The sequence below is a fragment of the Eggerthella sp. 1_3_56FAA genome (assembly GCF_000185625.1).
Taxonomy (GTDB): domain Bacteria; phylum Actinomycetota; class Coriobacteriia; order Coriobacteriales; family Eggerthellaceae; genus Eggerthella; species Eggerthella lenta.
In genome coordinates, this window is the sequence record NZ_GL622580.1 from 115,344 (window position 1) to 162,897 (window position 47,554).

The window sequence follows — 47,554 nt, forward strand, 5'->3', positions numbered from 1 at the left end:
TCGCGCACGCACTCCACAAACGTGAGCACGCGATCGTCCTCGCTGGCGAGGAACGACCACCGCGCGTACGCATCGGTCATGCGCTCGGTGGAGTACAGATAGTAGCTGTGCTTGCCGACGAGCGCAACGATATCGTCGCAGGGAACGCACGGGGGATCGGCCAGGGTTTCGGCATCCTGTGCGCTATCGCGCCGCTCGGGATCCTTCGACTCCGCGCCTTCGGCGCTGCGCTCAGGATGACGGAGCTCCTCTGAGGCTTCGGAGCTGCGCTCGGGCTGGCGTGGCTCTTCTGCGCCCTTCGCCGTCGCAGCGCCTTCCGACTCGGGCTCCTCCTCCGTGCGCAGAATGCGGGGAACGCCCACCGCACGGGTCGCCGTGCGAACGGGGGTCGCGGAAGCCGCAACGACGCGCGCGTCGCGCTCAGCCCTGCGATCCTCAAGGTACTCGTACACGAACATCTCCCAGTCTTCGGCCGAGAAATGCGCCGGCACGAGGCCCGCCTTCAACCACTGCGCCGGCTGAACAAGCTTGGCATCCGCAGACTGCGCGCGCACGTCATCGAATACCGCCGTCAGAAACAGACGCTCGACCTCTTCGTCGCTCAATTGCGCCTCGGCAACTTCCCCCTCGCGACTATCGGCAGCCGTTTCGGCAACACGCTCCCATGCGGGCATCGCTATTGGCGCGCTGACGCTTTCCGCTTCGTCGGGAACCTTCAAACCGAGCGATTCGATATCTTCTCCTTGTTCAGCCATTGCCCGGATCACTTCGTCTCGAATTCGCTGAGCTTCTAAGTCAACCACCGCATCGCTCCTTTCCCCTGCGTTGTTTTTCGTATGGTATGATGACCCACGGCGCGCATCCGCCATCCCCTCTTTGAGGATAAATCGAGGTGAATGGAGGACGCGTCCGCGTCGACTACGTACCAAGCACGGGGAGGGAGTGTACGGTTGGGCGCACGCACGACAACAGCACCGACTCCAACAGGCGCCGAGCAAAACCAGGCCCGCAACGGACTCGAGGGAGCGGCACATCGCTTCGCGCCGCTCTGGCCGCTTATCCTTGGTCTGGCTTTCGGGCGGGCCGGACTGATCGTCGCCAGCTATGGAAGCTACACCAGCACCGACGAAGGTATTTTCACCGACGGCGCCATGCTGGTGGCATTAGTCGTCTTGGCTTTGTTCCTGGTCTTCATCGTCCTCAGCAAACGAACGATCAGCAAGCACGTCACCAACGTGATCATGCGCACATGCGTCGCACTGGAAGCGTTTGTGCTGATGGCTCTCGCCGTATTCGACCTTTTCGGCATCGGCGACGAAATCGAGCGCTTCGCGCTGAGCTCGCTGTGCACCCTCGTGTCGTCAGGCGCCATCTATTATTGGCTGCGCCGCGCCCGCGGAACGAGCACGACCACGGCTGCCGTCTTCGTGTTCGCCGCGCTCATCATCAGCGAAGTGGAGATTTATCTGTGCACGCTGCTGCCCGTATTCGCGGGAAACTTCGTTGCCGCCGCGCTCGTGCTGCTGCAATACCCCTGCATAATATGGGCGCGCAGGCAACGCCAACCGCATGACATCGTCTCGCCAACGCAGGCCAACGATTACTTCGGATTCTCAAAAACCATGTTGCAAAGCAAGCAGTTCCTCACTGCCACTGCACTGGGCATCGGATGCCTGTCTATCGTAATCGGCTTGCTGCGCGGCTACCCCGACGGCACCTCCATCGCGTTCACGCCCGCTACGCGCATCGCGTACGCTGCGCTGACCATCGGCGTGAGCGTCGCGTTGATCGTATTGGTGCTGAAGTGGCGAGAACGCGTCATGACCGTAGGGATTTTCGTGATCATGGAACTGCTGGCCTGCTTCGCGCTGATCGCCTATGCCGGATTTCCCGACATGCTGGACATCGGAGCGGTATTCACCACCACGCTCAACGCGCTCATGGTGGGATTCACCTGGTACGTCATCATCGCGTTCATGAGCTACGGATGGCGCGACCCGTACTATTACGCCATCGCAGGATGGCTGGTGTGGCTAGGCTGCCGCGCCGTAGCGCGTATCGCGTTGCTGGCGGCTCACGAGCTGTTCTCCAACGACATGCTCATGAGCGCCGCGATGGGCACCATGGTGGTCCTCTCCACGCAATTGGTGTTCGTGCAATTCCTCAATATCACGCGTCGCAACGCCGAGGAACAAGAGGAGCAGAGCGCACGACGACAGAGCATGCTCAAGATCATGGGACTCGACGAACACGAAAGCCTTGCGGACATGCGACAGGCCTCCATGAAGCACAACGCCGAAGAGATGGGCAAGCAGTTCCTGTTGTCCGATCGGGAGATCGAGGTGATGGCGCTGTATGCGCTCGGCTACACGCAGAAGCGCGTGGCCGAAGAGCTGTTCATCACGCAGGGCACGGCGCATGCCCACATCAAGCGAATCTACGCTAAAACCGGCTTGCACTCCCGTCAGGAGATCCTCGACTATCTTGAACAGTACGCGTCGTAGAATAGGATGCCGGCGCTCGCCGCGCATACGGCATGCGTCGGCAGACGAAGAGACGAAAGAAGACCCTGGGGGAACGGGATGCCGAATCTCATCGACATAGCGCAACGCCTGGCCGAGCGACCGATGGTGGCGCTGCTGCACGAAGAGCGCTGCTTGCCGGAGCGCGATCTGGGCTCCACCTGCACGCGCTGCGCCGAAGCGTGCCCGGTCGACGCGATCGCCGTCGGGTTGGAGCGCGATGCGGAAGCGTCGCCCGCCGCCGCGTACGGCTCCGTGACGAAGGACGGTCCGGCCGGACCGCGTATCGACGACGATGCCTGCGTGCGCTGCGGCCGATGCGTCACGGCGTGCCCCACCGCCGCGCTTTTGGCGATAGCACCGCTCGACGACGACGCGCTGTTGGAAGCGAGCGTGCGGGCGGGAGCCGCGGCGGCGAAGCGGGCGGCGGGTTTTGCAGCGGAAGAGGCCGAGGGTCAGGGAGATTCGATCGGGACGCGCGATGCGGAAGCCCAGGTCGAGGCTCCGCAAGCCGCAGTCGCTCCCGCTTGCGCTGGATTCGCGTGCGAGCGCGCCCTGCGCGCGGGTCGCATCGATGCCGAGCGTACGGTCGCCCTTCCCTGTATGGCGTGGGTGGACGAAGCGCTCATCGTGCACATGGCGTGCTCGGGCGCGCAGCGCATCGCGTTGCTGACGGCTCCGTGCGCCTCGTGCGAGTACGCTGAAGCCGTCGTGGACCTTCCGAAAACGGTGCGTTCCGCCCAACGCATCCTCGACACGTGGCAGTTCGACGCCGCCGCGAGCATCGTCGAAACCGTCGACGATATAGCCGCGACAGAGGACGAGGACGCCGCAGGCGAAGTGTCGCGGCGCGGCCTGTTCTCGCAAGCGCGCTCGGCGCTGGTGGAGGCGGCCGCCGATGCAGCGTCGGCGCAGATGGACGCGCTGACCGGCCGAAACACCGCCGACGCTCCCGAGCCCGAGCCCGACCGCCGCCGCTGGCAGCTGCTGGACGACCTGCACGCTGCGGGCCTCCCGGCTGGCGATGCCGTCGTGCCGCGCGCGCTTGCACCGCGCGTGGACATCGATCCCGAGCGCTGCTCGGGCTGCGCGCTATGCGCGGGCTTCTGCCCCACGCAGGCGCTGCGCAAAGCCGGCAAAGCGCCAGGTGGGCGCACCCTGCTGGAATTCGATGCCGCGCTCTGCCGCGATTGCGGCACCTGTACCGAAACCTGTCGCTACGGCGCCATCTCCTGCGAGGAGACGCTCACCGTCTCCGAGCTGTTCGCGCTCGAGCCGCGCGCCATCGTCATACCCAAGCGCCGCGTGCTTCCCAGCCGCCGCTGACCGCGGACGATTCGCAACACCGCCCGCCTGCTACCATACCCCCTCATCAGAAAGGAACCGACGCCACGATGCTCCACTTCGACAGCGACTATATGGAGGGTGCCCATCCCGCTATCCTCGAACGCCTGGCCGCCACCAACTTCGACCAGACCTCCGGCTACGGCACCGACGAGGTGTGCGCCGCCGCCCGCGAGCGCATCCGCGAAGCGTGCGCGTGCCCGCACGCGAACGTGTACTTTCTGGTGGGAGGCACGCAGGCCAACGCCGCCGTGGCCGACCAGATCCTGCGGCCCTGGGAGGGCATCGTGTCGGCGACCACCGGCCACATCACCGCGCACGAAGCCGGCGCCGTGGAGGCGTGCGGGCGCAAGACGCTGCCGCTGCCGCACGTCGACGGCAAGCTGGTGGCCGCCGACGTGCGCGCGCTGTGCGAGGCGTACTGGGGCGACGAGAACCGCGAGCACATCGTGGCACCGGGCGCCGTGTACATCTCGCACCCCACCGAGTACGGCACCGTGTACTCGCTGGCCGAGCTGGAGGCGTTGGCGCAGGTGTGCCGCGACTTCGACATGAGGCTGTTCATGGACGGGGCGCGTCTGGGCTACGGCCTGGCCGCCGTGGGCGCCGACGTCACGCTGGCCGACATCGCACGCTTGTGCGACGCGTTCTACATCGGCGGCACAAAGGTGGGCGCGTTCTGCGGCGAGGCCGTGGTGTTCACGAAGCCGGGGCTGGACGACCACTTCTTCACGCTCATGAAGAAGCGCGGGGCGCTGCTGGCGAAGGGCCGCTTTCTGGGTTTGCAGTTCGACGTGCTGTTCGGCCAGGAGGACGGCGAGCTGCGCTACCAGCACATCGGGCGCCACGCCGTCGAGCTGGCGCAGCGCATCGCCGAGGGCTTCCGCGCGAAGGACTACGAGCTGGCCATCGACTCGCCGACGAACCAGCAGTTCGTCATCCTGGACGACGAGACGAAGGAGCGCCTGGCCGAACATGCGTCGTTCGGCTTCTGGGAGCGCACGCCCGACGGCCGCACCGTCGTCCGCTTCGCCACCAGCTGGGCCACCCGTCCCGAAAGCGTGAACGAGCTTCTGGCGCTGCTGTAACACGATAAAAGCCCCGGCTCGCTTTACGGCGAGCCGGGGCTTCGTTGCGTTCTTGGCGCGAGCGCTCGTGCTACGGCTGCGGCACGAGCGGCGGGAACTGGGGCAGCTTCGGGGTTCCCATGCGCAGGCTCAGCTGCACCTCGCAGGGCTTGCAGGCCTGGCTCAACTCCACGTCGCTTTGCACCGACATGTACATATACGTATCGACGGCATCCCAACCCGTGATGCGCATGAGCAGGCGCTGCATCTCCTTCGAGACGTTCATCAGAGCCTCGTCGAACTCCTGCGCGCTGGCGTTCACGTACCACTTGCCGTGCGGGCCGAACGTCTCCAGCACGGGCCAGTTCAGCTCGAAGTCCTTCACCAGCGACACCTTCACCGTGATCTCGGCCGCGATCTCGATGCCCGTGCCGCACAGCTCGGCATCGCCCATGGTGGCGTGCACGTCGCCCATTTGCAGCAGCGCGCCCGGCACGCGCACGGGGAAGTACATACGCGTGCCCTTCGTGATCAGCTTGTTGTCCAGGTTGCCGCCGTGCGCGCCCACGAAGCCGTCGATGACGTCCTCGCCGTCGGGCGCGGTGCCGATGACGCCGATCATCGGGTCGATGGGGAACTTCACGCCGTTGAAGTCGGCCATGCCGTCCTCGATGGGGATGATCTTGCTGCGGTAATCCGTCGTTTGGTACAGCGGTCCGCAGTGGTCGTCGGTGGCGATTACGCCATGATCGGCCACTTGCACGTCGTAGATATCCACCACCAGCACGTCGCCCGGCTCGGCGCCCTCGATGTACACGGGGCCGGCCGCCGGGTTCGTGAACCCGTACGAGAAGTTGAGATCCTTCATGGTGACATCCTCGTTGGGGATGCGCCCGGCGAAGCAATCCTGCGTCTTGAACAGCAGCACCTCGCCCGGTTGCGCGGTCGCGCACGGCGCGTTGTCCTTGGAAAACGCCAGAACCTGATCGGTGATAACCTGCATGAAGTCCTCCTTCTACGACAGCCCCAGCCACGTGGCGAACTTCGGCACGTAGCCCATGACGAATATGATGATGATAAGCGCCGGAATGCCGAACTTCAGCCACAATTTCGACCAAGCCGGGAATTTCACGCCCTTGCCCGTGTCGGCCTCAGCCAGGAAGTTGTCCCAGCCCCAACCGCCCTTCGTCACACAGAACAGCACGTAGAACAAGCTGCCCAGCGGCAGCAGGTTGTTCGACACGATGAAGTCCTCGATGGACTGGATGTCGCCGATGGCCGGAACCTGCACGCCCGCCAGCACGTTGAACCCAAGGGCGCACGGCAGGCTGAGCACCGTCACGATGATGGCCGTGCGGGCGACCGCCGTCTTGCGCGTCCAATTCCATTTGTCCATCGACCAGCTGATGAGGTTCTCGAACACCGCGATGATGGTGGACAGCGCGGCGAAGCTCATGAACACGAAGAACAGCGCGCCCCACAGCTGCCCCAGCGGCATCTGGTTGAACACGCTGGGCAGCGTGACGAACACGAGCCCCGGCCCGCTGCCCGGCTCCACCGCGAACGCGAAGCACGCCGGGAAGATGATGAGGCCCGCCACGAGCGCCACCGCGGTGTCCAAGCCGCAGATGCGCAGCGCCTCGCCGGTGAGCGATCGCTCCTTGCCGATGTAGCTGCCGAAGATTTCCATGGCCGAGATGCCCAGCGACAGGGTGAAGAACGCCTGGCCCATGGCCGCGTATACCGCGTCGCCGAACGTGGCCCATTGCTCGGCCGTCGTCGCGCCCGCGAACAGCTTGCCGAAGTCGGGGATGAGGTAGAACTTGAGACCCTCCAAGCCGCCCGGCAGCGTGACCGCGCGCACCACGAGCACGGCCATGATGCCCAACAGGCAGATCATCATCACCTTCGTGATGCGCTCGACGCCCTTCTGCAACCCCAGGCTGCACACGAGGAAGCCCAGCACGATGACCACGAGCATCCAGCCCACCAACTCGGTGGGGTTCGCCAGCATGTCGTTGAACACGGCGCCGACGCCCGCGCTGTCCAGGCCGTTGAACGCGCCCGTGCCCATCTTCACCACGAACGACAGCATCCAGCCGCCCACCGTGGTGTAGAACATCATGAGCACCATGCAGCCGATGTAGCCCCACCACGAGAACCAATGCCACTTTCGCGACGGCTGCAGCGTGTCGAACGCCGCCGCCGAGCTCTTCTGGCTGGCACGGCCCACGGCGAACTCCATCACCATGACGGGCAGGCCCAGGATGACGAGGAACACGAGGTACATCAGCACGAACGCCGCGCCGCCGTACTCGCCCGTGATGTACGGGAAGCGCCACACGTTGCCCAAACCGATGGCGCACCCCGCGGAAATCAAGATGAAGCCCAAACGCGAGCCGAACCGCTCGCGCTTGGCGACGCCCGCTCCGGCCACGTTCGCCGCGCCGGCCCCCTTGCCGTTGCTCATACCATACCTCTCCCGATGATTCTTGTACGAAATTGCCCGTAAGAAAAGCGTTACGATTGTAGCGTAAGAATCGTAGGGATGAGGCTTTGACCGCTATTTCGCAGCGTTTCGAACGACGTTGCTGCCCCGATACGCTCCGCACGCGCTTACGACGATGCCGCGCGAAACCCGTCGCGGGCGCATTATAATGATGCGACGCAGCCTCGGAGGTCACGACGGAGGGGATATGGGGAACACCGACAAGCAGCATGGCGCAGGGCAGCTCGGTTCCGACCGACGCTACCTTGTCGCCGTCATAGGCTTCACGTGCCTGTACGCCGTGTGCGTGTCGTTCTTCTATTCCAGCTGGCTGGTCGGACGGCCGGGCTTTGCTCCCTCGGCGTTCGACAACGTGCTGAACCCCTCCATCCTCGCCGCTTCGCTGCTGTTCTCGCTGCTCGTGCGTTCGAAACTGCCCCTCGGCCGCACGGCATACCTTGCGACGGGCTACGCCGGGTTCGCACTGGCGTTGGGCGGCACGTTCTTCGCCGCAACGAAGTCGCTCGACCCTGCCGTCGTCACCGCTTCGGCGACAGCGGCCGGCATCGGCATGGGACTGGTCATGCCCTTCTATTTCGAGGCGTTCGCACGCTACTCGTCGCGCCGCATCGCCATCGCGTTCGGCATCATGTCGTTGGGCGGCATGGCGGCGAACATGCTGCTGGGGTTCGCGCCCGACGCCGTTTCGCTGGCAGCGTACGCGGTGCTGCTCGGCGCGTCGGCGCTGTGCCTGGGCTTCGCGTACCGTGCGGAAGCCGATGGAAGCGAACGCCGCGATCCCCCGTCGCATGCCCGCGGCGCGCTCTCGAAGCACGATTTCCTCAACGTGTTCCTCGTATCGGGCGTGTGCACGTTCGCGCTGTCCATCGTGTACGGCATCCTCGACACCGCGGCGACGGGCACCAGCGCCTCGCCCGCCGCGTCGATCCTCATCTCGCAGTTCGGAGGCATCGCGGCGGCCGCCGTGTTCCTCGCGTACTTCGGAACCCGCTCGAAGCCGAACCCGTCCATGCTGTTCAACGTGGTGTTCGGCATCCTAGCCACCGGCATCCTGTTCCTGCCGTTTTTGTCGAACGACTACGCCGTGTCGCTGAACATCCTGGCAGCCGCCGGATGGAAGCTCGTCATGCTGGCGCTGTTCTACCTCGTGGTCACCACCTACGCGCACAGCCGCACGAAGTTGCTCGTGGGCATCTCGCTGGCGTACGCGCTGCCGCGCTTCGGCCTGTTCGTGGGGCAGAACGTGGCGCAGCTGCTGGGCGTGGGCAGCACGGCCGACTTCGTGCGCACCACGGCGGTGGCGTTCTTCCTGCTGTACCTCATCCTCATGGTCATCTGGATGGTGAACTCGCACGAGCGCAAGCGCGCCGAATCGCAGGCGCGCGCGGCGGACGAGCTGCTCGGGCGTTTCGCGCAGGAGCAGGAGAGCGTGCGCAAGCTGCGCTGCGACGCGCTGGCCGACGACCACGGGCTGACGAACCGCGAGAAGGACATCCTGTACCTGCTTGCCCAAGGGCGCGACCTCGCGTTCATCTGCGAGACGCTGTTCCTGTCCAAGAACACGGTGAAGAGCTACCAGAAGACCATCTATGCGAAGCTCGACGTGCACAGCAAGCAGGAGATCATCGACCTCGTGCATGGGGAGCCCGACGGACCTCGCCGTTAAAGCAAGCTCATCCTGAAGTTCGCTTTAACGATTCCTCTCCCATAACCCCAGGTCGAGCACCCCACCTCAAGGGGGGTTTCGCAGTTTCCCGCTTCGGGTGGGGTGCGCGCGCCCGTTTGCGTCCGTAAGGTGGTTTCACGAGATGCGCCCCGATGGCGCATCGAGCACGTGAAACCATCATTGGAGGAGGCAGTAATGGGGATCAACGAAACAGGAGTATCGCGTCGCTCGTTCATCACGGGAGCGGCGGCGGCCGGCGTGCTGGCAACGTTAGGCTTGGCGGGATGCGCGCCGCAGGATAAGCAGACCGCATCGGCGGCCACAAGCGGCGCCGACACGAAATGGGACGAGGAGTGCGACGTCCTGGTCGTGGGCAGCGGGTACACGGGTCTGGCCGCGGCGCTTGAGGCGAAGAACGCCGGCGCGGACGTCAAGGTCATCGAGAAGACGGCGCGCGTCGGCGGCAACTCGGCGCTTGCAGCCGGCGACTTCGCCGTGTGCAACTCCAGCGTGCAGAAGCGCGAGGGCGTGCAGGATTCCGTCGAGCAGTACGTGGACGACATGATGGTGGCAGGCCTGTACCTCAACGACAAGGAAAAGTGCCGCGTGATCGCAGAGAAGTCCAACGAGACGTGGGAGTGGACCATCGAGATGGGCGCCACCTGGGCGAAAAACGACAACGACGAGTACTTCCTCTACCCGTACGGAGGCCACACCGTCATGCGCTCCATCGCGCAGGGCGACGGCGGCGGCGCGAACGTGACGGGCCCCTTCGCCGAGAAGCTGAAGGGACTGGGCGTCGAAGTCGAGACGAAGCGCATGCTCACCGAGCTGGTGAAGGACGCGAACGGCCGCGTGATCGGCGCCATCGTGCACGACAAGCCCAGCGGCAACGACGTGGAAAGCGGCACGCCCGTCGCCATCAAGGCGAACAAGGCCGTGGTGCTGACCACCGGCGGATTCGGCCGCGACCTGGCGTTCCGCCAGGCACAGGATCCGCGCCTCGACGACTCCGTGGATTGCACGAACCAGGAAGGCGCCACCGCCGAAAGCCTGCGCGCTTCGGTGGCCGCCGGCGCTATGGCGGTGCACACCGACTGGATCCAGCTGCTGCCTTTCATGAGCCCGGACGAGCAGGGCTACGGCGTCGCCGCCTTCTACACCGACGGCCAGGCCAGCTATGCCCCTACGCTGGACGTGGCCACCGGCAAGCGCATCGTCAACGAGCTGACCGACCGCAAGCGCTACGCCGATGCCATCCTGGAAACCGGCCAGCCGTGCGTGCAGATCACGTGCAAGAAGGCCCTGTACGATGGCGGCAGCGGCCTAGAGGGCGCGCTGAAGGCCGGCATCACCACCGAGTTCTCGTCCATCGAAGAAGCGGCCGAGCACTACGGCATGCCGGTTGACGCCGTGAAGGAGGAGATCGCCCGCTACAACACGTTCGTGGAGAACAAGCTGGACGAGGACTTCAAGAAGCCCATCCCCGACGACGCCCAAACCATCGACGAGCCGCCGTTCTACGGCGTACGCCTGTGGCCGAAGGTGCACCACTGCATGGGAGGAGTGAAAACCGACCTCGAGTGCCGCGTCGTCGACATGGACCTGCAGGTCATCCCCGGCCTGTATGCAGCGGGCGAAGCAGTGGGCGGCATCCACGGCGCGTGCCGTCTGGGCTCCTGCGCCACGGCCGACTGCCTGGTGAACGGCCGCATCGCCGGCCAAAACGCCGCCAAGGAGCAGAGCGCCTAGCATCTGCGCGATGCGGCGTGCCGGCCCCCGCTCGCACGCCGCATCGTTTGTCGCCCGAAAGTCGCGGTTTTGCCGCCAAGAGCGAGGCTTTCGGGCGACAACGCGCCCCCTACCAACCAACTCGCGCCGCCCCGCCTCCCGGAAGGGCGACAAGCGAACCCCCGACCAAGCAGCGGCTCGAATAGAAGAACGAAAACAAGCGGAACCGCCGCGACCCTTGCTACTCCTCGTCGTCCACCTTCGTCTCGAACGTGAAGCGTGCAGCCTGCATCTCTTTGAGGTACGCCGAGCATATCCTCAGTTCGCGGCCGTCTTCGAGCGTGATGGCGAGCGAGCCCATCTTTCCATCCGTATCGAGTCGGATAAGCTTCATTGACGAGACCGACAGCGTCTTGATGGTCTGCCCGTCTTCCCCGCGCTCCTTGAATACGATCGGCTTCGTCTTCGTGAACCCGAATGCGTCGCGAATCTCCATCTCGCTCATGTCGGCCGTCTCAAACATCGTCATCACCGTTCCTTACCTCCGAGTATAGGGCGCCGCGCGTCATCCTCTCGATGCCCTGGAACGAAGGGTCGCCCACGCAACCCTCCGCAGCAAAAAAAACAACGATCCCTACCGTAGTATATAATCTTTTTAATCATTGATGACGAAGAGCTGTTCTAAAGAGCGCGCCCGCAATCGCCCAGATGCGAGCAAGGCCGAAGACGGGGCGAACGAGCTTCCCGCGAAACGCAGCAAACACCGCCGCACCCAGCGGCGGTTCCCCATCGTTCGCCTCGCGCCAACGATCATGCGCTGTCGAATGCTATTGTTCGAGAAAAATCGACACCACGCACTGACAGAAAAGACCCCCCGGGGTCTTTTACCAAGCGAACGCCGGCGTTTGCGAGAGCCTCGCAGCTGCAAACACCGGCAGCACAAGGCAGCGCTACTTGTACGTGATCAGCACCAGACAGCACAGCAGGCTGTCTCCCATGCCGCTGGGCGACAACTGCACGTCCAGGATCTCGTAGCCCTGCTTCTGCATGAACTCCAGCACGCCGTTCAAGATGCGCGACGTGTTCTTGCGGCTGTAGCCGCCCGCCATTTCAAACGCGCCCGCGTGGACCATCCCGTCTTTCGGGCGCAGATCCATGTTCTCCAGATACGTTGCCAGCTTCTCCAGCGCTTTATCCTCGGCGCTCTTACCCGTACCCATGAATCCCATGCTTCAGACCCCTTCCCTTCTGCGACGCGCCCTACCAGCGCTTCGCGATCGTCACTTCGTTGCACCCGTCGACGTAGCGGTACGAATGCGCGTCCATCAGACGCTTGACCATCATGATGCCCAAACCCCCGATGGGAGTCTCCTCCACCGAGCGGGGAGCCTCGGGGTCGGCGTGCCCGAACGGGTCGAACGGCACGCCGCCGTCGCGCAGCACCACCCTCGCCCCGCACCCGTCGGACGCGAGAGACACCGACACCTCCACATCGCCCGACCCGGGGTCGTACGCATAGCGAGCCACGTTCACGAACAGCTCCTCCACCGCCAAGCGCAGCTCCTTGCGCGCCTTGGGCGGGCACTCCGTCGTTTCCAAAGCCTCCGTCAGGAACCGCTGCACGGCAGGCTCGTTGCCCAACGCCGCCTCGATGCGCATGGTGCACGTCTCCGCCGCCTCCACCTTCCTACTCCACATCGAAGACGTCGATAAGACCCGTGATGTCGAACACCTCGCGAATGTCGTCGCTGGCGTTCACGATACGCAGAGCTCCTTCCGCGGCTGTGACCCGCTTTTGCGTGGCCACCAACACGCGAAGACCCGCCGACGACAGGTACTCCAGGTCGGCGAAGTCGAGCACCACCTTGCTCGTGCGCTCGAACACCGGCTCAAGAGCCTCCTCCAAATCGGCAGCCGTATTGGTGTTCAGATGCCCTCCCAACTTGAGAACCGCCTCGTCTCCGAAATAGTCTACTGCGATGTTCACATCCATGGTTACCCTCGATTCCCGGCCGCCGACGCCGCGGGGCCGTTTTCCTGTCCATCGTAGCGCAGCACCAGCAGCGTGATGTCGTCGGCCTGATCGGCCCCTTCCGCAAAGGCGCGCACGTCCTCCTCGATAACGCCCGACACGGATGCCGGGTATCCGTCGCACTCCCGCTCCACCAGCTGGAACAAGCGTTCGTCGCCGTAACAATGATCCGACGCATCCATGGCCTCGGTCACTCCGTCGGTGTACAGGATCAGGGAGTCGCCCCGGATCATGGTGCGCTCGAACACGCGATAGGGCACACCCTCGAAGCTGCCCAACAGCAGACCCGACCGGTCGCGCATCCACTCGACCGAACCGTCAGCGTGTCGGTACAGCGGCGGGTTGTGCCCGCCGTTGGCGTAAACCAATTTGCCGGATCTCAAATCCAACACCCCAAGCCACACCGTAACGAACATGCCGGCTTCGTTGTCCTCGCACAGGCCGTCGTTCGCTCGAGCAAGCACCTGGTCGGGCGAGAGGTCCTCGCGCAGCAGCTGGTTCAGCAGGGCCTTGACGCGCATCATGAACAGCGCCGCCGGTACGCCCTTGCCGGATACGTCGGCTATTACCACGCCGCAGTGATCCTGATCTATCAGGAAGAAGTCGTAGAAGTCGCCGCCCACTTCCTTTGCCGGGTGCATGGATGCCGATAGCCCGAAGTCATCGCATCCTGAGAACGGCGGGCGCACGGTGGGCAGAGCCGAAAGCTGAATGCGGCTGGCCACAGCGAGCTCGGATCGCGCCCGCTCGCGCTCGGCGCCCATGCGCGCGATGTCGTCCATGTGAGCCTGCAGCTCGTCGATCATGTCGGCCGTGTTGGCAGCCAGATCGCCCACTTCGTCTTTCGGGTAGCACTGCGAGCGGATGACGTCGGCCACGGCCGCGGACTTGCTGGCAGCGTAGTCCCGTACCTGGGAGCTGAGCGCTACGAGAGGTTTCACCAAGGTGCGGCGGAGCAGCAGAAGCATAGCCGTCAGGCAAACCGCGAACACGGCGAACGACACCACCACCGTGCTGGCAACCTGCGATCGCACTGCAGCTTCCAGCTCGTCGGTGCCCATCGACACCTCGTAAACCCATGTCTGGCCGTCCACGGCAAAAGGCACGTACATAGCGTACGTTTCGCCGTCCGGCGCAAGGGCGGGATCCGTGCTGGGCTCGCCGGTTTCGACCGCTTCCCACAAGGCGGGGTAGTCAGCTTTGAGGCGCTGCTCCTCGTCGCCGAAGAAGTGAGCATCCACCCCGCGCTTCTGATCGCCGGAAATCCCCTCCGCAACGTAGAGGACGGTCTCGTTCTGCTCGTCCGGAACAACTACCGCAAGCCTCGACACGCTGAACGAAGCGCGCAGCCGGTCGAGCATCGCGTCCAGGGAATAGAGCGAGAGGGGTATGCTTTTTCGCTCGTACTCCGCCAGCATGCCGTCGAGACGATCCTGATCCTCCTCGGTCGCCTCCTCCTCCGACCCCTTGAGCCTGTCGACTTCGGCATTGTAAGCGCTTATCAGCCCCTGCGTTTCCGCGAGGCTCTGATCGTACGTCGTCGCGGGGTCCAACTCGTCAGCGTTGTCTTTCCACGCTTGCAATGCATCCGAAGGAAGCGCCTGCGGAGTGGCGTTCGCGGCGTAACCGCCCACCTGCCCCAAGCGGTAGGCTTCGGACTGTAGGAAGGTATCGCGCGTGCTGACGTACGCGAGTGCGCAGTTGAGCACCACGGCCACTACGGCGAACGCCAGGAACACGAGCGCCAGCTTGCGAATGAGCCTTCCCGCATGCCCATCGTTTCGGCCGGACGACCGCTCCACCCGCCTTTCGTCGTTTTTCACGCAGCACCCCCGCATCGCGTCTTCATCGCATATTCGTTCGATCATAGGCCGGTCAGGCGATCGCTGGCAAGGCGCGCCGAACGAACGACCATTTCCAGCGAACGAAGGACGAGTTAAGCGAGAGAAGGCAAACAGAGCGAGCGGCTGACCTTGGCATCGTGCATGATCGTTCGTTCGCCGGGATCGGTCTTTCGTTCCGCGCTGCTTGCCTTCGCGAAGGCCGTTTCTATACTGAAGGAATTCGAAACGTCCGGCACGAAGCCGAGCGCCCCCTGGACACGAGAAAGGCGGATAGGCTATGGATGACTCCAACGAAGACGATCACGCGAAGACCCTTCCAAAGGAGCACGACCGCGACGCGGCAATCGACGACGCGCGGAAGGCCCCGGAAGAGCTTGAAGATGAAGGCTTAGATGCCGTATCGGCCGGGTCGGGCGAATGGTCTCGTTTTGGGCCAGGCATCCCCCCGAAACCCGTACCCCTTCAGTAACAACTGCCCTTTGCAACCTGGCACCGCTCGTCATCAGGCACTTTCAGACGTCTGGTAGAAGCCGCACCCATACTTCGCCTCATCAATCCTCTACGATAAAGGACACGCTATGAGCAATCCAGCGCGTACCGGAACCCAAAAAGCCCTGCACGTCGTGTCCATCATCATGATCGTGCTCGGCGTGCTGGTAATCCTATCGGGCGCCTCCCTCATCGCGCTCGGAGTGTCGGCCGCCACGATGGGAATGGACCAGCCGATGACTTTGGGCGATACCGAGACCACGGCAGACACCACCTCCGTCGCTCTGGGAATCATCGTCCTCGCCATGGGCTTGGTTCAGCTCGTCGTCGCCGCATTCGGCCTGCGCGGCTCCAAGGACGCAAGCAAGATCGGGCCGTTTAGAATCCTCATCTGGGGCATCTCCCTGGTCATCCTGGCGACCATCCTGTACGGATGGTTTTTCAACGGCAACTGGCACATCCAGAACAGCCCTCTTCTGCTCATCGGCAACGTGATCTACCTGCTGGTGTGCTCCACCCTCGCCGACGCGGTGAAGAGGGAGCACGACCTGGGCATCGTGGGCGAGGCCAAGGCCAAAGTCGAGCGCTCGGGCAGCCAGAAGGCGCTGCTGGTCATCGGCGCCTGCACGTGGCTGGCCTACGACATCATGCGCCAGAGCCGCGGCATCGAGGCGTAAGCGCGAGCGGCCCAGGTGCCCCTGCACAGGTTTCCGAGCATGTTGCCGTAGTTGCCAAAAGAGCAATTGCAACAAGAAGTATATGCGGTCACGAGAGAAGGGACGCGGCGATGGACGAAACGATAAAGCAGGGGAAGGGCGCGCTTCGCTTGCTGCTGGCGACTATGTTGGCGGCAATGCTGATCCCCTGGGCTCCCCGAGCGGCTTGGGCCGATGAAAACGAAGCAGCTGCCCAGACGCAGACGAGCGAGATCGCCGATCTGCTGGCCGCCGGAGACTACGTCGAGGGCGAGGCTCTCGTCGTCGTTGACAACGCGGTATCTCGAAACAGCCTCCGTTCGCGCAGCGTCGACCCGCTCTCCTCGGCCGAACCGCTCATGGACGCGTCGGCCGAAACGTACGCCACCGCTACGGGCGTCGACGTGCCGTTGGAACAATCTGTTTCCAACGGCCCGGTTCTCCTGCGCAGCGCAAGATCCCTGCCTGAAGACGACGCGGTGAGCATGGTGCTGGTGCGGCAGGAGGGTACCTCAACCGAGGATCTCCTGCGCCAGCTGCAGGACGACCCGCGCATCCTGTCCGCCGAGCCGAACTACGTGCAGCGGCTGGACGACCCCGATCAGACGGCGCTCGATGAGAGCACGCCGCAAGTCGCTGCGGCATTGGGGCTGGATTCGTCGGACGCGGCGCCGTCGGCTCCGGCGAGCGCGGATGCAAGCGGCACGGCCGCTGCCGACCTGTCCGGCTACCAGTGGGGCTGCCGCAACACCGGAGAAGTCATGGTGCAAGAAGAGGCGCCGCCCCTTGCCGGTTTCGACATCGCGCCGCCGAATTGGAACCAGGTCGGCACAACGAACGCCGCCGACGTCGTTGCCGTGGTTGACACTGGCGTGGACTACAACCATCCCGACCTCAACGGCATCATGTACGACATGACGCAGTACACGGACAGGGGCGGACGCTACGGGATCAACGTCGTGCCCGGCATGGATCCCACCGATCCGATGGACGATCATTACCACGGAACGCACTGCGCGGGCATCATCGCGTCGCAATGGGATGGCGTGGGGACGAGCGGCGTCGCGTCCGGCGTGCAGCTGGTGGCCGTTAGGGTCGCAGGTAGGCAGAACACGATCGAGAGTGCGGATACCATCAGGGCATACGAGTATCTTGCCGAAGCCGTTGATGCCGGCTTGCCACTGCGCGCCATCAACAACTCGTGGGCCGGAAGGACGATGAGCAAAGCATTCAGCTTGGCGGCGACGAAGCTGGGCGAGAAAGGCGCCGTGACCGTCATCGGGTCGGGCAACGATGCCGCCGACGTTGACAAGATACCGATGACCGCATCCGTGCTCACGCATAACCCGTATGCGGTCGCTGTCGATGCGTCGGATTCTTCAGGGCAGCTCGCCTCGTTCAGCAACTACGGCGTGGAAACGACCGACGTGGTGGCTCCGGGCATGAACATCATGTCCACCGTGCCCCTCGGCAGGGCGGCCTACGCTCCCGAAGCCGACGGCTCCCCTTTGAGCTACGAGACGTTCGAAAGCGACGCCCCGTCGGTTACGGCGCGCGCGACGCCGACGTCGTCCGAGGATATAGATGCCGTCGTGCAGGGGGCGACCCATTTCGATGCGAGGGGCGGAGCTCTGAAGATCCCCTTTTCCGAAATGCTCACGGAAGAGACGGCGCTGGGCATCAGTTTTCGAAGCGTCGTGGTGTCGATGGAAGTCGATCCGTCGAACCAAGAGGGCGTCCGGTACGTAGGAATGAACGCGACGGCCACGAACCAGAACAACGACAACCTGCTTTACCAGGTTGCGATAATGAAAGACGGCGCGCTTGATTGGACGCCGATGGGACAGACGGCTGTCGCGGCCCTTGGGAAGGACCGAGGTTGGACGACCATCGCCTTCGACGCCCAGGCGCTTGCCCAGAATGCCGGCGGCACCTTGGCGTTCGAAGGCGGCAAGCTGCAGGTGCGGCTGACGTTCGCACGCGCCGGCACGCCGATCGCCCCGACCGATGCCCTGTACCTCGACACGGTTGGAACGGGCAGGGCCGGCTCCGCGATTCCCTATCAATCTTTGAGCGGGACGTCCATGGCAACTCCCATGGTCACCGGCGCGGCCATGGTGCTCGCGCAGGATGTCGACGGCTCCACCCCGGCCGAGCGCGCTGCGAAGCTGGCGGCGCTCGTGAAGGCCTCCGTGCGTCCGGTGGACGCGTTCTCCGGCAAGTGCTCGTCGGGCGGACACCTTGATTTGAGGGTTGCGTCGGGCAACTTCGTCCCGGTGGTGTCGGGCGCTCGGATGGAATCCGACGGCGACGCCGCACTCGTCATGGTGGAGGGTAGCTACTTCGGCGCAGCTCAGGGTGCGGGAAGCGTGCACATCGGCGGCAAGGAGGCTGCGGTGCGCTCCTGGTCGGACGGCTCCATCGTAGCGGAGTGCCCACAGGGTCTCAAAAGCGGCGTGCTGGTGGTAGAGGTAACGGCCGGCAACGGCAAGAGCGGATCGAAGGGCTTCCTGCTGCAGGTTCCCGAGCGACCGGACGACCAATCCACGCCCCTGTTCGAGAAGACCATAGCGCTTCCCACGTCGGATGAGGGCCTGCCGGTTGGCGTGTCGTACGGTCTTCTGACCGGGCTGGGCGGTTCGCTATACCTGCTGCCAAACGACTTCAGCATATCGCATGCGGGTACTTATGCGCTATGGCGCTACGACCCCGATCAGGACAGCTGGACGCAGTGCGCCGACCTACCCGAGGCTCTCAGCAGCGCATCGATGACCGTGTTCGACGGCAAGCTATACGTATACGGCGAAGCGGGCGAGACGGATGGGGCGTTGGCTCCTCGTCTTGTCAGCTACGATCCGCCGACGAACGCCTGGACTTCCCATGACGCTTCCCGCCTGCCGTTTCATGCGACGATAGTGAACTGCGATGGAGCGATGCTGCTGGTGGGCGGCGCCGCGTACGACGGTGCCAAATGGGTCGAGCTGACCGAAGGCAACATCGCCGTGTACGATACGCAGACGGGGGCGGTAACGGCTGCGGGATCCCTCGCGACAGGCCGCTCGACTCCCTTTGTCGTAGCGCGAGGGGCCGAGCTGTTCGTCGCCTTGGGCGATGTGCACGACGTGACGGGCTCTTCGACGACGAGCCCCGTATTCGAGCGCATCGTGAGATCCGGCGACTCGTACGTTGGCAACGACCTGTCCGCCGCCCTGCCTGCGCTTGCGCCCGGCTACGACGATTCGTTCGGCTTGGCAGCGGTCAAAGCCGGAGTGGTGCTGTCGGGCCGTATCAGCGTCGAAGAAGCCGACGGCGGACGCGAGCTCGATCAGGACACCTATCTGTTGGACTTGGCGAACGGAGACAAAAGTTTCCAAGGCATCGACAAGCGCGCCTCCCGGGTGCCGCTGTACTTCCCGAGCTCGACAGCGTACGACGGATGGCTGTACACCATGGGCTTCTCGGTCTACGAGAACGGTGGCCGGGTGATACGGGCCACACCGATGGAGACGCTGCCCCAACCCGGCGACCTACCTGAACCTGGACCCGGCCCTACGCCCGGACCTGGCCCTGCAGCTGCGCCGGAACCGGTTGTCGGCAAGGGGGATGCAACGTCTCTGGCGAGAACCGGCGACCCATTAGGCGCTTTCGTGCCGGCTATCACGCTGGCCGCCGGTGTCATGCTCGCAAGCATAGGCGTTGCCACGGCTGCACGACGAAAAGCGAAAAAGAACAGGCTATGAAGACGGCAGCGGATGCCACCGGATCTTCTCGATGCGCGCACCAGAGCCTATCGGGGTCAAAGGAAGTAAAAGAAGGATGTCTTTGCAAAAAACGACCGGTTATTCGATCTGAAACAGGAGATAGGTTATGAGCGAATCCAAGAAGCACGACTCTTTGAGCGCCGAAGAGCTGGACGGGGTGGCTGGCGGCGTATTTTTTCAGAGGGATCCCTCCGAATCGTTCTGCCCGTTCTGCAGTATGAGCACGAAGGATCCCAAGTTTAAAGACACTCACCTATATCTTGGCGAAGGAGAGCGTTTCTGCGAGGTGGAATGCAAAACCTATCCTGGCGACGAAATCTGGTGAGATATGGTGAAGGCCGTCGAGGGATCGACGGCCTTCACGGAAGAATGGAAGCTCGCGCTTACGCCTCGATGCCGCGGCTCTGGCGCATGATGTCGTAGGCCAGCCACGTGCAGGCGCCGATGACCAGCAGCTCCACCGCGCCGCTCGCGCCGATGGACGAGAGCATGCCCTGCGCCGCGAGCCAGACGTCGCCGGCGACCTCGATGGCCAGGCCGATGACGCACAGCACGAAGAACGGCTTGACCTTCCGCGGATCGCGAGCGCCGCGCAGGCCCAGGGCGCCCACGACCAGGTCGACGACGCCGCTGCCGACCAGCACGACGCCCAGCACCAGGCCCACGGCGATGCCGGCCACCAGGTCCGGGTCGTTCGGGTCCATCGCGTTCACGGCGTCGGTGCCCAGGCCGGCGGCGATCAGCGCCAGGAACGCGAGGCCCAGCACGATGGAGATGACGGCGAACACCACCAGCACGATGGAGATGACGCGCAGCGCCTTCTGGCTGCCCGAGCGCTCGACTTCGGCCTTGGCCTCACCAACGATGCCTCGGTCATGCTCCTTCTTCACCACGTCGGCGAGGGTGGTGCACACCAGCAGGTAGACGACGTCGCCGATAAGCAGGAAGGGGTCGTCCAGGAATGTGCCGCCCAAGAACCAGTTGTACACGATCATCGCCAGGATGACGATGGAGATGCCCCAGCTGAGCGCGCGATAGGGGCCGACCTTGCTCGCATCGTTGGAAGCGCGCAGGCCAAGGAAGGCAACGATCAGCTGCAGGGCGCCCATGATCAGGACCAAAATGCCCACGGCCATGGTAAGGATGCCCGCCGTCGTCTCGGTGCCCCGGAAGTTCACTGCGTCGTTCAGGCCGAGCGAGTCGGCCGCCGCGCCGGAGGCTATGATGATCGCGCCCGAAAGCGCAACCAAAACTCCGAAGATGATCATGATGATAGAGGTGATGCGCAGAGCTTTCTGCGTACCGGTGCGAGGGGGATGCGCCATAGTACGTCCTTTCTCGAAAACGGATCTTTTAAGTCGAAGTATAGGAGCGCTGCGTCCGATAGGCGCGCGAAAGAGCCCGACAACGGAAAGGACGGCACGAGCGCGGCATATCCCGAAACGAACGCCGACGAGCCCGCGCAGATCCCTAGTCCCCGCCGACGGCGGACAAAGGCATGGCGACCCCGCTCGCAAGCACTGGCGACCCGCCGGGAACCGTCGCAGCAGCAACAGCCCTTTTCGCTGCCGCCGCGCTCGCAACTGCGGCGGCCATCGCGCGACGGACGCGTACGGGACGCGACGATCAGCGTCTGAAGCGAAAGTCCGCTTACTCGCGAAACAGCGTGTAATCCAGATCCGACTTGTTGCACTGCCACACAGTGGCGTTGCTGAAGCCGAAGCGCTCATGGTCGTTCGTAAACGCGGTGCCGTAGAGACTAACGGCAATTTTCATCCCGCAGTAAGGGCAGATGCCGCCGGGCACCGCTTTCGGAAGAGCGGCCACGGCCCTGTCGGACAGAGCCTCGCCGCCGGACACCTCTTCAAGATCGTCCAAGCCAAGCTGCTGGAATTTATCGGAATCGTTCATGTTCGATCCGCCTTTCTGTCAGCCCTTTAAGCGAACAGACCCCCACCCCTACATGGTCTGGCGCTCCACCAGTTCGGCGAATACGCCGCCCAACGCGCACAGCTCCTCGTAGGTGCCGTCCTCCACCACGCGGCCGCCGTCCAGCACGATGATGCGGTCGCATGCGCGAATGGTGGACAGCCGGTGCGCCACGATGATGCGCGTGCACTTCATCCGATCGAGCGCCTCGCTCACCTGTCGTTGCGTCACGTTGTCCAGCGCGCTGGTGGCCTCGTCGAAGAACAGTACCTTGGGTTTGGGGGCAACGGCGCGCGCGATGAGGATGCGCTGGCGCTGGCCGCCCGAGATTCCGCCCGCGCCCTCGGACACCATCGTATTCATGCCCATGGGCATGGCGCGAATGTCGTCGGCGATCCCCGCCAGCTCGGCCGCCTCCCACGCATCCTCCATCGTGAGCCACGGCGCAGCCACCACGATGTTGGAGAAGATGTCGCCGGTGAACAGCTTTCCGTCTTGCAGCACCGTGCCGATGTTGCGGCGCAAACTGGCCACGTCCAGCGTCTCGATGTCGCGCCCGTCGTACAGCACGGCGCCTTTCTGCGGCTTTTCGAATCCCAGCAGAAGCCTCATGAGCGTCGATTTCCCGCAGCCGGTCTTGCCCACCACGCCCACGGACTGGCCGGGGCGGATCTTCAGCGACAGATCATCCAGCACGGCAGGCGCGCCTTCGGCGTAGCGGAAAGTGACGTTGTCCATCTCGATGCGACCGGAACAATGCTCGAGCACCTGCTTGCCCCCGGCGGACTCCGGCACCGATTTCATGATGGGTGCGGCCATATCGAGGTGCGGCTTGATGGACGCGAAGTTGCCGGCGACGCCGGCCAGCGACATGAACGCGCCCGTGGCCATGCCGTACGCCAGATTGAACGCCATGTACTCCGATGTCGACACACCGGTCTGCACGGCGGTGAAGTAGATGACGATGGTGCCCACCACCGAGACCGCCGTCTGCACGACGTTCGAGTAGCGCATGAGGCGCGGGCCGTTGTACGTCAGCTTGACCTCGTCTTTGTACGAATCGACCCAGGTGGCGTACGCGCGACGCTCCGCACCGGCCAGCCTGATCTTCTGGATGCCGGTGAACAAGGCGTATTCCCATCCCTTGCGGCGCGCGGAGTGCTCCAGCTTGCGCTTGGTCACGCTCACCTGCACCAGCACGGACGCCACCGACACTGCCGCGCTGGCCAGGATCACGCCCAGCGCGGGCAAGGCCAAACCGGGTGCGTACGCAGCTATCTGCGCCACGTACGCCAGAGAGAACACCGAGGTCAAACCCGTGGTCAGGACGATGTTCTGCAGCATGCTCGCCAGCGTCTCGATACTCGAGAGGCGTGCGGACAGATCGCCCGATGCGTACGCGCGGTAGAACGGCGCCGGCAGGGAAAGCGTACGCATCATGGCAGCGGCTTGCACCGACAGGCTCAGCTTCGTGCCAACGCGCGACATGACCAGTTCTTTCGCGCCGCCGATGAGCACCCGGGCGCACGTGACCGACGCCAGCAGCACGGCGATGGGCACCACCACGCCCACGTTGCCGCTATCCACCACCGGTCCGAAAATCAGACTGTTCACCGCAGGCAGAAGCATGCCCAACAACGTCACGGCCAACGTCGCCGCCACGATCATCACGTAATCCGAAAGGTCCAGGCTGCGCACCATGTGCAGCAGCACGTCCCTCACGCCCAGCTCTCGCTGCGGCAGGGGCTGGTAGAAGCAGTACGCTTCCTGCGTGAGCCGCGCAGCATTCGCGCGATCGACGCGTACCTTCTCGCCGGTGGCGACGTCGCTGTACGCGAAACCCCCCGCTGGCTGAGGGATCAGCGCTACCGGCGCGCCGTCGACGAACCCCAGCATAGCCCCCGCCGCGTCGCGCTGCCAGCCTTTCGACAACACGACGCGCCGGCACATCACGCCTGTTCCCCGCAGCTGGGCGTCTATGAGGTCGCGCACGCTCTTCGGGTCGCGCGGGGCATCGGCCGGCTTCACGCGGTAGTACGCCAGCACCTCGCCCACGGCATCGGCCGCGGCTTTGCCCGCATCCACTTCCGCGCCGCCCGCCGCCCGCCCGGTGATGGCCACGGAAAGGTCCCAGGCCGCCTGAGAGACCAGGTCCTCGTCATGCTCCAGCCGTTCTTTGATCTGACTGTCGAACCAACCCATGCGCACCTCCTCCTATTCCTGGGTCACCAGCTGCAGGTACATGCCCCCGCGCTCGCACAGCTCTTCGTGAGTGCCGCGCTCCACCACGCGGCCCTTGTCCAATACCACGATCTCGTCGCAGTCTCGCACGGTGGACAGGCGATGCGCCACCACGATGCAGGTGATGCCGCGCTTGCGCACCGCGCTCATGACCTCCTGCTCGGTCTTGGCGTCGAGCGCGCTGGTCGCCTCGTCCATGATGAGCACGGTGGGATCCTGCGCCAGCACGCGAGCGATTTCCAAGCGCTGCCTCTGTCCGCCGGACAGGTCGCGCCCGCCTTCGGACAACACGGCGTTATAGCCGCCGTCGCGCTGCATGATGACCTCGTGGATGCCGGCATCGCGCGCGGCAAGGATCACCTCGTAGTCCTCGATGGAGGTGTCCCACAGGCGGATGTTGTTGGCGATGGCGTCGTTGAACAACACGATGTCCTGGTCGACCACGGCCACCGACCCGGTCAGCACCTCGCGCGGCACCTCGTCCATGGGCGAGCCATCGAAGCTCACCGTACCCGACCAAGGGCGAAACAAGCCGCTGACCAGCTTGGCAAGCGTGGACTTGCCGCACCCCGAAGGGCCTACGAAGGCCACGCTACGTCCGGATTCCACATCAAGGTCGAAATCCTTGATCAGGGGTTCTTCCAACCTCGAGTATCCGAAGGTCACGCCCTCCATATGCACGGCGCCCTTGAGCTTCTCGCACGATGCGGCGCGGTCGAGCGGAGCCTGGGAGAACGCCGGATCATCCGGATAGCGCATGACGTCCTCGATGCGCTCCATGTCGGTGCGCATCTCCTGCAGCGTCTGCATGACGGACGTCAACGTGGAAGCGGGAGCCATGAACTGCGACAGGTAGCCTTGGAACGCCAGGATCATGCCCACGGTGAACTGGCCTTGCAGCACCAAGTACACGCCCGTCATGAGCACGGCGGTGTTGGTCACCTGCATGACCAGCTGGGGCACCAGCCCCAGTCGCTGCCCCAAGCGCGCGAAACGGACCTGTTGCGTGTTGAAACCTGCCTGGAAGCCGGCCCAGCGCTCGAAATAGCCGCCCTCCGCGCCGGCGGCCTTGATGGTCTCCACCATTTCGATGCCGGAAACCGTGGCGGCGGCCAGCTTGCCCGCATCGCGCATCTGCACGCGCGTCACATTCACGCGCTTCGCCGAGATCAAGCGCGCCATGCCCAGGTTTATCACCACCGACGCTATGCCGATGGCGGCCAACAGCGGACTGTAGGCAACCATCACCACGGCGTACAGCACCAGCAGAACGAAGTTCAGCAGCAGCGGCGCCAACTGCTTCACCAGCGATGCGGCGATGGTGGTGTTGGTGGCCGCACGAGCCGATAGGTCGCCGGCCATGCGCTGCGAGAAGAACTCCATGGGCAGGTGCAGAACCTTCCACATGAACGACGAGTTGGACACTACCGCCATCTTGCCCTCGAGACGTAGCAGGTACATGGCGTTCAGCACCTCGACCACGATGCGCACCGCTCCCACGGCTATCAGCAAGGCAATGAAGGGGTACAGCCATTCCGGGTTCTTCCCACCCAGCAGCCGATCCATGAACACTTGGGAGAGCGCCGGATTGATGATGCCGACGACGGCCGTCACCGCCGCCGTGATGGCCACGAACGCGAGCGCGGCGCGCGAACCCTGTAGGCGCGGGCCAACGAACTCCCATACCGACCGGGGCTTGCCGCTGGGCTGGAAGTCGGGACCCGGCACGAAGCGCAGCATGACGCCCGTGAAGGCGGCATCGAACTCCTCCTCCGTCACGGTCACCTCGCCGCGTGCCGGATCGTTCAGATGCACCTTGCCTCCCTTGAAACCGCGGCACACCACGAAGTGGCTGAAGTTCCAGTGGACGATGCAAGGGAACACGCCCTGCGAGCGCAGCGCCTCGGGCTGCATACGGAAACCCGAGGCCTCGAATCCGTAGGCGCGAGCCGCGCGCACCACGTTGGAAGCCTTGGATCCGTCGCGTGATACGCCGCAGTCCGCGCGCACCTGCTCGAGCGGCACCCATTTACCGTAATAAGCCGCTATCATGGCCAGGCAGGCCGCCCCGCATTCGAGCGCTTCCATCTGCATGATAACGGGAACCTTGCCCGCCATCTGACCAGGCTTGCCTGCAGTGCGAGCGCGGCGCGCTCCCTTACCCGGCAGCATCACGATGCGCCCCCCAGAATCAGGCTGATGGGAGCGAACTCGCTTGTGGCCACATGGGCATCGTACACGCCGTCGGGCAGGTCTATGGTCACGTCGACGGGAAACATCCAACTCGTTGCGTTCACCTTGTGCGCTGCGTACTCGTCCAGCTGCGCGGCCAGTGCGTCGGGAGAGAGGGGCGTGGTTCCCACGGACGCTACGGCGCCTTTGGCGCTGTCGGCGCTCACCGTGTCGCCGACGGCCACCTGACCTACCTCGTCCTCGGCGACGTAGCAGGTCGCGTGGCCGCCTTGCACCACCAACGCAGTAGGCATCGTGTCGACCAAGCGCCCGCAGCACGCCCATATGAAGCCGGCCAGCAACAACAGAAGCACGGCGCCCAGCACCATCCACACCCCGAGATTCGACACGCGGATGTAGTCGTCGAGCTGCTCGGGCGACTTTGCCCGATCCAGGCTTTCCTGGCGAAAGGGCGAAGCCGCCTTGTCTTTTCCGTCGCGTGCGCTCATCGTGAACCTCCCGTTTCGGTCAAACCGTCGAAGCCGGGCAGAACGATGGGAAGCTCGACTCCTTCGCAGCCGGCCGCAACTTCATCCAGTTCGTCAAGCGCAAGCTCGCCTTCGCCCAGCGCCCCCCAGGCGCTCTGCGCCGCTGCGTCGTTCACCCACAGGCCTTCCTGCTCTATAAGGCTCTTGAAGTCGTCAAACGACATGCCCCCCGCCGCATGGCGGGCGGCATCCATCGCAGCCTCGTCACGGTCGGAACGAGGGCTCTTCGCATCGGGTTCGACCATCGTCGCTCCTTGCTCGCGCGGTCAAAAGAAACGGTTCCCCTTTTTCGGGCATCGCTGCGCATCGTGAACGGATGAAGCGCGGGCGACGCTCTTTTTCGTCAACCGACAACGATGGGGTACGAACACGCGACTGACAACGCCCCACGAACGAACGACCACTTTCAACGAACGAACGACCAAGGACGGTTGCTCGTTCGAGAGAAGCGCTTAAAACCGCGCATTTTCATCGGATCAATAGCGGCACTCCGCCCGGATGCCGGGGATAACCTGCTTCCAATATTGGCACATCGTGCAATCCCTTGCGAAGTACGGATCGTAGCTTGATAGCTGCTTCCCCGTTTTGGGGCATTGGTAATGGGAGACATAATCGCCGGCCCCGCCGCTGACATCCTGCAAGCCGTCGTCTTCAAGCCTCTCGATCTTCAAGGAATCTTCGTTCTCCATGTGTTCGCTCCTTCGCTTCACGTCGATTGCGGTACCGGCCGTCGCGGCATGGGCATCGCCGACCATCTCCTCAACGCCCAGCTCACGCGCCTGCGCCGCCCGTCGCCGCTTACGGGTTTCGCAAGCGGCAGATGGAAGTGATCTCGCAGATCTCGCCCGTATCCCTCCGAATTCCCGTTCCCGTGGTCGGGCATTCGCACACCGCCCCGCGGTCGTTAACCAAGCCCAAACCGGTGTACTGGCAGCAGCAGGCTTCGCCTCCGGCGACGGCGCCCAGCTCGTCTTCATCGAGTTCCGCCGATGAGGGGGCGAAGTCCTCGGCCGACAAGTCGAAGCCGGCTTTCCGTGCGATTGCAGCCGCCTGTTCTGCATTCTCTTCGGCAGACAGGCCTTCAAGCGCTTTCAGCTCGTCTTTGATCGACTCGTCCTCGCTCGCCTTCTTCAGAAAGTCTTTCAATTGCTCGTTCATGCGCAATCCTCTCCGTTTCTTCGGTTTGCTGGTTTTACAGCGTTACCACGCAATAGTAATTCGGCCAATCGAACTGACCGTACTTGCAGGTGGCGCAACACTTCGTCTCCGATGCCTGGAAGTCGCACACGTCAGACGGGGACACGACATGATAGGCCCCGCCGACGGTCGCATCCAGCTGTTGCTCGGTGAGCTCGCCTTCCGCGGTTCTCACCGCCATGAAAGCTGCCTCTTTTTCGGGACTCAACTCAAGGCCGAGCTCGGCGCTGACCTCGCGAAGCTCCTCAATCGTCTGGATGCGCGCGGCGCGCTCCATCATCTCTTGCTCGGTAGCCGCCATAGCAGCTCCCCCTTCCTGTTCCGTCCGTCCTTCTTGGACGATGCCTGCCGATAAGTGTAGGAATCGCCGGCCTTCGCACGCAAGGCGTCGCGAACGAACGACCTATTCAACCGCACGAAAAGCCTGTTGCGCAGTGCGCAGCGGTAGGCAAAGGGAACGCTCGTTTCGTTTGAAGGGGCGTTCGTTTCGACCTCGTTTGGCATCGACGAGCCGTCTGCGGCTTTCTTCTATACTGCGGGGAAGGCGCTCGTCGCCTTCATCCTTTTCTGCATTTCTGAAAGGTTGCCAGTGAAGAAGGCCGTGTTGCATACTTCGTTCTCGCGCCGTTCGGCGCATGTCTCCAGGAGAACATACCGTGATTAGCGAGAGCAGCAGGCATGTTCGGGGCGAGGCTCCCGTGGACGGTCCTGCTTCTCATCCCCTGATGGACGAGACGATTTCGCTGACGCGCGAGTTCGTCCATCGGTACTGGAACGGCGGGACAAGCTGGTGCGCCGCCCGCCTTTCCGATGATTTCGCATGGATGGGGGCACAGGACGACCAGCCCGACTCATCAAGCGATTCGTTTCGCCGGCAGATGGAGCAGATCGCAATCGAACGACCCCGCGTGGTTCTTATGTGCGAGCAGTACCTGCCCGTTGCCGCCCAGGAGACCCTGTGCATCGTGGCAGGGAGCTACCTGGTTTTCGGCGACCCGGCATCCGGCCGACTTGCCGCACAGGAACAGCGCTTCACGTTCGTGTGGAAGCGCGACGAAAACGACGACTCCCTGAAAATCTGCTATTGCCATGTATCGCATCCGCTGCCTCCTGCACCAGATAGCGAGCCGCTTTCCGTGAGCGTGAGCAAGCAGGCATACCTGTACCTCAAAGCCGTCCTGATGCGCCAACGCCAAGACGAGGCCGTTACCGTGCGCGACGTAGACGGCACTTCATGGCGCATCAAGCCCGATGAGATCGTGTGCGTGGAGGCGCGAAAGCAGCGCACCGTGCTTCATTGCGAGAAGACGGACGTAACGGTGCACGGCTGCATGGGAAACGTGCTGGAGCAACTTGGATTGGACATGATGTACGTGCATCGTAGCTTCGCTATCAGTCCGCGCCATGTCGCGAGCCTGGAGAAACGCGATCTGGTGATGGACAACGGGCTTGTCATCGAGATTCCCACCAAACGCCTATCCCAGGTGAAGAAAGAGCTATTCGGCTAGCAACAAGGGTTTTCGTTGCGCGCGAGCGGTCTTTCGTTCGCAAGGAGTTGCGGACGGACGCCGTCGCTTCGTATGCTAGGCGTCGCAAGCTGCTTTCAAGCAGGCGGTTCAGAAAGAGAAAGAAGGCCCGCCATGGCAACTGGCAAAGAAACCAGCACAACGGCAGAAGAAGCTGCGGAAAAGCTCGCCGATCAGGAATTGGATGCAACCGGAGGAGGGCCAGGGATCCCTCTTGACCGCATAATAAACCCCAATCGCTACCATTTCGGATGCGGATTATGGGTTCCCAACCCCGGACACGAGTATGACGAAAGGCACTATTGCATTCATTGCCGCTTCTTCTTGGACACCGGCCCGCACTCTTTCGATTGCGTAAGAACATCGTCCCCTTGGGATTGGGACGGCTAGGGGAGGGGATCTTCCGTTCGCGGAATTCAGCATCTAAGCTTGGAAAAGACGACTGAAAATCGTTCAGAACCCTCCATCTCCGCCAAGCACTGCGATGTGGCGGCAGGGCTCACATGCAACGCGCTGCTGAATACGGCGGGGAAATGCGAAGGGCTGAGCCGACAGAGAAAACCGCTCGCTTCGACCCTGCCCTTCGCCAAGAACGCTTTCACCTGCTTGTTCGCGCGTCTTCCTTTCGCCATCTTCCAGCAAGACCACACGGGGAAGGCCTAGCCAACGGCGCCCATCGAGTGGCAGACCCTATCGACGTTGACGAACCCGCTTCCGTCGGTCCAGGCTCCTGTCCCCTCTCTTGGGCAATCGCACAGCACAGGGCGATCATCCATCAGGCCCGTACCGGTTTGCCTACAGCAGCAGGCGTAACCTCCTCCTGCCACGACGTTGAGCTCGTCGTCGTCAAGCTCCGCTTCGGCAGGAGCGAAGTCCTCGACCGACACATCGAAACCGGCTTCCCGAGCGATGGCTGCCGCCCGCTCGGCACGTTCCTCTTCGGGCAGGCCGGCGAGGGCGCCGAGTTCCTCTTTGAGCGGCCCGTCCTCGCTCGCCTTCTTCAAAAAGCCTTTCAATTGCTCGTTCATGCGCGCTCCTCTCTATTGAAGGTTTCCGTTGGACTGCAAAGGCATGACTTCGGCAGGCTTCGGCCCGCCTTCGTTTTTATCTAAAAAGCAGTAGAGATTTGGGTACGAAAAACGGCTATACGCGCAGGAGGCGCAGCAAAGCGTGTTATCTTGCTGGTAATTGCACTTGAAGAGTGGGGACACGATTACGGAGCCGCCGGACACGGCAGCAAGCTCGCTCTCGTCGAGCTCCGTTTCGGCGGGGTCGAGATCCTCGACCGCCACCTCGAAACCGGCCTCGCACGCGATGGCGGCCATTCTCGCCGCGACTTCGTCTTCCGGCAGACCAGCGAGGGCCTCCAGCTTGACCCGCAGGCCCTCGTCCTCGCTGACCTTCGCCATGAATTCCTTCATGTCCTGCTTCATTCGTTCTCCTTTCTCTCGGCGATCCTCGCCTGGGCTTTTTCTACCGCCTCGCGGATGCGGGGCGCGTAGCCGCCTTTCAGGATGAGGCACTGGGCGCGATCGGGCGACAGTATGTCGTCAGGGGCGGTGAACAGCGCGCTCGCGCGGCACCCGCCAGCGCATGCGCCGCGGTGCTCGCACTGGGCGCACTCGAGGTTGTGCTCCCACAGCGCGCTCACGCGCGTATCGATGAGCGAGAGGTACTCCGAGTCGGACAGACCCTGCCTCAAGCCGATCTCGGTGGCCAGCGGGTACCTTTCCTGCATCGGCATGGACGACAGCGCCATGCACGGCAGCATCCGCGCCTCCGGGGACAGGTAGAGCGTCTGGCGCGCGTGGCCGCACGTCACCTGCGACGCGCACGCGGCGGGGTCGCGCTCCTCCGGATGCTTCCCTATGTTGGGGATGGTCCAATCCCCGCTGCCCGGACGCCCCATGAAGAAGCCGCCCAGATGCAGGCCCAGAGGCGCGCCGTCCTCGTAGAAGCAGGGGATGTAGTCCAGGTAGACCTCGAAGGTCTCCTCCAAGGTGAGCGACCTGTCCTCGCCCAGGCGCTCCCACGTGTCGGTGTCCGCCACGGGATTGACCTTCAAGCTCTCGCAATGGTGCGCCGCCAGCGTGCTGACGCTCTCCCGCAGCAGGTGCTTGTTGCCCTGGTGCAGGCACATCTCGGCTCCGGTGGGAAAACCCCGCTCGTGGCAGAGGTCGAACGCCGCCAGCACCGCGTCGCCCGCGCCGGGGACGCCGCGCATCCAGTCGTGCCAGCCCTGCGTGCCGTCGTAGCTCATGTTGAACTCGGGACGAATCTCGCGCTCCTCCAGCTGGTCGAGCAGCTTCTCGTCCACCAGCTTGCCGTTCGTGTAGATCTGCGCGATCCGTATGCGGTAGGACAAAAGCGCGTCCACCAGCTCCATGAAATCGCGGCGCACCAGCGGCTCGCCGCCGGTCAGCGACACCTCCAGGATGCCGCAGTCGGCGATCTGCCGCGCCAGGTCCATCATGGTGTCGTGGTCGATCTCGCCCAGCTTCGCGTCGGGCGCGGACATGTAGCAGTGGCGGCACCGGTAGTTGCACTTGCCGGTGATCGACCAGTGCGCGGTTCGGACGAAGCGGTTCTGATAGCGGCGGTACTCCTGGTCGGGCGTGAGGCGCTCGCCCGGTTCACACCGACGCACGGCACCCTGCTCCTCCAGCTTCTCCACGAAGGCGCGCACCTCGTCGCTGATGATGGGCAGCGATAGGTCTATCTGCCCATCGCACAGCGAAAGCGCCTCGAACGTGCGCGCGTCGACGAAGCGCACGCCGTTGTGCGGCCGCTCGACCACGGCATAGGGCAGTTTCTCCCAGCCCCGCAGAACCAGATCTTCTCTCAAAAGTCGCTTCATGTCGCTCTTTTCTTCCTTTACATGCGCACGCCGCCTCGGCAACCCTCTCCCTCCCCGCTTACGATGAGGCGTTTTTCGGCTTGAACTGGCAGGCAAAAAACGGATAGAGCATCTGCTTGTTGTGGCACGTGGCGCATATGCGATTATCGAAATCCCGGCCATCCCATTGGTCGCAGGTGTCGAACAGGTTTATATACGGCGATCCGGGGCCGAAAAAACTCGATCCGCCGACCGAGGCGTCCAGCTCCCCCTCCGACAATTCCCGCAACTCTGCCTTTGCAGCCATGAAAGCTTGCTCGTCTTCGGGAGACATCTCCACGCCGAACTCAGCGCATGCCTCGCGCAACTCCTCAATCGTCTGGATACGCGCGGTGCGCTCCATCATCTCCTGCTCGGTTGCCGCCATGATGATTACCCCTTTCTCGTCCGACCGCGCGTCGCGACCGGTGTCTGCGAATCAGTATGGGAACCGCTTCTGCCGTCCGCAAGCCGCCGCGAACGAACGACCGATTACAGCGAACGAACGCTCGTGCATGGAGCCGAACGAAGCAGGGCAGATGGGCGTGAGGGGGCGTTCATTTCGCTCAAAGAAAAACGTGCCGATGCCTCGAGCGCCAAACGCGCGTATCGCTCAATGCCGCGGCGCGGACGGCGAAATCATCGAAGGATCGCGTGGCGCTGCAATGGTGGCAAGCTTTGCAACTACCGCGACAATGAACACCGATCAAGGCATTTCATCGTTTAGCCCGGATTTTGCCCAGATTTGTGTCGAAAATGGATCCGAACGCAAAAAAGGTCGGAAGCGTTTTCAGCTTCCGACCTGCAAGTTACTGGTCGCGGGGGCAGGATTTGAACCTACGGCCTCCGGGTTATGAGCCCGGCGAGCTACCAGACTGCTCCACCCCGCATCGTTATGTTGCGCCTACCTCTCCTGCCCGAAGTGCCTTCAAACAGGAAAAGCGGCAAGAAAGAATATTACCCGTCTGTCTTAACGAACGCAAATCATTTCTCAGTGATTCACAAGGTCTACACGTTTTTAACTCGATCGAAAGCGAACTCCTAACCCTTGACGGCGCGGCGAGCCTCGCAGCGTACATGAATACAAGCCACGCCCTATCGCACCCCATACTCGGCGTCCTCTTAATCAACGCGAGCCTCGGACTGCTCGACATCCTCCTTGCAATAGCCGCCATAACGCATGTAGTACTTGGCATCTTCGAACGCGAACATGCCCGGCTCCTGCTTGCGAACCCACTTCTTGAGAGGCGTCTCCGTAAGCGGCACGCACACGCAGCACATGACAGCGAACAACACCAGACACCACAGCCAATCGGTTGCCGTGACACCTGCGATATGCGCGATCAGGTACGCTGCGGCCGGCAAGAACATCATGAGCGACGTGGCGAGCCCCGTATGGTAGATGGTCTTCTTGCCCTTGTCACGATACCAGAGGTAGGTGGCGACGCCGCCCGCCGTATGGGCGAACAGCTCCATGACGCACAGCAGGATGACGCACAGCGCAACCGCGTTCGACAGAGGAAGGAAGAAGCAGAGCGCTGCGTAAACGAGCGGGATCCACTGCAGCCCCACGTTGGTGACCATATCCGTGAGCCGGCTCATGGGATAACGCGTCGGATCGTAGAGGCTCTCGTCTTTCGGGCGGAAGACGCTCGTGTTGTAAAACCAATGGAGGCCGCCGGGGAACTTCCACTCCTCGAGCACGTGGAAAGCCATGATGAAAGCTACGAAAACGCCCGCTTTGCTGCCCAGAGGCATGACATCCCAGAAGACGGCGGCAAGCACCGCCACCACCGTCGCCGTGACGCACAGGAAGACGATCCACTGGTTATCGCACCATTTGTCCAGTTTCTTAACGAAATTGCTTGCCATTTGTCTACTCGCTTTCCTACTTCGCTTTCTTCGCTTTGCCGAAGAGACCCTTCGGAACGCTGCCGGGATCTGCCGCTGCGGCAGCCTTGCGCTCTTCCCAAACCTTCGCAACGTACTCGCGCTTGTAACCCCAAAGCTCTCGCTCTTCGAACGGATCCTTAGAATCGCGGTCATGCATGAAGAGGATCGGCAAGCCGAACGAGATGCCCAGCAGCACGAGCGAACCGGGAATGCCCCACCAAAGCTGATTAGCGGCTTCCGGCATGAACGTCAGCACGTACCATATGAACACGATGGCGACGGGCAGCTGCAAGAACACCGCCGCGAATGCTCATGTACGGTAAGGAAGCAAGCAACCGAAAACAAGAGATAGACCGCCAGCACTACACTATTCCGAACCAAAGACCAAAAGATAAGCATTGTGGGAAAATCTAAACTTTTGGATTTTCCTACAATGCCAACTACGGCGGAATCCCTCCCACTCCTTATATCTTTCTGTATACATTGAATTTGTATTTAGTAAAATGCAGACAACACCACGGATCGGCTTTTGGTTGGACAATTCCAACCAAACACCACAGCAGACAGCAGAAAACATTCTGAACGCTAGGAAGCCGGTATGATTGTTACATATAAGGGGAAGAAAAATTTCTTTTAGGTACTTGCTTTCCTAAAACTGATGTGATACAATGATTTAATCCAGAAAAGGAGTAAAAAATATGCGGCAAGGTATTCTTAAATAAAACTATAATCAAATAGTGGGAACAAAGGATTATGATAGCTCCTTTTGTAGGGACTTAGTTTTTTGTACCCAATTTAAGAATACTTTTGCCTTATCAATTTTGACATATCCCCAAAAACAGCAATCACAAACAGGTGTATGCTGTATATGTGTATGTCCGCAACTTATAATCCCCAGTGGTAAAAGTATTTTACTGCTGGGGATTTTTATGCCCTTTGGGGCTGTAAAGGGAGGACAATCACATGAAAATAATCAATATTGGAATTCTTGCCCATGTAGACGCTGGAAAGACGACCTTGACGGAGAGCCTGCTATATGCCAGCGGAGCCATTTCAGAACCGGGGAGCGTCGAAAAAGGGACAACGAGGACGGACACCATGTTTTTGGAGCGGCAGCGTGGGATTACCATTCAAGCGGCAGTCACTTCCTTCCAGTGGCACAGATGTAAAGTTAACATTGTGGATACGCCCGGCCACATGGATTTTTTGGCGGAGGTGTACCGCTCTTTGGCTGTTTTAGATGGGGCCATCTTGGTGATCTCCGCTAAAGATGGCGTGCAGGCCCAGACCCGTATTCTGTTCCATGCCCTGCGGAAAATGAACATTCCCACCGTTATCTTTATCAACAAGATCGACCAGGCTGGCGTTGATTTGCAGAGCGTGGTTCAGTCTGTTCGGGATAAGCTCTCCGCCGATATTATCATCAAGCAGACGGTGTCGCTGTCCCCGGAAATAGTCCTGGAGGAAAATACCGACATAGAAGCATGGGATGCGGTCATCGAAAATAACGATGAATTATTGGAAAAGTATATCGCAGGAGAACCAATCAGCCGGGAAAAACTTGCGCGGGAGGAACAGCAGCGGGTTCAAGACGCCTCCCTGTTCCCAGTCTATCATGGCAGCGCCAAAAATGGCCTTGGCATTCAACCGTTGATGGATGCGGTGACAGGGCTGTTCCAACCGATTGGGGAACAGGGGGGCGCCGCCCTATGCGGCAGCGTTTTCAAGGTTGAGTACACCGATTGCGGCCAGCGGCGTGTCTATCTACGGTTATACAGCGGAACGCTGCGCCTGCGGGATACGGTGGCCCTGGCCGGGAGAGAAAAGCTGAAAATCACAGAGATGCGTATTCCATCCAAAGGGGAAATTGTTCGGACAGACACCGCTTATCAGGGTGAAATTGTTATCCTTCCCAGCGACAGCGTGAGGTTAAACGATGTATTAGGGGACCAAACCCGGCTCCCTCGTAAAAGGTGGCGCGAGGACCCCCTCCCCATGCTGCGGACGGCGATTGCGCCGAAAACGGCAGCGCAAAGAGAACGGCTGCTGGACGCTCTTACGCAACTTGCGGATACTGACCCGCTTTTGCGTTGCGAAGTGGATTCCATCACCCATGAGATCATTCTTTCTTTTTTGGGCCGGGTGCAGTTGGAGGTTGTTTCCGCTTTGCTGTCGGAAAAATACAAGCTTGAAACAGTGGTAAAGGAACCCTCCGTCATTTATATGGAGCGGCCGCTCAAAGCAGCCAGCCACACCATCCATATCGAGGTGCCGCCCAACCCGTTTTGGGCATCCATAGGACTGTCTGTTACACCACTCTCGCTTGGCTCCGGTGTACAATACGAGAGCCGGGTTTCGCTGGGATACTTGAACCAGAGTTTTCAAAACGCTGTCAGGGATGGTATCCGTTACGGGCTGGAGCAGGGCTTGTTCGGCTGGAACGTAACGGACTGTAAGATTTGCTTTGAATACGGGCTTTATTACAGTCCGGTCAGCACGCCGGCGGACTTCCGCTCATTGGCCCCGATTGTATTGGAACAGGCATTGAAGGAATCGGGGACGCAGCTGCTGGAACCTTATCTCTCCTTCATCCTCTATGCGCCCCAGGAATACCTTTCCAGGGCTTATCATGATGCACCGAAATACTGTGCCACCATCGAAACGGCCCAGGTAAAAAAGGATGAAGTTGTCTTTACTGGCGAGATTCCCGCCCGCTGTATACAGGCATACCGTACTGATCTGGCCTTTTACACCAACGGGCGGAGCGTATGCCTTACAGAGCTGAAAGGATATCAGGCCGCTGTCGGTCAGCCGGTCATCCAGCCCCGCCGTCCAAACAGCCGCCTGGACAAGGTGCGCCATATGTTTCAGAAGGTAATGTAAAGATACATAATCGTCAAGACGGCAACAATCAGAAGTTATGGAGGGTAACAATGGAATATAGTAAGGAAGATTTAATGGAAGCAAAAAAGCAAAAGACCGGGGTTGTACTTGGACTTCAAGCGCATGTTGAGCACGATGCCATGCGCCGGAATCTGCCAGAGACCCTGGAATATCTGAGCCGCGGCAAGCCAAATGAGCTGCGGGAAGAAGATCGGAACGATATAGCATAGATAGCACAGGACGACGTTGCTGACGAAGCACTGGCGCTGGTTCAAGATATAGCGATCCGGACGCTCGATCTCGTTGAAGACGATCATGTTCGAGATGAGCGGAAAACCGCCCGGCCAGGCATACTCTTCGAACTGATGCACCAACATGCCCATCCAGCTGAAGATGAGCAAAACCTGCACGTAGTCAAGGGCGGCGCTGCCCCAAAGCCCCATAGCGAACGCGAGGATAACGAAAGCGACCCCTCCGATGTAGTACCAATACCTCTGCCAGAACTTCATGCGAACCGCCTCCTTCAACTGCTGAGAACTGAGTTTTGGCGTATTGACATCTCGCTATGGTTTGTACAATAGTAAACACAACGGTTTGTAGTCAACAGTCTGTTGATAGACAAATGTCGCATGCTCAACGCACTATGCAGTATTTGATTTGAAATGAACATTCGAAGCATTTTTGTCGAGGGAGCGCTTGATGGAGAACTAGAGGATACGCCTGAGCAAGACGCTGTTGAAAAACGCACTCGTGCACCTGCTCCAGAAGAAGCCCTTGAACAAGATTTCAGTACTCGAGATATGCGAGACCGCCCAGATAAACCGCACTACTTTTTACAAGTACTACGGAAGCCAAACCGACCTGCTCAACGAGATCGAGAGCGATTTTCTTGCGCAGCTCGACGAAAGCCTTGCACTCATCCCCGAACAAGAAGGCGCCGTAGCGTCTGTGCTCGCCAACCTCTACGAGCAGCGCACGACCTTCTGCACGCTCGTGCGGGCCATCCCGAGCCACGAATTCGCAACGCACCTCTTCTCCCTGCCGGGCATCAACGGGCTCTTCAAAAACCTCGCCATCGCCAGCAGCTGCACGAAATCGCAGACGCAGTATACGCGCGAGTTCATCTTTCAGGGCACCTTCGCCGTCCTCTGTAGCTGGCTGAGCAGCGAAAACCCCGAACCCGTTTCTGAAATCGCCGAGATGCTGGAGCTTCTCAAGGACAAGCTCTTATAACCGGCGCGGCATACCGGTTAAACGGAAACGAGCGCACTCCATGTCGGACGACAGCGGGCCCGCGCGATTGCGCGGGCCCGCATGGCAGAACCGGGTTTCGACGAGGACGTTAGTCTTCCTCGGGCACCATCTCGCTGACGGAGGCGTTCGTGATCAGAATCAGCGACGCCACAGAAGCGGCGGCCTGAAGCGCCGTGACCGTAACCTTCGCCGGGTCGGCGATGCCACGGCCGATCATGTCGCCGTACTCGCCAGTCATACAATCCAGACCCTGGCCCAGCGGCAGCTCCTTGACCTTCTCAACGGCCACGTCGCCGCGATAGCCCGCATTCTCCGCCAGAGCGCGCAGCGGCACCTCCAGCGCCTTGCGCAGAATGTCGATACCCAGCTGCTCCTCGGCGTTCTCGCATACGAGGCCGTCCAGCGCGGACGCGGCCTGCAGCAGCGCCACGCCGCCACCGGCCACCAGGCCCTGCTCTGCGGCCGAGCGGGTAGCCAGCAAAGCGTCCTGGATACGGCTGCGGATCTCGTTCATCTCGGACTCCGTGGCGGCGCCCACTTCCATGACCGCGATGCCGCTGGACAGCTTGGCCAGACGCTCGCGCAGAACGTCGCGGTCGTAGTCGATCTTCTCCGTTTCGATCTGCGCGCGCAGCTGATCGCAACGCTGCTCGATAGCCTCGGGCTTGCCCTTGCCGCCCAAGATGGTGGTACGGTCCTTGGTGATCTGCACGCTGGCGGCGCGGCCGAGCATGCTCTTGCGCGCATCGGCCAGCGTCAGGCCGCGATCAGGCGTGATAACTTCGCCGCCGGTGAGGATGGCCAGATCCTCGAGCTCAGCCTTGCGTCGATCGCCCAGAGCCGGCGCCTTCACCGCAACGCTGGTCAGCGTGCCGCGACGGCGGTTCATCAGCAACGTGTTCAGCGCCTCGCCACGCACGTCTTCAGCGGCGATCAGCAACGGATGACCGGACTGCATGACCTCTTCCAGCACGGGCACGATGTCTGCGAAGTTGTCGCCCAGACGCTGGTCGGTCAACAGGATGTAGGGCTCGGTGAGCTCGCCTTCCAGGCGCGCCGGGTCGTCGGCCATGTACGGGGAGATGAAGCCGTTATCGAACATCATGCCCTTGAGGATCTTCACCTCGATGCCGAAGTTCTGAGACTTCTCGACCGAGATGACGCCGTCACGGCCGATGGCATCCATAGCCTCCGCGATCTTCTCGCCGATCTGGCGGTCGCCTGCGGAAACCGTCGCGATCTCGGCGATCTGCTCACGCGTGGTAACCTCGACGGCGTTCTTGAGAACCTCGTCGGCCACCACGTCGGCAGCGCGCTGGATGCCGCGGCGCAGCGCCAGCGGATCGGAACCGGAGATGACGCAGCGTACTCCCTCGCTCACGATAGCGTCGGAAAGGATGGTCGCCGTCGTGGTGCCGTCGCCCGCGTCGTTGTTCGCGGCGATGGCGGCCTCGCGCACGATCTTCATGCCCATGTTCTCGATGGGATCTTCAAGATCGACATTGGCGGCCACCGTGGCGCCGTCGTTGGAAACGTTGGGCTTCTCGTGCTCCTTCTGCATGGCGACGTAGCGCCCCTTCGGGCCGATCGTCACCCTCACGGCGTCGGCCAGCTTGTTGACGCCGGCAGCCATCTTCGTACGGGTTTCGTTGTCGAACGCAATGTCTTTGGACATAGTCTGGTTCCCTTCTCATCGGTGTGCGGCGCTTCGCCATCACCGCGCGCACGATAGGCGCCTCTGCCGCTCGGCTGAAAAACCACTGACCCGAGCATGCGGAAGCTCATAAAAATCACTGTCGAAAAAGTTAGCACTCTTTTGCTTCGAGTGCTAGTCATAACAAGCTTTTTCCTCGTGACGAATGGAAAGCAGCGCTGTTTTGAAGGGCTTCGAACCTCTTGCCAATCGGAAGGCTCAGCACCGAAGCCTCGAAAGCGGCACCCAGAAACATGCTTCTGCCTAATGCGCCGCGAACGCCGATGCTCTACAATCAGGAGCTGCGCGATGCTGGCCGAGCGTTCAACTCGAAGCCGTTTCGCACCGCGCCGCCGAAACAGCACGACGCGAAGGAGCGCCTCCATGGCAGTGATCGATGCCCATGCTCACATATATCCCAACAAGATCGCCTCGCGAGCGGTCGACGCCGTGGGCGACTTCTACCTCATCGACATGTTCGGCGAAGGCACGGTGGAGCACCTGCTGTCCGCGCAGCAGCATGCGCCCATCACGCACTTCATCGTGCATTCGGTGGCCACGACGCCGGGCAGCGTGGAGTCCATCAACAACTTCATCGCCGAGCAGTGCCGGCAGCATCCCGAGTTCATCGGGTTCATGGCTATGCACCAGGACTATCCCGAGCCCGAGAAGGAAATCGAACGCGCCATCGGCCTGGGACTCAAGGGCATGAAGCTGCATCCCGACACGCAGCACGTGAACATGGACGACCCGCGACTCATGAACGTGTACGAGATGATAGAGGGGCGCCTGCCCATCGTCATCCACACGGGCGACTACCGTTACGACTACTCGCATCCGCGCCGCCTGATGAACGTGCTGAAAACGTTCCCCGACCTCGTGGTGGACGCGGCGCACTTCGGTTGCTGGTCGCGCTATGAAGTGGGCTACGACATCCTGCATAACGCCGACAACCTGTTCGTGGACGCGTCGAGCTCCCAGTTCTTCCTGGGGCAGCGCCGCACGGTGGAGCTGGCGCGCATGTGGGGCACCGACCGCATCATGTTCGGCTCGGACTACCCCATGTGGAGCCCTGCGGCGGAATACGACCAGTTCGTCACCGCCGGCTTCTCGGAGGACGAGCTGGAGAACATGCTGTGGCACAACGCCGAGCGTTTCGCCGGCGTGAAGGTGGGATAGCGCACGCAACAAGAAGCCCCGCCATTGCTGACGGGGCCTGAAGTCGTTTAGCTTTCGTCGCTTTCCGGAGCGTGCTCGAGCACCACCCGAATCTTGTCGATGCGGTGGCGGTCCATGTCGACTACGGTGAACGTGGCCCTGTCGTCGCCGTCCTCGATGGTCACGGAATCGCCCTCGTCGGGGATACGGTCGAACACGGTGAGCAGCAGGCCGCCCGCCGTCTCGCATTCCTCGGACTCGAGAGGCTCGAAACCGATGAGCTCGCCCACCTCGTCGATGGGAAGCGAGCCGTCGATGAGGTAGCTGCCATCGTCCAACTGCACGATCTCGTCCGAGCCGCCATGCGCGTACTCGTCGTCGATGCGGCCGACGATCTGCTCCATGATGTCGCTCATCGTAACGATGCCGGCCGTGCCGCCATGCTCGTCGATGACCACGGCGATTTTCGTGCGCTTCTCCTGCAGCGTTTGCAGCAACTTCGCGATGGGCACGCCTTCGGGTACGGCCTGGATCATGCGCACGCGCAGGTCGTCGACCGTCGCGTCCTTAGGCATCGTGTAGAGGTCCTTCACGTGCACGAAGCCGACGATGCGGTCCTTGCTGCCGCGGCACACCGGGTAGCGCGTGTACTTGTACTGCAGCACGGTCTGGAGGCTCTCCTCCAGCGGATCGTCGAGGTCGATGCACACCACATCGGTGCGCGGCGTCATGATGGCCTCGGCGTCTTTGTCGCCCAGGTCGAAGATGTTGTCCACGTATTCGTTCTGCTCGGGGTCGATGAGTCCGCTTTCGGTGCTCTCGTCGATGAGCAGCTTGATCTCCTCGTCGGTGTACACCTCGTGTTCGTTGGCCACGTCGTGGCCCAGCATCTTCATGACGCCGTTCGTAATGCTGTTGAACAGCCACATGACGGGGTACGTGATGCGGTAGAACCACACGAGCGGCGTGGCCGTGAACAGGGCGTAGCGCTCGGTGGAGAAGATGGCCAGCGACTTCGGGATGAGCTCGCCCACCACGATGTGCAACGCGGTGATGATGACGAAACCGATGACGATGGAGATGCCGTGCGTGGCCGCCTCGGGCACGTTGAGTGCCTTGAACAGCGGTTCGAACAGGGCTGACACCGCAGGCTCGCCCAACCAGCCGAGGGCGAGCGAGGCAAGGGTGATGCCCAGCTGGCAGGCTGACAGGTAGGCGTTGACGTTGTCGGCGACGAGCTTGGTGTACTTGGCGCCCTTGCGACCCTCGTCCACGAGGATTTCGACTTGCGACTTGCGTACGCGCACGAGCGAGAACTCGGCGGCGACGAAGAACGCATTCATGAGCAGGAAAAACAGAACGAGCAGCAAACTGAGTGCTATGGGCATAATTGCGGATGGTCCTCCTTTATATGACTATTCGCCATGTAATCGTACGGCATCCGTCCATCTGGTCATACACCCGTTACCGGAAACCCGCAGGTTTCCACAAGTGGGGTTGAAGCCATCCGCCTATGGAGGAGCGACCCAGGAATCCAGAAGCCTCGCAAAGACGCATCATCGCCCCAAAAACACGCTCCAGCGACTGAGGCGTGTTTTTGGGGCGATGATGCGACCGGAAACTCAGGAACATCCGCGAGGCGCGTCGCCGCACGCGCCCAGGCAACCGCGGGGCGTCACGCCGTCGCCAGGTCGCCGTCCTCGTCGACGCTCGGCGCCGCCTCGGCGGTCGAACGTTCGGACATCGCCGTCGCGCCCTCGATGCCGGCGTCCTTCGGCAGCACGAGGTTCGCCACCACGGCCACCAGGAACACCACGGCCACGCAGTTCTGCGCGAACACGCTTTGGATCAGCTCGGGGAAGTTCGCGAACAGGGCCGACACCTGCGTGAAGCCTATGCCCACGGCCAGCGACAGCGCCGCGATGAGGATGTTGCGCTGCGAGAAGCCCGCCCGCGCGATCATCTGGAAGCCGCTGACGATGATGTTGCCGAACATCATGATGGTGCAGCCGCCCAGCACCGCCTCAGGCAGCGACGCGAAGATCACGCTGATCACCGGCAGGAACGCCGCCAGGATCATGATGACCGCGCCCGTGGCGATGGCTTTGCGGTTCACCACCTTCGTCATGGCCACGAGGCCCACGTTCTGCGAGAACGACGTGATAGGCAGGCAGCCGAAGCACGCCGACAGCGAGCTGACGAAACCGTCGCAGGCGATGGAGCCCGAAAGCTCCTTCTCCTTCACCTCGCGGTTGAGGCCCACCATGGTCAGCGCGGAGGTGTCGCCGATAGTCTCGGTGGCCGACACGAGGAAGATCAGCGTCACCGACACGATGGCGCCCAGGTTGAACTCGGGCGTGAACGGCATGAGCTGCGGCAGTGCGAACAGCTCCATGCTCTGGAAGCCGCTGAAGTCGACCGCCCCCGCAACCACGGCGCATGCATACCCGATGACCAGGCCGAACAGCACCGAAAGCTGCTTGGTCTTGCCTTTCGCCAGCACCTGGAACACCAGGCACGAAACCAGCGAGATGGTGCCCAGCAGCAGGTTCTGCGGCGATCCGAAGTCGGCAGCGCCGGAGCCGCCGCCGAACGAAGAGGCACCCACGCCCAAAAGCGAGAAGCCGATGGACGTGACCACGACGGCCGCCACGATGGGCGATATGATGCGCCGCCAATACTTCGCGAACAGACCCAGCACGCCTTCGATGATGCCGCCCACGATGATGGCGCCGATGGCGACGTTGTACCCGTACGTGGCCGCGATGCCCACGAGCACGGTGACGAACGTGAAGCTGATGCCCATAACGATGGGCAGGCCCGACCCCACGCGCCACAGCGGGAACAGCTGGATGAGCGTGCCGATGCCCGCGATGAGCATGGCGCTTTGCACCAGCATGCCCAGCTGATCGTCCGCGAGGCCGGCCGCCGCGCCCACGATGAGGATGGGCGCGAGGTTCGCCACGAACATCGCGAGGATGTGCTGGATGCCGTAGGGAATGGCGCGGACGACGGGGATGTCGCCGTCGAGCTTGAACAGGTTCTCGTGTACGAATGCTTTCATCGGAACGCGATCTCCCCCGTCTCGGGGTCCATGCGCTCCACGATGGCGAGCGATTCCAGGCGGTAGCCGCGTTCGCGCAGGTCGTCGCCGCCAGGCTGGAAGCCCTTCTCGATGGCGATGCCGATGCCCTCCACCGTGGCGCCCGCCTCGCCGACGAGCTCGATGAGGCCGTTCAGCGCGCATCCGTTCGCCAGGAAGTCGTCGATGATCAGCACATGGTCGTCGGCGTTCAGGAACTTCTTCGACACGATGACGTCGTACACGCGACCGTGCGTGAACGACTCGATGCGTGTCGTGAACATCTCGCCGTCCAGGTTGATGCTCTGAGCCTTCTTTGCGAACACCACCGGCACGCCGAAATGGCGCGCCACCACGCAGGCGATGCCGATGCCGGACGCCTCGATCGTGAGGATCTTCGTGATGGGAGCGTCGGCGAACAGCCGCTTGAACTCCTCGCCCATCGCGTCGAACAGATCGATGTCCAGCTGGTGGTTGAGGAAGCTGTCCACCTTGAGGACGCCCTCCGACTTCACCACCCCGTCGCGCCTGATGCGTTCCTCCAAAAGCTCCACGTGCCGCCTCCGTCGTCGTTCCGTCTTCATGCGTCGCGTCATCTCGCAGACGCAACGAACCTTTGCAGGACAGTGTAAAGGACGCATGCCGCCAGGGGAACGGGGAATTCGCTAGATCGACGGGTTGCCCGCATGGAAACCACGTGGGAAATGATGACAAGGAATGTGGAATCCGCGTGGGAACGGCGCTGGAAACGCGCAAGATCGAGCAGACTTTCCATGGTGTTGCACGCCATGGAAACGTAGAACGGGCCCGCTATACTTGTAGGTACGGATTCGATCCGGCGGCTTGGTGCCTCTCCCTCTCATTACTCTAGAAGGATGGAGGTGAAGACCATGACCGCTTTGGATTTGCTTGCGTTGGCCGAATTGCTGTTGAAGCTGATGTCTCGTATCATCGAGTTTGCCCTGGTGATAGAAGACGCGCTCCAGTCCCACAAGGGAAAGGAGCGCTCCAAGTAAACCCAAACCGCCGAAGCGATCCGAGAGCCGTGGGGAGCACCAACTCCCTGCGGCTCGCCTCATATTATACGCATCGAACGGCAGCTCGCAAGGGTTTCCAAGCGATGCAGCTCGCGTCCCTACAGCACCACTTGGCCGGTGAACAGCAGCACGAGCGACGTGACGGCGGCGATGAGGATGATGGCCACCACCACCTTGTCCACCGTGCTCTTGAGGTACGGCTCGTTGCGCTCCTTCTTGCCCTTGATGTACATGAGGATGCCCGGCGCGTACAGAAGCGACATGAGGGTGAGCCCCGTCGCGCCCGACGCCCACGCCAGGAAGAAGCTGTACACCACGCCGAACACGCCGAAAATGCGCCACAGCACCAGGCTGCCGCCCACCTTGCCCTTGAACGCGTCGGGCTCGGTGAACGTGAGCTTCGCGAAGTACGCCGCCGACAGCAGGTACGGCAGCAGGATCATGCCGGCCGACAGCGCGTAGAAGAACTGGTACGTGCTGTCCGAGAACAGCATGACCACGAGGAACGCCTCGATGATGACGTTCGTCACCACGAGCGTGACGATGGGGGCGCCCTTCTTGTTCGTCTTGGCGAAGGCCTTGATGAACACGCCCTGCTCAGCCGCCTCGTAAGGCGACTCGCTGGACAGCACGGTGTAGCCCAACATGGCGCCCACCAGCGACAGCACCACGCCGCCGTTGATGAGGATGGCGCCCCACTGCCCCACCGCGTGCTCCATGACGCCCGCAAGCGCCGGGTTCTCCAGCTGGGCCAGCTCGGACAGCGGCATGACGCCCATGCTGAGCACGCTGACCATGAGGTAGATGCTGAGCACGCAGATGAACGCGATGATGGTGGCCTTGCCCACGTCGCGTTCCTTCTTGGCGCGACCGGAGATCGCGACCGCGCCCTCGATGCCCACGAACACCCAGATGGTGATCATCATGGTGTTGCTCACCTGGTCGAAGAACGGCAGGCCCGGATCGGCGCCCTGCGACATGTTCGCCAGAAAGATGCCGAGGTCGAATTTCTGCAGAAAGATGATGGCCGTGATGGCTACGAAGATAGGCACGAACTTCGAGATGGTGATAACGGCGTTCACGCCGGTAGCCTCTTTGATGCCGCGCGATACGAGGAACACGTAGAACCAGATGAGCAGGCTGGCGCCGATGACCGACGGCAGGTTCGTGCCGCCGCCGAAGATGGGGAAGAAGTACGAAAGCGCGCCGAACAGAAGCGCCGAGAAGCTGACCGTGCACAGAAGCGCGCTGATCCAGTAGCCCCAAGCGCTGTTGAAGCCCAAAAAGTCGCCGAACCCCGCATTCGCATAGCTGTAGATGCCGCCCTTCAACTGCGGCTTGATGCGCGAGAGCGCGAAGAACGTCATGACGAGGCACAGCACCCCGATTCCCGAGATGCTCCATGCAGTGAGGATAGCCGCGCCGCTGGCGCCGCCTGCAGCCTGGTCGCCCGCCAACGTGAACACGCCGCCGCCGACGATGAGCGTGATGACCGTGGTGACGAGGCGAAAGATGCCCAGTCCTCCGTGGGGTTGGGGAATGCCCGAAGTGGCGGACGCGTGGTGCGATGCGGATTCGCTCATGTAATCACCGTTTCCTTGATGGACAACTGGTAGCATGATACTCCACAACATTGCATTCCGTCACACCGTTATGCAACATTTTGCATGCAGAGCGGTTGTCGTCCCGAGCGGAGCGCATGGCACGGAGATGGCAAGGGGCGGGACGTCACGCAATGACGAGGCGCTCCACGAGGACGTTTTCCAACGCCGAGCGGTTGAGGTCGCAACCCAGGCCGCTGGCATGGCCTTCGCGGTTGAGCGTCACCATGCCGCGCTCGGCCGTGTAGGGCGGATCGGTGATGTCGCAGGAGAAGTAGCGAGCCGTGGCTCCGATGTCGCCGGGCGCACCCACCGCGCTCAGCGTCTCGAACGCGGCATGCAGGCGCCTGGACACGCCCGTGTCGTACATGCCGCCCATCCACACCTCGATGCCCCGCTTGCGCGCCATTTGCACGAAATCGAGCGCAGGCTGCACGCCGCCGCATTTTCCCAGCTTGAGGGCGTAGCACCGCAGCTCGGGCTGCGCCAACGCACGGGACAGGTCCTCGGGGCGCACGATGGACTCGTCGAGGCAGATGGGGGTGCGCAGCGTGCGCTGCAGACGCGCGAGGCGGCTGAACAGGTCGGTCGGCCCCACGGGGGGCAGGCGCCGCGGATCCAGCGGCTCCTCGATCCAGGCGACGTTCAGGCCGTCCAAGCCGCGCAGCTCCTCGGCTTCACGCTCCGAGAAGCTCTGGTTGGCGTCGAGCGTGATCATCATGTCGGGCAACGCGGCGCGCACGGCCTGCGCGCATGCGAGCGCGGTTCCCGGTTTCACCTTCAGCTTCACGCGCTTGTAGCCTGC

Annotated in this window: 45 protein-coding genes and 1 tRNA gene (1 of these 46 running past the window's edge); 15 read left to right on the forward strand and 31 right to left on the reverse strand. The window is 62.3% G+C overall.

Going from position 1 to position 47,554, the window contains the following annotated elements; genetic code table 11:
- A protein-coding gene (locus HMPREF1023_RS05925) for a hypothetical protein (protein WP_009305285.1) crosses the window boundary here: on the reverse strand, positions 1-755 show its 5' portion. 244 nt of this gene lie to the left of the window's left edge; only the first 755 of its 999 coding nucleotides appear in the window; its start codon is at positions 753-755; the stop codon falls past the left edge of the window.
- A gap of 396 nt (positions 756-1,151) precedes the next feature.
- On the opposite strand from HMPREF1023_RS05925, the gene HMPREF1023_RS05930 reads away from it, so the two are divergent.
- The 3 genes from HMPREF1023_RS05930 to HMPREF1023_RS05940 all read left to right on the forward strand — a co-directional run bounded on the left by HMPREF1023_RS05930 (position 1,152) and on the right by HMPREF1023_RS05940 (position 4,954).
- Entirely contained in the window at positions 1,152-2,504 is a 1,353-nt protein-coding gene (locus tag HMPREF1023_RS05930; RefSeq protein WP_227109954.1) for a helix-turn-helix transcriptional regulator, read from the forward strand.
- A 78-nt stretch (positions 2,505-2,582) separates the two neighbouring features.
- Positions 2,583-3,848 (forward strand): 4Fe-4S binding protein, encoded by a 1,266-nt coding sequence (locus tag HMPREF1023_RS05935; protein ID WP_114557905.1) that lies wholly within the window; start codon positions 2,583-2,585, stop codon positions 3,846-3,848.
- A 68-nt stretch (positions 3,849-3,916) separates the two neighbouring features.
- Complete coding sequence (locus HMPREF1023_RS05940; RefSeq protein ID WP_009305288.1) at positions 3,917-4,954, forward strand: low specificity L-threonine aldolase; 1,038 nt, start codon at positions 3,917-3,919, stop codon at positions 4,952-4,954.
- Positions 4,955-5,024: 70 nt separating this feature from the next.
- Here the strand turns inward: HMPREF1023_RS05940 and HMPREF1023_RS05945 are convergent, their stop codons facing one another.
- Together HMPREF1023_RS05945 and HMPREF1023_RS05950 are read right to left on the reverse strand one after the other, a co-directional pair.
- Positions 5,025-5,936 (reverse strand): acetamidase/formamidase family protein, encoded by a 912-nt coding sequence (locus HMPREF1023_RS05945; protein WP_009305289.1) that lies wholly within the window; start codon positions 5,934-5,936, stop codon positions 5,025-5,027.
- Between the two features lie 12 nt (positions 5,937-5,948).
- On the reverse strand, positions 5,949-7,403 hold the full coding sequence (locus HMPREF1023_RS05950) for a sodium-dependent transporter (RefSeq protein WP_009305290.1): 1,455 nt from the start codon (positions 7,401-7,403) through the stop codon (positions 5,949-5,951).
- 226 nt (positions 7,404-7,629) lie between these two features.
- Between HMPREF1023_RS05950 and HMPREF1023_RS05955 the strand changes: the two genes are divergently transcribed.
- Together HMPREF1023_RS05955 and HMPREF1023_RS05960 are read left to right on the forward strand one after the other, a co-directional pair.
- Positions 7,630-9,108: a LuxR C-terminal-related transcriptional regulator gene (locus HMPREF1023_RS05955; RefSeq protein ID WP_009305291.1), complete on the forward strand. Its 1,479-nt coding sequence runs from the start codon at positions 7,630-7,632 to the stop codon at positions 9,106-9,108.
- A 195-nt stretch (positions 9,109-9,303) separates the two neighbouring features.
- Positions 9,304-10,860, forward strand: a complete 1,557-nt coding sequence (locus tag HMPREF1023_RS05960) for a flavocytochrome c (RefSeq protein ID WP_009305292.1) — start codon at positions 9,304-9,306, stop codon at positions 10,858-10,860.
- A 220-nt stretch (positions 10,861-11,080) separates the two neighbouring features.
- Here HMPREF1023_RS05960 and HMPREF1023_RS05965 read toward each other — a convergent pair whose 3' ends face one another.
- From HMPREF1023_RS05965 to HMPREF1023_RS05985, 5 genes are all read right to left on the reverse strand, one after another.
- A complete protein-coding gene (locus tag HMPREF1023_RS05965; protein ID WP_009305293.1) occupies positions 11,081-11,368 on the reverse strand; it encodes a hypothetical protein in 288 nt (95 codons plus the stop codon).
- Positions 11,369-11,789: 421 nt separating this feature from the next.
- Complete coding sequence (locus tag HMPREF1023_RS05970; RefSeq protein ID WP_009305294.1) at positions 11,790-12,068, reverse strand: hypothetical protein; 279 nt, start codon at positions 12,066-12,068, stop codon at positions 11,790-11,792.
- A gap of 31 nt (positions 12,069-12,099) precedes the next feature.
- Entirely contained in the window at positions 12,100-12,522 is a 423-nt protein-coding gene (locus tag HMPREF1023_RS05975; RefSeq protein ID WP_009305295.1) for an ATP-binding protein, read from the reverse strand.
- 4 nt (positions 12,523-12,526) lie between these two features.
- Positions 12,527-12,832 carry an STAS domain-containing protein gene (locus HMPREF1023_RS05980; RefSeq protein ID WP_009305296.1) on the reverse strand — a complete coding sequence of 102 codons (306 nt, stop codon included), beginning with the start codon at positions 12,830-12,832 and terminating at the stop codon, positions 12,527-12,529.
- A gap of 2 nt (positions 12,833-12,834) precedes the next feature.
- Positions 12,835-14,694 (reverse strand): PP2C family protein-serine/threonine phosphatase, encoded by a 1,860-nt coding sequence (locus tag HMPREF1023_RS05985; RefSeq protein ID WP_009305297.1) that lies wholly within the window; start codon positions 14,692-14,694, stop codon positions 12,835-12,837.
- 298 nt (positions 14,695-14,992) lie between these two features.
- On the opposite strand from HMPREF1023_RS05985, the gene HMPREF1023_RS05990 reads away from it, so the two are divergent.
- From HMPREF1023_RS05990 to HMPREF1023_RS06005, 4 genes are all read left to right on the forward strand, one after another.
- The gene (locus HMPREF1023_RS05990) at positions 14,993-15,184 is read left to right on the forward strand and encodes a hypothetical protein (RefSeq protein ID WP_009305298.1); all 192 of its coding nucleotides are present in this window, start codon (positions 14,993-14,995) and stop codon (positions 15,182-15,184) included.
- Positions 15,185-15,293: 109 nt separating this feature from the next.
- Positions 15,294-15,881, forward strand: a complete 588-nt coding sequence (locus tag HMPREF1023_RS05995) for a hypothetical protein (RefSeq protein WP_009305299.1) — start codon at positions 15,294-15,296, stop codon at positions 15,879-15,881.
- A gap of 110 nt (positions 15,882-15,991) precedes the next feature.
- Positions 15,992-19,639, forward strand: coding sequence for a S8 family serine peptidase (locus HMPREF1023_RS06000; protein ID WP_009305300.1), 3,648 nt, complete (start codon positions 15,992-15,994; stop codon positions 19,637-19,639).
- A gap of 127 nt (positions 19,640-19,766) precedes the next feature.
- The gene (locus HMPREF1023_RS06005) at positions 19,767-19,985 is read left to right on the forward strand and encodes a hypothetical protein (protein ID WP_009305301.1); all 219 of its coding nucleotides are present in this window, start codon (positions 19,767-19,769) and stop codon (positions 19,983-19,985) included.
- Between the two features lie 58 nt (positions 19,986-20,043).
- Here HMPREF1023_RS06005 and HMPREF1023_RS06010 read toward each other — a convergent pair whose 3' ends face one another.
- From HMPREF1023_RS06010 to HMPREF1023_RS06050, 9 genes are all read right to left on the reverse strand, one after another.
- Complete coding sequence (locus HMPREF1023_RS06010) at positions 20,044-20,985, reverse strand: hypothetical protein (protein WP_009305302.1); 942 nt, start codon at positions 20,983-20,985, stop codon at positions 20,044-20,046.
- A 325-nt stretch (positions 20,986-21,310) separates the two neighbouring features.
- The gene (locus HMPREF1023_RS06015; protein ID WP_009305303.1) at positions 21,311-21,571 is read right to left on the reverse strand and encodes a hypothetical protein; all 261 of its coding nucleotides are present in this window, start codon (positions 21,569-21,571) and stop codon (positions 21,311-21,313) included.
- Between the two features lie 48 nt (positions 21,572-21,619).
- Positions 21,620-23,791: an NHLP bacteriocin export ABC transporter permease/ATPase subunit gene (locus tag HMPREF1023_RS06020; protein ID WP_009305304.1), complete on the reverse strand. Its 2,172-nt coding sequence runs from the start codon at positions 23,789-23,791 to the stop codon at positions 21,620-21,622.
- A gap of 12 nt (positions 23,792-23,803) precedes the next feature.
- Positions 23,804-26,002 (reverse strand): NHLP family bacteriocin export ABC transporter peptidase/permease/ATPase subunit, encoded by a 2,199-nt coding sequence (locus HMPREF1023_RS06025; RefSeq protein WP_227111382.1) that lies wholly within the window; start codon positions 26,000-26,002, stop codon positions 23,804-23,806.
- Positions 26,002-26,511 (reverse strand): hypothetical protein, encoded by a 510-nt coding sequence (locus HMPREF1023_RS06030; protein WP_009305306.1) that lies wholly within the window; start codon positions 26,509-26,511, stop codon positions 26,002-26,004. Before HMPREF1023_RS06030 ends, HMPREF1023_RS06025 begins: the two co-directional genes overlap by 1 nt.
- Entirely contained in the window at positions 26,508-26,795 is a 288-nt protein-coding gene (locus tag HMPREF1023_RS06035; protein WP_009305307.1) for a hypothetical protein, read from the reverse strand. The genes HMPREF1023_RS06030 and HMPREF1023_RS06035 overlap by 4 nt, the downstream gene beginning before the upstream one ends.
- Before the next feature lie 231 nt (positions 26,796-27,026).
- A complete protein-coding gene (locus HMPREF1023_RS06040; protein ID WP_009305308.1) occupies positions 27,027-27,239 on the reverse strand; it encodes a hypothetical protein in 213 nt (70 codons plus the stop codon).
- A 109-nt stretch (positions 27,240-27,348) separates the two neighbouring features.
- Complete coding sequence (locus tag HMPREF1023_RS06045; protein WP_009305309.1) at positions 27,349-27,708, reverse strand: Nif11-like leader peptide family RiPP precursor; 360 nt, start codon at positions 27,706-27,708, stop codon at positions 27,349-27,351.
- A 34-nt stretch (positions 27,709-27,742) separates the two neighbouring features.
- The gene (locus tag HMPREF1023_RS06050) at positions 27,743-28,048 is read right to left on the reverse strand and encodes a hypothetical protein (RefSeq protein ID WP_009305310.1); all 306 of its coding nucleotides are present in this window, start codon (positions 28,046-28,048) and stop codon (positions 27,743-27,745) included.
- Between the two features lie 355 nt (positions 28,049-28,403).
- On the opposite strand from HMPREF1023_RS06050, the gene HMPREF1023_RS06055 reads away from it, so the two are divergent.
- Together HMPREF1023_RS06055 and HMPREF1023_RS15185 are read left to right on the forward strand one after the other, a co-directional pair.
- Positions 28,404-29,255 carry a LytTR family DNA-binding domain-containing protein gene (locus HMPREF1023_RS06055; protein ID WP_015761475.1) on the forward strand — a complete coding sequence of 284 codons (852 nt, stop codon included), beginning with the start codon at positions 28,404-28,406 and terminating at the stop codon, positions 29,253-29,255.
- Positions 29,256-29,387: 132 nt separating this feature from the next.
- Positions 29,388-29,663, forward strand: a complete 276-nt coding sequence (locus HMPREF1023_RS15185; protein ID WP_015761476.1) for a hypothetical protein — start codon at positions 29,388-29,390, stop codon at positions 29,661-29,663.
- Between the two features lie 269 nt (positions 29,664-29,932).
- On the opposite strand, the gene HMPREF1023_RS06060 is transcribed toward HMPREF1023_RS15185, so the two are convergent.
- The 7 genes from HMPREF1023_RS06060 to HMPREF1023_RS06090 form a co-directional block, all read right to left on the reverse strand.
- The gene (locus tag HMPREF1023_RS06060; protein ID WP_009305313.1) at positions 29,933-30,301 is read right to left on the reverse strand and encodes a Nif11-like leader peptide family RiPP precursor; all 369 of its coding nucleotides are present in this window, start codon (positions 30,299-30,301) and stop codon (positions 29,933-29,935) included.
- Between the two features lie 12 nt (positions 30,302-30,313).
- On the reverse strand, positions 30,314-30,706 hold the full coding sequence (locus HMPREF1023_RS06065) for a Nif11-like leader peptide family RiPP precursor (RefSeq protein WP_009305314.1): 393 nt from the start codon (positions 30,704-30,706) through the stop codon (positions 30,314-30,316).
- Positions 30,703-32,130 carry a radical SAM protein gene (locus tag HMPREF1023_RS06070; RefSeq protein ID WP_009608446.1) on the reverse strand — a complete coding sequence of 476 codons (1,428 nt, stop codon included), beginning with the start codon at positions 32,128-32,130 and terminating at the stop codon, positions 30,703-30,705. The genes HMPREF1023_RS06065 and HMPREF1023_RS06070 overlap by 4 nt, the downstream gene beginning before the upstream one ends.
- Positions 32,131-32,188: 58 nt before the next feature.
- Positions 32,189-32,536, reverse strand: coding sequence for a hypothetical protein (locus HMPREF1023_RS06075; protein ID WP_009608461.1), 348 nt, complete (start codon positions 32,534-32,536; stop codon positions 32,189-32,191).
- A gap of 425 nt (positions 32,537-32,961) precedes the next feature.
- A tRNA-Met gene (locus HMPREF1023_RS06080) sits at positions 32,962-33,038 on the reverse strand.
- A gap of 232 nt (positions 33,039-33,270) precedes the next feature.
- Positions 33,271-34,020, reverse strand: a complete 750-nt coding sequence (locus tag HMPREF1023_RS06085) for an HXXEE domain-containing protein (RefSeq protein ID WP_009305316.1) — start codon at positions 34,018-34,020, stop codon at positions 33,271-33,273.
- A 16-nt stretch (positions 34,021-34,036) separates the two neighbouring features.
- Entirely contained in the window at positions 34,037-34,339 is a 303-nt protein-coding gene (locus tag HMPREF1023_RS06090; RefSeq protein WP_009305317.1) for a hypothetical protein, read from the reverse strand.
- A gap of 665 nt (positions 34,340-35,004) precedes the next feature.
- On the opposite strand from HMPREF1023_RS06090, the gene tet(W) reads away from it, so the two are divergent.
- The gene (gene tet(W) / locus HMPREF1023_RS06095; RefSeq protein WP_009305318.1) at positions 35,005-36,924 is read left to right on the forward strand and encodes a tetracycline resistance ribosomal protection protein Tet(W); all 1,920 of its coding nucleotides are present in this window, start codon (positions 35,005-35,007) and stop codon (positions 36,922-36,924) included.
- 71 nt (positions 36,925-36,995) lie between these two features.
- Here tet(W) and HMPREF1023_RS06100 read toward each other — a convergent pair whose 3' ends face one another.
- Positions 36,996-37,433: an HXXEE domain-containing protein gene (locus HMPREF1023_RS06100; protein WP_009608459.1), complete on the reverse strand. Its 438-nt coding sequence runs from the start codon at positions 37,431-37,433 to the stop codon at positions 36,996-36,998.
- Between the two features lie 241 nt (positions 37,434-37,674).
- Here HMPREF1023_RS06100 and HMPREF1023_RS06105 point away from each other — a divergent pair, with 241 nt between their 5' ends.
- Entirely contained in the window at positions 37,675-38,157 is a 483-nt protein-coding gene (locus tag HMPREF1023_RS06105; RefSeq protein WP_227101294.1) for a TetR/AcrR family transcriptional regulator, read from the forward strand.
- 109 nt (positions 38,158-38,266) lie between these two features.
- Here HMPREF1023_RS06105 and groL read toward each other — a convergent pair whose 3' ends face one another.
- Positions 38,267-39,853, reverse strand: coding sequence for a chaperonin GroEL (groL, locus tag HMPREF1023_RS06110; protein ID WP_009305321.1), 1,587 nt, complete (start codon positions 39,851-39,853; stop codon positions 38,267-38,269).
- A 402-nt stretch (positions 39,854-40,255) separates the two neighbouring features.
- On the opposite strand from groL, the gene HMPREF1023_RS06115 reads away from it, so the two are divergent.
- A complete protein-coding gene (locus HMPREF1023_RS06115) occupies positions 40,256-41,050 on the forward strand; it encodes an amidohydrolase family protein (protein WP_009305322.1) in 795 nt (264 codons plus the stop codon).
- Between the two features lie 47 nt (positions 41,051-41,097).
- Here the strand turns inward: HMPREF1023_RS06115 and HMPREF1023_RS06120 are convergent, their stop codons facing one another.
- The 3 genes from HMPREF1023_RS06120 to HMPREF1023_RS06130 all read right to left on the reverse strand — a co-directional run bounded on the left by HMPREF1023_RS06120 (position 41,098) and on the right by HMPREF1023_RS06130 (position 44,665).
- Positions 41,098-42,417, reverse strand: a complete 1,320-nt coding sequence (locus tag HMPREF1023_RS06120; protein ID WP_009305323.1) for a hemolysin family protein — start codon at positions 42,415-42,417, stop codon at positions 41,098-41,100.
- A 287-nt stretch (positions 42,418-42,704) separates the two neighbouring features.
- Entirely contained in the window at positions 42,705-44,093 is a 1,389-nt protein-coding gene (locus HMPREF1023_RS06125) for a uracil-xanthine permease family protein (protein WP_009305324.1), read from the reverse strand.
- Positions 44,090-44,665: a xanthine phosphoribosyltransferase gene (locus tag HMPREF1023_RS06130; RefSeq protein WP_009305325.1), complete on the reverse strand. Its 576-nt coding sequence runs from the start codon at positions 44,663-44,665 to the stop codon at positions 44,090-44,092. Before HMPREF1023_RS06130 ends, HMPREF1023_RS06125 begins: the two co-directional genes overlap by 4 nt.
- A 327-nt stretch (positions 44,666-44,992) precedes the next feature.
- On the opposite strand from HMPREF1023_RS06130, the gene HMPREF1023_RS16075 reads away from it, so the two are divergent.
- Entirely contained in the window at positions 44,993-45,127 is a 135-nt protein-coding gene (locus HMPREF1023_RS16075) for a hypothetical protein (protein ID WP_009608410.1), read from the forward strand.
- A 119-nt stretch (positions 45,128-45,246) separates the two neighbouring features.
- Here the strand turns inward: HMPREF1023_RS16075 and HMPREF1023_RS06135 are convergent, their stop codons facing one another.
- Together HMPREF1023_RS06135 and HMPREF1023_RS06140 are read right to left on the reverse strand one after the other, a co-directional pair.
- A complete protein-coding gene (locus tag HMPREF1023_RS06135; RefSeq protein WP_009305326.1) occupies positions 45,247-46,731 on the reverse strand; it encodes a basic amino acid/polyamine antiporter in 1,485 nt (494 codons plus the stop codon).
- A 145-nt stretch (positions 46,732-46,876) separates the two neighbouring features.
- Positions 46,877-47,554: enolase C-terminal domain-like protein (locus tag HMPREF1023_RS06140; protein ID WP_009305327.1), on the reverse strand; the 678-nt coding region annotated here is incomplete at its 5' end.

Excerpts from the sequence above, each read along its gene's own strand:
- HMPREF1023_RS05930 (WP_227109954.1), top strand. The coding sequence starts at position 1,152 with ATGCTGGTGGCATTAGTCGTCTTGGCTTTGTTCCTGGTCTTCATCGTC.
- HMPREF1023_RS05935 (WP_114557905.1), top strand. The coding sequence starts at position 2,583 with ATGCCGAATCTCATCGACATAGCGCAACGCCTGGCCGAGCGACCGATG.
- HMPREF1023_RS05940 (WP_009305288.1), top strand. The coding sequence starts at position 3,917 with ATGCTCCACTTCGACAGCGACTATATGGAGGGTGCCCATCCCGCTATC.
- HMPREF1023_RS05945 (WP_009305289.1), bottom strand. The coding sequence starts at position 5,936 with ATGCAGGTTATCACCGATCAGGTTCTGGCGTTTTCCAAGGACAACGCG.
- HMPREF1023_RS05950 (WP_009305290.1), bottom strand. The coding sequence starts at position 7,403 with ATGAGCAACGGCAAGGGGGCCGGCGCGGCGAACGTGGCCGGAGCGGGC.
- HMPREF1023_RS05955 (WP_009305291.1), top strand. The coding sequence starts at position 7,630 with ATGGGGAACACCGACAAGCAGCATGGCGCAGGGCAGCTCGGTTCCGAC.
- HMPREF1023_RS05960 (WP_009305292.1), top strand. The coding sequence starts at position 9,304 with ATGGGGATCAACGAAACAGGAGTATCGCGTCGCTCGTTCATCACGGGA.
- HMPREF1023_RS05965 (WP_009305293.1), bottom strand. The coding sequence starts at position 11,368 with ATGACGATGTTTGAGACGGCCGACATGAGCGAGATGGAGATTCGCGAC.
- HMPREF1023_RS05970 (WP_009305294.1), bottom strand. The coding sequence starts at position 12,068 with ATGGGATTCATGGGTACGGGTAAGAGCGCCGAGGATAAAGCGCTGGAG.
- HMPREF1023_RS05980 (WP_009305296.1), bottom strand. The coding sequence starts at position 12,832 with ATGGATGTGAACATCGCAGTAGACTATTTCGGAGACGAGGCGGTTCTC.
- HMPREF1023_RS05990 (WP_009305298.1), top strand. The coding sequence starts at position 14,993 with ATGGATGACTCCAACGAAGACGATCACGCGAAGACCCTTCCAAAGGAG.
- HMPREF1023_RS05995 (WP_009305299.1), top strand. The coding sequence starts at position 15,294 with ATGAGCAATCCAGCGCGTACCGGAACCCAAAAAGCCCTGCACGTCGTG.
- HMPREF1023_RS06000 (WP_009305300.1), top strand. The coding sequence starts at position 15,992 with ATGGACGAAACGATAAAGCAGGGGAAGGGCGCGCTTCGCTTGCTGCTG.
- HMPREF1023_RS06005 (WP_009305301.1), top strand. The coding sequence starts at position 19,767 with ATGAGCGAATCCAAGAAGCACGACTCTTTGAGCGCCGAAGAGCTGGAC.
- HMPREF1023_RS06010 (WP_009305302.1), bottom strand. The coding sequence starts at position 20,985 with ATGGCGCATCCCCCTCGCACCGGTACGCAGAAAGCTCTGCGCATCACC.
- HMPREF1023_RS06015 (WP_009305303.1), bottom strand. The coding sequence starts at position 21,571 with ATGAACGATTCCGATAAATTCCAGCAGCTTGGCTTGGACGATCTTGAA.
- HMPREF1023_RS06020 (WP_009305304.1), bottom strand. The coding sequence starts at position 23,791 with ATGGGTTGGTTCGACAGTCAGATCAAAGAACGGCTGGAGCATGACGAG.
- HMPREF1023_RS06025 (WP_227111382.1), bottom strand. The coding sequence starts at position 26,002 with ATGCTGCCGGGTAAGGGAGCGCGCCGCGCTCGCACTGCAGGCAAGCCT.
- HMPREF1023_RS06030 (WP_009305306.1), bottom strand. The coding sequence starts at position 26,511 with ATGAGCGCACGCGACGGAAAAGACAAGGCGGCTTCGCCCTTTCGCCAG.
- HMPREF1023_RS06035 (WP_009305307.1), bottom strand. The coding sequence starts at position 26,795 with ATGGTCGAACCCGATGCGAAGAGCCCTCGTTCCGACCGTGACGAGGCT.
- HMPREF1023_RS06040 (WP_009305308.1), bottom strand. The coding sequence starts at position 27,239 with ATGGAGAACGAAGATTCCTTGAAGATCGAGAGGCTTGAAGACGACGGC.
- HMPREF1023_RS06045 (WP_009305309.1), bottom strand. The coding sequence starts at position 27,708 with ATGAACGAGCAATTGAAAGACTTTCTGAAGAAGGCGAGCGAGGACGAG.
- HMPREF1023_RS06050 (WP_009305310.1), bottom strand. The coding sequence starts at position 28,048 with ATGGCGGCTACCGAGCAAGAGATGATGGAGCGCGCCGCGCGCATCCAG.
- HMPREF1023_RS15185 (WP_015761476.1), top strand. The coding sequence starts at position 29,388 with ATGGCAACTGGCAAAGAAACCAGCACAACGGCAGAAGAAGCTGCGGAA.
- HMPREF1023_RS06060 (WP_009305313.1), bottom strand. The coding sequence starts at position 30,301 with ATGAACGAGCAATTGAAAGGCTTTTTGAAGAAGGCGAGCGAGGACGGG.
- HMPREF1023_RS06065 (WP_009305314.1), bottom strand. The coding sequence starts at position 30,706 with ATGAAGCAGGACATGAAGGAATTCATGGCGAAGGTCAGCGAGGACGAG.
- HMPREF1023_RS06070 (WP_009608446.1), bottom strand. The coding sequence starts at position 32,130 with ATGAAGCGACTTTTGAGAGAAGATCTGGTTCTGCGGGGCTGGGAGAAA.
- HMPREF1023_RS06075 (WP_009608461.1), bottom strand. The coding sequence starts at position 32,536 with ATGGCGGCAACCGAGCAGGAGATGATGGAGCGCACCGCGCGTATCCAG.
- HMPREF1023_RS06085 (WP_009305316.1), bottom strand. The coding sequence starts at position 34,020 with ATGGCAAGCAATTTCGTTAAGAAACTGGACAAATGGTGCGATAACCAG.
- HMPREF1023_RS06100 (WP_009608459.1), bottom strand. The coding sequence starts at position 37,433 with ATGAAGTTCTGGCAGAGGTATTGGTACTACATCGGAGGGGTCGCTTTC.
- groL (WP_009305321.1), bottom strand. The coding sequence starts at position 39,853 with ATGTCCAAAGACATTGCGTTCGACAACGAAACCCGTACGAAGATGGCT.
- HMPREF1023_RS06115 (WP_009305322.1), top strand. The coding sequence starts at position 40,256 with ATGGCAGTGATCGATGCCCATGCTCACATATATCCCAACAAGATCGCC.
- HMPREF1023_RS06120 (WP_009305323.1), bottom strand. The coding sequence starts at position 42,417 with ATGCCCATAGCACTCAGTTTGCTGCTCGTTCTGTTTTTCCTGCTCATG.
- HMPREF1023_RS06125 (WP_009305324.1), bottom strand. The coding sequence starts at position 44,093 with ATGAAAGCATTCGTACACGAGAACCTGTTCAAGCTCGACGGCGACATC.
- HMPREF1023_RS06135 (WP_009305326.1), bottom strand. The coding sequence starts at position 46,731 with ATGAGCGAATCCGCATCGCACCACGCGTCCGCCACTTCGGGCATTCCC.